The sequence below is a fragment of the Nostoc sp. FACHB-152 genome (assembly GCF_014697475.1).
In the GTDB taxonomy this organism is placed as follows: Bacteria; Cyanobacteriota; Cyanobacteriia; order Cyanobacteriales; family Nostocaceae; genus Nostoc_B.
Window position 1 is genome coordinate 1 of sequence record NZ_JACJRV010000061.1, and the last position, 42,713, is coordinate 42,713.

Sequence of the window (42,713 nt, forward strand, 5' to 3'; positions counted from 1 at the left end):
ATAATCAAGCTGTCGAGTTGTTCTTGCAATGTGCTGCCCTTAATCGCATGATCCAGTTGGGCAAGCCGGACAGTTACAAAGTCGAAGCCTAATTACTGCTCTAACCCAGGGAAAGTATATCTTTTTTTCCTTTCATGCAACAAAGCCGTGCAGAATTACATGGTAATGCTTGGTAATTGGCTCTCCAGTGTCTGATCGCTCCACTGTGTCCCAATCTATATTTTGTCGTTCTTCTGCTATTTGGCGATACTCATGGGCTAGTTGTTCTAATGCGATCGCGATCGCGTGTTCCTTTGTTTGGCCGTAGCATTGTATATTCCCGCTAGGAGAATCGCTCAAAGACGATGATAAGTAACAAATATACTGTCCATTGTCTTGAGGCTGTACTGCGATCGTAATAGTTCCAGTGATGTTGGGGTTTACGTCAGTCATATTAACCGCGCTGACAAATATTTACAGGATATGCTTACGGTTAAATTGTAAGCGTAGATGCAACGCAGCTTGTTGTCAGGCATATTTATGAATGAGCGATCGCCTAATCACATATTTTGAAGCTAGATTTTTTTGCTGAGTCATAACTAAGGCTATAGACGCACAATTATAATTGTAAAAATCTATACTTGTTAGTTAATCACTAATTTCCAATTTACCTACGCTAATTTATAGTAAAATTTATAACCAAAATTAATATTTATTTGACAAAGAAATTGTTTAAAATATTCAACGAATTGGTACTTTTGAGATTAGCGCTTTTGCTGTCTAGTTATTTGATTCTGGGAGAAAGCCATGCCCTAGCTGAAATTAAAGTTGATGGGACTTTGGGTAAGGAATCATCAATTGTAACCCAAGGTGTTGATGCCCAAGGGCAAGAATCTTCAGTTGTACACATTGATGGTGGTGCCATCCGAGGGGCCAATTTATTTCACAGCTTTAATGAATTTAGCATTGGTAATCAGCAACAAGTTTACTTTTCTAACCCCACAGGAATAGAGAATATTCTCACAAGAGTTACAGGTAATAACCCATCGAATATTTTAGGAACCCTGGGAGTTTTGGGTAATGGGAATCTATTTTTAATTAACCCTAACGGCATTATATTTGGAGCAAATGCAAGGTTAGATGTTGCAGGTTCTTTTGTAGCAAGTACAGCTAATAGTTTAAGATTTGATAATGATTTTAATTTTAGTGCTACTAATCCCCAAATTCCACCATTACTAACGATTAATGTTCCTCTGGGTTTGCAATTTGGCACTAACCCCAAACCAATTCAAGTACAAACATTATTAATGCCTGGTTTATTAGTACCAACAGGTAAAACTCTAGCATTGGTTGGTGGTGATATCAGTTTGGAAAGTGCGATTTTGCAAGCAGCCGCAGGACGCATCGAATTGGGATCTGTGGCGGGAGAAGGAATTGTCGGAGTGGATGACGCAGGCGATCGCCTGAAGCTAACTTTTCCTGATACAATCCCTCTGGCAAATATTTCCCTATCTCAAGCATCCCTCGTTAACGCCAGTGGTGAAGGTGCTGGTGATATCCAGGTGCAAGGTAATCAAGTTTTTTTGACTGAAGGTTCGAGTTTAGTTACAAATACCTTAGGCGCACAACCAGGCGGTAGCTTGCTAATCAATGCTGCGTCTTTAGACATATCTGGTACGGACGCTAATGGCAATTCTGGGGGACTTTTTGCCCGCACATCCGGTACTGGTAACGCTGCTAATGTCACTATTAATACAAATAAATTAACTGTTCAGCAAGGTGCTAGAATTTCAACCGCCACCTCGAACCAAGGACGCGGCGGAAATTTGCTAGTGAATGCGTCCCAGTCAGTAGATGTGATTGGCACAACAGGTGCAGGAAATAGACGGAGTGCCTTTTTTGTTGATTCTGCAAGCACTGGAGATGCAGGAAATTTGACAATTAATACTGGAAGGTTGACTCTTCGAGATGGTAGCTTGTTCAGTGTTGCGACTCGCGGAAATGGCAAAGGAGGAAATCTCACTGTCAATGCCTCACAAAAAGTAGAATTACTAGGTACTACGCCTAATGGTTTTTATTCTAGTTCCTTTGATGCTTATACATTAGGTGCTAAAGATGCAGGCAGTGTCACCATTAACACTGGAGATTTTATTGTTCGGGATGGCGCATCAATCTTTACAGCGACTTATGGTGCTGGTCGAGGTGCAAATATCACAGTCAATGCCTCAAATACTGTAGAAGTTAGTGGCACTGGGAAAGTAGGCAATATTGTGTTTCCTACTGGCTTATTAGCTGAAACCCTACCAGATGCAACTGGGAATGCTGGAAATATAGAGATTAACACTCGTGGGTTGATAGTTAAAAACGGAGGAAGCATCTCGACTTCTACGGAGAGTGCAGGTAAGGCTGGTAACATCATAGTGAATGCGACTCAATTTGTAGACGTACTTGGCACTTCTGCAAATAGCGAACTGGCTAGCTTAGTGACAACTCAAGTAACTACAGATGGCACTGGCATGGGTGGAGACTTGCAGATTACTACTGGACGCTTAAATGTTCGAGATGGCGCGCAGATATCGACTTCGACCTTTGGGGCTGGCGATTCTGGCAAGTTAACAGTCAAAGCTTCAGAGTCGGTAGAAGTGAGTGGGATATTACCTAATAATCAATCTGCAAGCGGATTATTTAGTCAAGTTAATAGTAGTGGAACTGGCAATGCTGGAGAATTAATCATTGATACAAAGCGGTTAATTGTTGAGAAAGGCGCAGAAATATCTGCTTCTACAAGGGGTGCAGGTAATGCTAGTAATTTAATAGTTAATGCTTCAAAATCTGTAGAAGTTATTGGCACCAGTATAGATGGTACTCGCATTAGTAATTTGTCAGCGCGATCGCTAAGATCTGGCACTGCTGGAAATTTGCAAATAAACACACCAGATTTACGAATTGAAGATGGGGCTAAAGTAACCGTAAGTGCTTCAGGTTCAGGCAAGCCAGGCAATTTGGACGTAGTAACTAATAGTATCTTTCTCAATCAAGGCAGTATTGAAGCTGCAACTGCTGTTGGTGGTGGTGCTAACATTGGGCTGCAAGTATCAGAATTAATATTGATGCGAAATCGCAGTTTAATTAATGCCAGAGCCTTTAATAATGGTGATGGCGGCAATATTAACATTGGTACAAATTTTGTAGCTGCTGCCCCTAATGAAAATAGCGACATTATTGCCAATGCTTTTGCAGGTTCGGGGGGCAGAATTAATATTACCGCTCAAGGGATATATGGATTGCAATTGAGTGAAACTTTAACTCCTCTGAGTGAGATTAACGCCAGTTCACAACTTGGAATTAATGGAATTGTAGAAATAAAAACGCCTGATGTAGACCCAAGTCGTGGAATTGTAAATTTACCCACAAATTTAGTAGACGCTGCCAAACTTGTTGCTCAAAGTTGTAGGAATAGTGGAGAAGCAACAGCTAATCAACAAAGCGAATTTATAGTCACTGGACGAGGTGGTTTGCCAGTTAACCCCATTGAACCACTTAGCAGTGATGCTATCTGGCAAGACTTACAACCCCATGCTTTGCTGGATGAGAACGTAAGTGGCTCCCAAAAAGAGGTAAATTTAGTTTCAGAAACACAGATTGCGATCGCTCAAGCTCAAGGATGGGTGACTAACTCTGATGGTACTATTACCCTTGTAGCGCAAGCTCCCACTCCTACCCCTTACACATCCTCACTCACGCCTGTTAGCTGTCCGGTTGCCCAAAACTAATGTTGGACTTCTCTCATGACAAAAAAACAGCAGAAATTTTGGCGTAAAGCTCTAGCTTTTGTGCTTTGTGTGCTGTTAGGAATAAGTCTGACTCTCACGCTGGAATTGAAGCAAGTTATAGCTTCTTCAGTTCAATTTGTAGTTAGCAAAGAGAAAATTACAGAAACATCAAACTTAATTCAACAAGGTCGAGAACTTTACCAAGCACAACGATATGCTGAAGCGATAAATATTTGGCAGTTAGCACTCAAAGCCGAAAAAAATCTATCTTCTCAAACTATGGTGCTAAATTATCTCTCCTTAGCTTATCAGCAGTTGGGAAAGTGGCAGCAGGCAACACAGGCAATTAGCTCTAGCTTGAATTTAATCCGAAACTTACCACAAACAAAACTTATTCTTGCCCAAGCACTCAACACTCAAGGAAGTTTGCAATTAGCTCAAGGTAAGACAGAACAAGCCCTGAAGACTTGGCAACAAGCTACTACTATCTATACCGCAGCCGGCTATACACAGGGCAGAATTGGCAGTTTAATTAATCAGGCTCAAGCCCAACAAGCTCTAGGGCTTTATCTCCAAGCTCGTAAAACCTTAGCAGAAGTAGAAAAAACATTAGAAAATCAATCAGACAAACAGTTAAAAACTACAGGACTGCGTAGCTTAGGTAACGTTCTTAAATCAGTGGGTGCTTTGGCTGATTCTCGCAGAGTTTTGCAACAAAGCTTGCAGGTGTTACAAAATGACGCTCATCTTTCACAAGAATTGAGTGCTACCTTACTCAGTCTAGGTAACACAGCTTATGCCCAAGGCGATACAGATGTAGCATTAGCATTTTACAAACAGGCTGCAACTACTGGGTCTGCAAATAGCATGACGCAGATTCAAGCTCAAATCAATCAATTTCAACTATTCATAGCAACGGGACAAACAAAAACAGCCGAGAATCTCTCTATAGAACTCCAACGCAAGTTTACGAATCTCTCTCCCAGTCGCGCAACAATTTACGCTCGCATCAACTTTGCCAAAAGTTTGGTGAAACTAGGAACTAGAGAAAATACTATATCTGCTAAACTACTAGCGATCGCAATTGGAGAAGCAGAAAACTTAAGCGACCAACCAGCACAATCTTATGCTTTGGGTTATTTGGGCGGACTCTACGAACAAACTCAGCAGTGGTCAAACGCTCAAGACTTAACTCAGCAGGCTTTGCAAATAGCTCAAGCCATTAATGCTCCACATATTGCTTATCAGTGGCAATGGCAATTAGGACGAATTTTAAAAGCCCAAGGTGCAATCAAGCAAGCCACATCAGCTTATGAAGTTGCCTTCACCACATTAAAATCTCTGCGTAGCGATTTGGTAGCAATTAACAGTGACATTCAATTTTCCTTTCGGGAAGCTGTAGAGCCTGTATATCGGGAATATGTACAACTACTTTTAAATTCAGAACCTAGTCAGGATCAACTAAAACAAGCCCGTCAAGTAATTGAATCCCTACAACTAGCAGAACTTGATAACTTTTTTCGTTCAGCTTGTCTAGAAGGACAGATAGTACCAATAGAGAAAATTCAACAGTCGGCAGCAGCAGTGATTTATCCCATCATATTGCCAGACCGACTAGAAGTAATTGTGAGTTTACCTCAGCAGGGGCTACGCCACTATACTACGAAAATCAGTCAATCGGAAGTAGAAGAAGTCACAGAGCAACTGAGAGAAAATTTAGAAAAGCCCTTCACCACACCTGAGGGAAAATCATTATCGGCAAAAGTTTATGATTGGTTAATTCGCCCTGCGGCAGTAGAACTATCTCAAAATGGGGTGAAGACATTAGTTTTTGTTTTAGATGGTGCATTGCGGAATGTAGCGATCGCCGCGTTGTATGATGGCGATCGCTATTTGGTAGAAAAATACAGTATTGCCCTTACCCCTGGGTTAGAGTTATTAGGGCCGCGTCCTTTACGTAAAAGCAAGCTCAAAACTTTAGCTGCTGGACTCACAGAAGCACGACATGGGTTTAGTTCCTTACCAAACGTCAACGACGAATTAAAAGCAATTGAGTCGCAAGTTCCCAACGAAGTCCTCCTAAATCAAACATTTACGAGTTCAGCATTACGAAAACAAATTGACTCAATACCCTTTTCTGTTGTGCATTTAGCAACTCACGGTCAATTTAGTTCCAATGCTGATGAAACCTTTGTGTTGGCTTGGGATAAACCGATTAAAGTCAACGAATTAAAAGAATTGCTTCGCAGCAGAGAGCAAACTACACCTGAACCCATAGAATTACTCGTTCTCAGTGCTTGCGAAACTGCTGAGGGAGACAAACGCGCCGCTTTAGGACTAGCTGGAATAGCAATTCAAGCAGGCGCTCGTAGTACCTTAGCTTCTCTGTGGAGTTTGGATGATGAATCTGGCGCACGTCTCATTAGTCAATTTTATAAAGAATTGGCAACTAAACAGGTAACAAAAGCAGAAGCACTGCGCCAAGCCCAACTTTCTTTGTTAAAAGACCCAGATTACAGACATCCTAGACATTGGGCGGCTTACGTGTTGCTCGGAAATTGGCTATGAACCAGTTATCAGTTATCAGTTATCAGTTATCAGTCCTGAAGGCTTATGGTGTGGTTTTACAGCTTCCACCTATTGGGGTGGTGTTTCACCAAGGATTTAACTGTTTACTGTTCACTGTTCACTGATAACTGTTAAAAATTTTTTTTGGCTTTGTTCTAATTTGAGTGCATAAACCTCAAAAGTGAAACGTGTAACTAAGCAAGAAGCTCAAAGGCTAACACCAAACTTCTTTACACACTCAACAAAAGGTTTATAAGACATATGGGAACATATACTGGCAACAACAACAATAACATCTTCCAAGGAACTAATGGCGAATCTTGGACACTCAACGGACGAGGTGGCAATGACTACCTAGCTGGTGCAGAGCAAGAGGACGTAATTAATGGTGGAACTGGCAATGACACTTTGCTTGGTAATGCTGGATATGACAACTTGTATGGTGATGACGGTGATGATACTTTAATCGATATTGATGGTTTATTAGATGGTGGTACAGGTGTTGACACATTAGTAGCTAACTACAGCCAATTGAGCAACGGTGCTGGTGTAGACGTGGGATATTTGGAACAAAATTCCATCTTTAGTCGCCTTGATGGTACTGAGATACTCGATTATACAAATATTGAAAAATTTGACATTACAGGCTCACAATATGCAGATGTCCTGCGTGGTGGTGCTAGCAGCGATACTCTGCGTGGTGGCGGTGGTAACGACCAAATTGAAGGTCGTGCTGGCTATGATTATCTTTATGGTGAAGCTGGGGATGATACTTTAATTGATACCGATGGTTCTGTAGATGGTGGTGCAGGTGTTGACACATTAGTAGCCAATTACAGTCAGTTGAATAATGGTGCTGGTGTAGATATAGGATATTTAGGGCAAGATGTCATCTTTAGCCGCCTCACTGGTACTGGGGTACTTGGTTACAGCAATATTGAAAAATTTGACATCACAGGCTCAAAATATGCAGATGTCCTGCGTGGTGGTGCTGGCAGCGATACTTTGCGTGGTGGTGCTGGTAACGATCAAATCGAAGGTCGTGCTGGCTATGATTATCTTTATGGTGAAGCTGGAGATGATATTTTAAGCGATACAGATGGTTTTGTAGATGGTGGTGCAGGTGTTGACACATTAGTAGCTGACTACAGCCAGTTGAGCAACGGTGCTGGTGTAGACGTAGCATATACGGGAGTAAATGCCATCTTTAGCCGCCTGAGTGGTAATCCCGTACTCAATTACACTAATATTGAAAAGTTTGACATCACAGGCTCACAATATGCAGATGTCCTGCGTGGTGGTGCTGGTAACGATATTTTAAATGGTGGTGCTAGTAACGATATTTTAAATGGTGGTGCTAGTAACGATATTTTAAATGGTGCTGCTGGCAATGATATCCTAGTAGGCGGTGCTGGCAACGATATTCTGAATGGTAGTTTAGGTGCTGATAACTTTGTTTTTAACTCGAAGCTAGATGGTATAGACACCATCCAATACTTCGGTAGAGGCGAAGGTGACAAGATTCAAATTTCTAAAATTGGTTTTGGTGTAGCTGACCTCAGCAATTTCAGCTATAACGATGCTACTGGTGCTTTGTTCTTCCAAGGAACTCAATTCGCCACTATTGAGAATAAACCTGGTAATTTTGCAATTAGTACAGATCTACAGCTTATTTAAAATTCTCTAGAGATTAGTTGGACAAGTTCATTATATAAGTTACCAGTCCTTAATCTAACTAAGGGCTGGTTTCCATATGGAGGTAAAAGGCAATACGGTTCAGTTATCACTCTTTTGTTACTACGAGGAGAGAAAAATCTATGCCCTTTGCCGAAAATATTATCTGCTAACCTGAGTTACCTGCGGAATGTAGGTTTCAAAATCAAGACATTGATTTTATTCGCCACCATCGCTGAAAATAATGTTGTCGCTACGAATCCAACCAATTGCTCCCGATTTCGGGAATTTCACTCGACACCAGTTAAGCTGACTACCACGTCTATCTTTATCTTGAACGCATTGCAAGTTTTGGACGCGATCGCCACCTAAACCGTATCCTCTAGTCGATGAGTTGATAGTTGGTCTTGAACGCAGATTAATTCGTCTTGAACGGCTTCCTGTGAGCGTCACCCAATTAGGTTTAGCAATTAGATAAGGCTGGTTTAACTGATTGACGGGGGAAGGATTTGAGGATACAGAAACATCATTAATTCCTTGTACTTGTGAATTAACGATATTTGCTTTGACTGGGAAAGCCGGAGTAATTGACGCTAAAGATAAAACAGTTGCCAAAAGTGATGTTCTAATTTTCATGATTTTGTTTCCTAAGCGAATAAATGAACGTTTTATAACTCACTCCATCTCAATTGCATCTATCACTGGAGTTGTAGACAATAGAACTGAAGCGTCCTTCAACAGTCCCTACTTCAACACAATATCCCGTCTCATTTTCAACATAGTAGGCACTTGCGCCGCCTTCAAAGGTTTGTGTTGTGTGGTAGGTATAGCCTCGTCGTTGCAATTCTCCCTCTGCTTGTCCAGCTCTCGCTCCAACCAAGTCTGCCAAGTTAGAAGGTACAGTACTGATAAGGTTTTCAGGGGTACTCCCTCTTCTCCTTGAAGAGCCTGAATACCTGCCATAGTTGTCTCGTCTCTGGTCTACACCTTCTCTATAACCCCGCTCATAGTCTGATGAGTTGTTGGAATTATAGTAATCACGGCTTCTTTCACCATCTCTTAAACCTCTGCGATACTCTTGCTCTCTATTTCCCCGGTGATTTGAATGCCTGTCGTTGCGATTACGTTGACCAGCTAAGATACCAATGCCCACAGCAGCTGCACCAATACCAAGGACTTCTCCCGCAGTTAGTGCCTGGACTGGTGTAGGTATACTGCTAATAGCAGTGGTGGTTGTGAGTAAGACAGCAAAACTGCCAACAAATAAACGTTTCATAAGTTTTACCGAATAAACCAAATAATTAGTAGTTTTTACAAAGTTCATCCACTACTGAGCTGTTGAGTTCTGGTGGAAATTTACTTTGCTAGGCTCTGAGAAGTTGTTCGTGAAAGCGTTTCAGCAGTGTGAGAACGAGATTCAAACGAGATTATTTTCAATTCTCCATTCACTATTGCGAATCTGGTTTTAGTACTGCTTGTAACTATATGTTTCTTACCATCTTTACCAGTCAACTCTAAAACTGAGTCATCTTCAGCAACGGCTATTTGACCTTTTGCAGAAATAACTACTTCTCTATCTCTTACCAGTTCTTGAATTTCCTTAAGTTTGCCATAGGATTGTTTCATAGTGTCTCGGAGGTTATCCCTACCTTCAATCACCATTGAGACAGAAGCATCCGTCGTTGCGGAGGTGAATTCCGAAATTAGAAAAGGAACTGCATACTTCACCAATAAGGAATCAACATCCAGCTTTTTTGTGCCTGCGGCAATTTCATCCATAATCCGATTCACATCTGCCTCACTAATTCCCTTGGAATTGGCTTGAGCTATTTCTAATGCTCTGACTTCTGCCTTAGTTGAGATTGATGTGATGCCAACAAGTAAAAAACTAAAAGAAACAGCGATGAAACTGGTGAGTAATAATCGGGATTTTGCCATGATATTTTGTTTAACTTGACTGGTAAATCAATGATGATGTGTGGTGAAGAAATACAAAATTATTGCTAGTATTGGATAATACTTATTTTCGGTTTTTTCGCAGATTCGTGCATTGCGCTTACCGATGTTTTAACAAAGATAAGGAACATGAAGTCTAAAATTTTTCGACAGCATTAAATTTGCCATGTTTTTTTATTTACCTCAAGTTCAGATAAATCAGTTAACTTGCAGGCAAGCTAACTGAACACACTCCCATGATGAGAGTTATTGGAAAACCAGGTTTTAACTCTTGCTGTACAAGGATTTTATTCTCGTTAGATACTATTTTTTTAATACTTATTGCAGATAAATCTCAAGATTTTCTTAATATAATGGTTAATTTTATTTTTTATATTTTATTTTCTCATCGCTAAAAAATATTAATTAATTTTGTTACAGTTAGAAAATATTACTTAAATCACTTAAGAGATAAATCACATCAATCAAAACATCATATATGTCAGTTAAGCAGGAATTAGTTACGAAGATATATCTTTATTTAAGGCAGTCAAAATAAATATTGATTAATTGAGATAAGCAGAAAAAATTTAACTTGACTTTGTTCCATTTGGTGGTATTTGTAGTTGGTAACGCTTAGATGAAGACCTCATCAAGTAGGTATTGTTATGTTTATTAATGGAAATGGCCAAACTTTTGTATTTGTTTATTTTTACAATCGAACTCTTATGAGAGAATAACTATGGATTATGGTTCTTTTGATACCTTCCTAAAAGAATCGCAATCAAATTTATCTAAGCATATCAAATCTATTAGCCATAATAAATACTAAAAAAATCAAAAGAAAATATCAAATTTAATCTGAATATGATAGTCAGTCCAAAAATTGGATTAAATTAATTACGCAGATTGATGGGTGAGAAAGGCTAGAGGCTAGAGTGTTGTACCACATCCCCATGAAAAGTGATGTATATCATTGAGCATAAACATGAAAAACAATAAGCAATTTCGCGTTTCTTGGTGGTTAACTAGCAGTATCTTGCTGGTGCTAGGAATTTGTACCACATCCAATACTACTGCTTTCGGTAATCACTCCCATAGCAATAAGGCTGAACAAGTTTCTCAGACTAAGTTTCCTCTGGGTTTTTCGGTGAACAAAATAGATACCACTGTAGACCCCAAGCAGGACTTCTATCGATTTGCGGCGGGTAAATGGTTGGATAGTGTTGAACCTACCCCAGAGTTTTTGCGGGTGTCTGGTGCTGATTTTTTAGACAAAGAAGTTTCTAAGCAGTTGCAACAAATATTGTCACAGGCAGCAACTCAAAGCACTAAGGCATCGAAGGGAAGCCCATTGCAACAGGTAGGCGACTTATATGTGTCGGGTATGGATGAGAAGCGAGTGAAAGCCTTGGGAGTTTTGCCTTTGAAGCCCATATTTGAACGGATTGACGCAATTAACTCTCCTCAAACTTTAACCAAAACCCTTGCCGATCTATCACTGATATTGGGTATTTCGGATAATCCCGATATTTTGATGTTCGGTGTGCAGATTGGAGCAGATATACAGGACAGAACCATCAACACAGTTTATATAGGCGATCGCACACTGCTCCTGAGCCAAGTAGAATATCTAAATCCAGATGCAGCACCTATCCGCGCCGCCTATTTAAAATTTGTGACAGCCAACTTAGAAATTGCTGGCTCCTCCCCCGCACAAGCAACCGCCGCAGCTAAGAAAATTCTAGAAATTGAGACTCGCCTTGCCAAGAAAAAACTTACCCCTGTAGAAAAAAAAGACCTCAACCGCAGATTTAACAAGATGCCTTTTGCAAAGTTTCAATCTTTGCTCTCAAACTTCGATCTGAAGACCTATTTTGAAAAATTGGGATTACCAACTGAGGGCAATGTCATTGTTGTGGAGTCTCAAGCATTGGCAGAGCTAAACCAGATACTTCAGGAATACCCAATCGAGGATATCAAGACCTATTTGCGTTGGGCTGTATTGTTTAACGCTAAACCCTATCTAACCCCGGCATTTAACGATCCTGCTTTGGCACTTTTTGAGGCTCGCGTCGGCAAAATTAAGCTTCCGTCTCGCGCTGACATTATATCCGGCCAGATTCCTAAATTATTAGGTCATCCCCTATCCCAACTCTATGTTAAGGAATACTTTTCTCCCGAATCTAAGCAACGAGTAGAAAGTATGATTGGACGGATCAAGTCTGTATTCAGGGCGCGGTTAGCAGCAAATAGTTGGCTCAGTGATACTACCCGTAAATCAGCTTTGGAAAAGCTTGATCGTATGGTCATCAAAGTAGCCTATCCAGAGAAATGGATTGATTATTCCGGGATTGATATCCGCCCTGATGACTATTTTGGTAACGTCACGCGGATCAAACAATTTCTCACCCGCCGCAATTTGGCTTTGGTTGGCAAACCAGTCACCCGTGATGAATTCAACTCAAAGGGGACATTGCCCATCGTGATCAATGCGGCTTACGATGCCTCAAACAATGGAATTGAAATTCCTGCCGCCTTTCTACAACCTCCATATTTTGATCCCAAGGGCGATGCAGCCGTGAACTTCTGCACTATTGGTGCTGTGATTGGTCATGAAATCACTCACGGCTTTGACAGTGAGGGGCGGTTGTCCGATGCTCAAGGTAATTTGCGGAATTGGTGGACTGAAGAAGATGCTGCCAAGTTTGTAGCCCAGACTGACAAGTTGGTGAAACAGGCTGATGCTTTTGAAGTGCTACCAGGATTGAAATTGAACGGCAAGCTATCCGTCGGAGAAAATCTGGCTGATGTTGGTGGGGTTAGTCTAGCTTATGAGGCACTACAAGGGTATTTAAAAGAAAATCCCCAAGCTAATCAAAAGATTAATGGTTACACACCCCAACAGCGTTGCTTCATTGCCTGGGGTCAGCTATGGGCTTCTAAAACTAATGAAGGTAGTCTCCGCCAAAATGCAGCAACCGAAGAGCATCCCCCAGGCCCTTATCGTGTCTTGGCTCCTTTACAGCATGAGGATGGGTTTTACAAAGCGTTTGATATCAAACCTGGTGATCCTATGTGGCTAGATGAAAAAGACAGGGTGAAAATTTGGTAGCGAAATAAAAATCAAGTTTTTCAGGCGATCGCAACGATATCCAGAAATAACAACCAGAATTAACAAATAAATATGATCAACAATCAGCAATTTCGCCTCTCTCCCTGGTTAACCAGCAGCATGGCTCTGTTACTGGGAATTTGCACTACACCCTGTAGCATCGCTCTCAGCGATCAGCCCAAGAGCAAAACCTCTGAACCAGTTTCTCTACAGCAGTTACCTCTGGGTTTTTCCATAGAGAAAATGGATACCACGGTAGATCCCAAAAAGGACTTCCATCGATTCGCCGCAGGCAAATGGCTAGATGCTGCCAAGATTCCTCCTGACCAATTGAGCATCTCCGGGATTGCCCTACTGGCGGTTCAGGTTTCCCAACAATTAGAGCAGATCACACAACAGTCTGTCGCCCAAAGTACCAAAGCCGCAAAAGGCAGTCCATTGCAACAAGTGGGTGATTTATATGCTTCTGGTATGGATGTGAAGCAGCTAGAAAGTTTGGGAGTCTCCCCCCTGAAGCCACTATTTGATCGTGTTCAGGCGATCGATTCGCCCCAACAGTTAACGAAAACCCTTGCCCAACTGCAAATAAAACTGAATAAGCCAATCATTGTGCAGGTGGGCATAAGTCCTGATCCTCAAAATAACAAAATCAATACCATTGCCCTAATTGGTGGTACTCTCGGCTTACCATCTCAAGAGGATTATTTGAGTCCCAACAGAGATGCTATCCGCAAAGCCTACTTGGATTATGTGACAGAGGCCTTGGCAATTGCTGGTAGCTCTCCAGCAGAAGCGACATCCGCAGCCAAAAAGATTTTAGAAATTGAGACTCGCATTGCCAGCAAGCAACTTACCCCTGCCGAGTTTAGAGATCCCAACCGCAGAATGAAAAAGATGTCCTTTGCCCAACTTCAGTCTTTGTTGTCGAATTTAGACATGAAGCTATATTTTCAGGAGTTGAAATTACCTACTACAGGAAATGTCGTTGTTGTCGATCCTGGCTCATTGGTAGAGATTAACCAAATACTGAAAGAATACCCGCTTAATGACATCAAGACTTATTTACGTTGGGGTTTGTTAAACCAAAACATCGCCTACTTAACCCCGGCATTTGAAAAGCCTTTACTCGCTTTTAAAAAGGTATATTATGGCAAAGAATTTGAATTTCAGTCGCGTAGCAAACGCGTGACTGCTCTCATCTCCGAAAAATATGGTCATCCCTTGTCTCAACTCTATGTCAAGAAACATTTTTCTCCCGAAGCCAAAAAACAGGTAGAGGGAATAATCCAGCAGATTAAAACTTTGTTCAGGGCGCGACTGGAAGCAAATAAATGGCTAACTGATGCTACCCGCAAGTCAGCACTAGAGAAAATAGACCGCGTAGTGATCAAAGTAGGGTATCCAGAGAAATGGATTGATTATTCTAGTGTTGATATTCGCCGAGATGACTTTTTTGGTAACGTGATCCGCACCAATGAATTTCTCAGTCGCCGGGATCTGTCCCGATTTGGCAAACCCGTTACCAACGATGAATTTGACGTTCCGAACTCTACATTACCTATTGTTGTTAATGCAGCTTACGATTCCACCGTCAACGGAATTGAGATTCCTGCGGCTTTCCTGCAACCACCATTTTTTGATCCAAAAGGCGATGCAGCCGTGAACTTTTGTTCGATGGGAGCTGTGATTGGTCATGAAATTACTCACGGTTTTGACAGTCAAGGGCGGCTCTACAATGCTCAAGGTAATCTGCAAAATTGGTGGACTGATCAAGATGCTGCCAAATTCGTAGCCCAGACCGACAAACTGGTGAAACAGGCTGATGCTTTTGAAGTGCTACCGGGAGTGAGATTGAACGGAAAGCTCACCGTCGGGGAAAATCTGGCTGATGTTGGTGGTGTCAGCCTAGCTTATCAAGCACTAGAGCAGTATTTGCAGAAAAATCCCCAAGCCAATCAAAAGATTAATGGCTATACACCCCAACAGCGTTGCTTCATTGCTTGGTCGCAGTTATGGGCTACGAAAGTCAATGAAGGCGCTCTCCGCCAAAATACAGCAACCGATGGGCATCCAGTCGGCGCTTATCGCGGCATTGCTCCTTTACAACATGAGGACGGTTTTTTCAAAGCCTTTGATATCAAACCGGGTGATCCAATGTGGCGGGATGAGAAAGACCGCGTGAAAATCTGGTAGGGAATCTGAGATCCGTGAAACTAAATGAGTAAGGAGTAAGGACTAATGAGTAAAGAGTAAGGACTAATGAGTAATACCCATTACTTATTACTTCAAAATCAAAGACAGTTGGAGTCGGAGAGTAGCGCTTTGCGATTTTGATAAAAATTTTCCGCTTCTTAACATGGGAGTTGAGATGGAAATGAAACCGTGACATCGAACATCACTCCCATATCATCTGCCAAACCTAAAATCACTGCATTTTTTAAAGATCATGAAGCTTTTTTCTGGTTTATTTGTCATTTCTTCCTTAGCGATCGCGCCCATAATTAATTTTCAATCAACCACAAGCACAACCCCAAGCAAAAACACAACAGCCGTGGGCTTTTCCGTTAAGCATATAGATAAATCTGTTAGCCCTAAAGTAGATTTTTATAAATTTGCGGCGGGTAATTGGCTCAAAAATGCCGTTATTCCTGATGATAATTTTCGTGTTGATAGTTTTACTCATGCTGAAGACCAGAGGAATCAGAAAGTATTAACCATCATGGAACAGGCGGCCGCCAAAAGTTCCACAGCATCACCAGGAAGTGCTACTCAGCAAGTAGGCGATCTTTATCGGTCAGCGATGAATACTAAAATACTCAATAAATTGGGTATTTCTCCTTTAAAACCCGACTTGGACAAAATTGCAGCGCTATCTTCAAAAGAAGATTTGATCACCCTCATGGCTAGTCAAAGTTTAATGGGAATACCATCGGTTTTCACATTAATTGTCGAGGCAGATGTAAAACAAGCAAAAGTCAGTGCTTTATATGTGAAACCAATACCCCATATCGAAAAGACACTAGGTAAAGATTTTTATCTAAGCTCAGACTCTACTTCACAAAGAAAGGCTTACATTGCTCATATTACGAAAATACTGGAATTGGCAGGAGAAACACCAAGCAAAGCGGCAACTCAGGCAAAAACTATTTTGCAGATAGAAACAGTCTTAGCTAAAGCTATTTTCACACCTACGGAAGCCGCAGATGTGAATCTTACCTATAACAAAAAACAGATAGCTCAATTTAAGTCGGAAACACCGAATATTGATTGGGATCGCTATTTTTCGACCATTGGTTTATCAGGGATTAAAGAGATTATTGTCACCCAGCCAAAGTATATGGTGGCAGCTAATCAGTTATTAGGGGAAACTTCTCTTGATGACTGGAAAACCTATTTACGTTGGCGAGTATTAAATAGTAATGCCTCTTTTTTGAGCGAAGACTTTGCCCAAGAACATTTCAACTTTTTTACTAAAACAATACTAGGGACACAACAACGCCAACCCCGTAATCAAGAAGTAGCAGAAGTAGTCAGAACAAATTTAGAGCATCCCACCGCTAAACTTTATGTGGACAAATATTTTCCCCCTGCTACTAAAGCAAAAGCAGAGGAGATGGTAAAAAATATCAAAGCTGAATTTAGACTTCGCTTAGAGCAAAATACTTGGATGAGTGCAGAAACTCGCAAACAAGCTTTAGACAAGCTCGATAAGATCAAAGAATATGTAGGCTATCCGGAAACATGGCTCAATTATTCTCGTGTCAAGATTGACCCCAATGATTATTTAGGTAATATCACACGTTTGAATCAATGGCAAAGTCGCCGTAATTTCGATAAATTAGGAAAACCTTTTGTGTCTGAGACTTTTACACAAGATTCAAATAGTACCTCAGTTAATGCCACCTACGAGCCATCGTTAAATATAGTTCAAATTCCCGCAGCTATTTTACAAGCTCCTTTCTTCGATGCTAGTGGTGATGATGCTGTTAATTATTGTGCGATCGGCGCGATAATTGGCCATGAATTTACTCACGGTTTTGACAGTCAGGGGCGACTGTATGATGCTGAAGGGAATCTAAAAGATTGGTGGACAAAAGAGGATGCTCAAAAGTTTGAGGCAAAAGCCAATCAATTAGTTGAACAATATAACAAATATGAAGCACTGCCAGGGTTATTTGTCAATGGTAAGTTATCTCTAGGAGAGAATATCGCTGATTTAGGAGGTATTTTAACCGCTCATTCCGCTTTACAACGTCATTTAACAGCAAAACAGCGCTCTAGTAAAATTGACGGATATACCCCTGGAGAACGTTGCTTTATCGCTTGGGGTCAGGTGTGGAAATCGCAATGGCGACCTGAAATATTACGTAAAATAGTTCTTAATGACGCTCATCCTCCTGGTCAATTCAGGGCTATGGGTTCTTTAACTAATACATCAGAGTTTTTCTCTACCTTTGACATCAAACCGGGTGATCCAATGTGGCGCGATGAAAAAGACCGCGTGAAGATTTGGTAAGTAGTAGTTCATAAATGCACAAATATTGACAGGCGAGAGAAAGGGTTTCAACCCTTTCTCTCGCCTGTCAAAGTCTTTTTGACGACCAATATTAGGCTAGAACTTGGTTCTACTGCCACCCCAATCGCCTGATTCGCACTCACCCCGAAACTTTTCAATCCCATCTATGGCGATCCTACCGCTGCGCCGGTCGATATTGACATGGGGTTTATTTAGCGCATTCATCCGGTATTTTCCTGTAATTTTATCGCGTGAAACCTTAAGGTCGTCGAGCTTCCACCATCCATCGTCACCGCCGTCATTGATCGGCGCGATGAGCTTTCCGGTCAGATGGATTTTTCCCTGTGTACCACGGATTTCGACCTGAACCTCGGAATCGAAGTCGCTAGTCGTTGACTCTATGCGATTACTTGATTCGTAGCGATGGCGGCGGTTGTTCCATTCATATCCATAGCGATTTGCGAGAGCCGGTTTGCGACCTTCACCATAGCAGATCAATGTCAGATTTTGGCGCGACGATCTGCCATTGTGATTGTCAGATGTGCCTTGTTCCCGCAGGTAGGTATCGATCGCTGTCTGGGCTTTACGAATATCTGTGGAACTACAGGATCGTCCCTGTTGCAGGATCTCTCCTTCAGGGTTAAAAAGGACTGTGCAGCCACTTCCCGATCGCATACCAGTCACACTCAGATTACCGTTGTCTAAAGTGTCAATCACTGGTTGAGCGTTAACAGGATGAGTAACTGTAAGAGTTAATAAACCCACAATAGTGGGGACTAATGTTCGCAAGCTTTTCATTGGTTGCATTGAATCTACATGAATTTGTTGGGAAACTTTACCATCAAAATATTCAATCTCTTACTTTTTGCATAGTTGAGATTGAGCCTTGCTCTTGAATGAGATTGTGTTCTTTCTTGATTTGCAACCACAGCAGAATGCTAACAATGATTTCAATGGGAATGATGATCACAGACGAAACCGAAACAGTCTCCCCCACCCCATTGCTAAGGATGCCAGATGCAAATAGAACAAAATCCCATAGCCAGTGGAAGATAATCAGCGGCCAGATGTTGTTGAGTTTAAGCATCAGTGCCGCAAAAACACAGCCAAACAAGAAGGTGGCGATGAGTTGTACTGGCGAATTTGTTAGGGCTACACCACCGAACACATTGACCGAGTGCAGAAGGGAAAACCCGATCGCGCTCACCAACATCGCCCACCACACCCGTTGAGTGGTCAAAAAGGCGTGTAGAACGATACCCCGATACATAACTTCTTCGCCAACACCAACCAAAAATGTAGTGAACCCTGCCACAGCAAATAGTCGCCACTGTGCAGCATTAAATGGTACAGAGGCGAACCCCTTCCAGAACAACACCCACATTGCGATTAATACCGCGAACAATGGCACAAACCACAGGAGTTGTTTGGTCTTGAGTTTGCGAAATCCTACCTCTTGCCAGCTAAAGAAGCGATTGACAAAAAAGACGTTAATGGCATTGACCAAAATCATCACAAACCAAAAAATATTCATCATTTCTGGTTCGCCATAGGTAATGCCCTTGAAGTTTTTCATGTAGAACATACCAATTCCCATGACAGCCGTATAGAGGCAGGCAGCTAAGATGGCGATTTTGGGTTTTGAGAATGAGGTTGAACTCATGATTTTTCGCTCCTGTCTAGATTTGGGAATGACTGGATTCTGGCTAACTTTAAGGGGGGTACTTAGCTACATCAACACGCTGGCAAATCATAGAGAATTTGGCCAGTGTCAATCAGCGTTATGAGTTCTGTGGAAATGGTTTAGACACAAGAACGGGATTATTGATCGCAGTGATGCCAATCGACGTAAAAGATATTTTTATAGCGACCGTTTGAGGTGACGATTTCTATACACCGACCTGAGTTGCCTTCAGTCCAGAACGAAGCAACAGAAGTATTTGACACTCTTTGGTTGTGGCGATAGGTATATCCTCGCCGCCGCACTTCGCCCTCTGCTTGACCAGCCCTCGCGCCTACTAGGTCTTGCAAGGGTCGGGAGGAAGAATTGCTGGTATTTTGACTACGCGGCCGATCTCCGCGATCGCAATCTGCTGTGGTTCCAGTATTAACTAGGGAGACATAGCGACCTTGTTGTGTCCTCACACTAATGCACCGACCTGTTTTAGTTTGAGTCCAATAGCTATAAGTAGAATCATTAGATTTTTCAGCCCAGCGAAACCTATAGCCCCGCTTTTGGAGTATGGCTTCTCCATCTCGTCCGCGGACATTCACTAAATCTTGAAGTCCACGAACGGGATCTCCTGCATTTTGTGCGTGGGCATTGAGGGCAGTTGTGATGATTAGGGAACTCACGATGACAGGAATTAAACGGTGTAGTTTCATGTTGTCTACAGTACAAATATCTGAGGAATCATTACAAAATTGGCTGGCTTTAACCTAAAGAGCCCCTTCATTGGTGTCAGAGAAATAGTAGTTGTAAAACTCAGTTCCCGTCTTTTTGTTAATCACGACAACCTGCTTAGTGCCTCGGTCATACATTACGCGCACCTGCTCGTCCTCGCCAATGAATTTATCGCCAGAGGTACGCTCCAGATAGCCGTGGAATAAAAATTCGCCTTCCGTAATTTGGATGACGATTGTATTTTTGTCGATTACTGTTATGTATGTGACGGGTTTAGCAGATTGGGAAATGATAATAGAAACAGGTTCAAATGTTTGAGCTTGGGCAGAGCTAACCAGCATCTCCATGCTCAAAAAAAGACTGCCAGCAGTGACAAAACAAAGAGCAACAGATTTTTTGTTGATGCTTTTCATAGCGATTACCAAAAGCGGATTTGAAAGCTTCATACTAAATTTATAGTTACAAATAATCGGGGTAGGTTTATTACTCATATATACCTCCCAGAGATGACAAAAATTTAGTTCTCGATATAGATGAGATTTACAAAGATTTGATGACGTTTAATACAAGTAAACTGCTCCTGTTTCTTGTATGTCTAAAGCACGATGACTTTCATTGGCGTTGTCAGCTTCTTCAACAGTAACCTCGACAACTTGATCTCTTAATTTAACAGCGTATTGCAAGAAAAAATTGGCACTGCCTGCAATATTGTAATCGGGATAGATAACTAACTGTAGAGGATAGTTAAGATTTCGGAGAGTTAGTTGTTGTTTTGCCCTAATTAAAGGATGTTTCACTTTCGTATCGGTTATCCCATAATCTATAGCAAAACTTGCTTTATTAATTATCTGAATAGTAATGGGACTCTTGCTATTTAATCTTGCTACAGGTTGCCAAAATCCCTCTTTATGTGTATTGGCTGGTGGTTCTTGCGCTGTAGCAGTCATGCAAGGAAATATATTTAAACCAGCACTAGCGATCAGTAAAGATGAAATAATAACAGATCTAAACATAATTAGAAACAATTCCTCAAGTTAAAAAACTGGTAAGTAGTATCATCTTTATTAAGGTGGTTATTTGCTTGTTTATCAATATACAACTTTAAGATAATGCTAAGTTTAAAAATCAATTATTTAAGACTGGAGAATAAATTTCAATTGATTTTACTTGGCGATAAAATCTACAGTCCTGACTTGATAAAAGGCAACAACTACAAATTTTATGCAACATTTTTTTATTACTTTAGATTAAGATAAGTTTCTAATTTTCAGATAAATTTAAATCTGTCATATTTTCCTATTTACTTCAAGTGCAGATAAATCAGTTAACCTAACTTGCCAACAAATTAGCTGAAAAACACTGGTGTATAGTCTGTAGCTCTTTGGCAATGGAAGGATTGAACAAAGGCTTACTTAATTCCCTGACAACTTTTGTGTTTTTATATACATCTTTTGGATATTAATTTACGCGAAATTCTAAAGAATTTCTTAATATTTTTTTTCATTATGTTTTCTATTGAGATGTTTGCAGTTCAAAATGTCGCTTAAATCAGTTAATATCTAGATGAAACCCATTAAAACATCACATACGTCATTTAAGGTCATAAAATTGCTTTTAATAAAAATTAATTATGAAAATCAGCAAAAAATTTCATTTAGAGATGAAAGAGGAGAAAAATAAATCCCTACGAAAAAGAGGAGTAGTTCTAACGGTTGTTGGTTTGAAGAGATTGCAAACTGCAATTTTAGAAGAAGAGAGACAAACAAGAGGAGGTAAACGTTTTACCCAAGTAGAATTGAGCGATCGCATTGGAATTTCCACCTCTAGCTTAAGCCGTTTATGGTCTTTAAATTCTCGCATAGATCCGCGCACCATGCGAATCTGCTTTAGTGCTTTTGATTTAGCTTTGCATGAAAATGACTACACTCTCTATGATGCAAATGACATTGATTCTCAGCACGAGGATTACCAAGAAGAGCAACAGGTAATAGATCGAGATTTATCTGAGTATTCAGATAATGCAGATTCATTATCCGAAAGTAAATTGTCTTTGCAACAAAAAACAATGACAGCAAAGACTGCACCATCTGAAATTGTTTCTGTATTTCTCGGTGGAGAGAAAATTAAAAGTGAAATTTCACTCCACAAACAGAGTGATTACAACTGTCAAGTAAAGATTACTGAATATATAAAATATCCTTGCGGCCCTTTATCTTTAGATTCAAAATTCTATATTCCTCGCCCTCCCCTAGAAGAACTAGCATATCAAGAAATCATGCAACCAGGATGCGTAATTCGCATTAAAGGTTATCGAGGTATGGGTAAAACATCTCTGATGTTACGGATTTTAGCTCATGCCAGAATGTTAGGGTATGAGACTGCAAAACTAAATATGACTCAAGTTGATATTAATGTTTTGCAAAAACCTCAATTATTTATGCAATGGTTAGCTGCAAGTATTGCTCGTCAACTAGGTTTAGAATTTAATGTTAATAAACATTGGGACGAAGAAATAGGTAGTAAACTTAGCTGCACTCTTTATCTAAAAGAATATTTGCTTGCACCTTTAGATAAACCTCTATTATTGGTGTTTGATGAAGTTCAGCATATTTTTGAATATCCCGATCTCGCCAATGAATTTCTACCTCTGTTACGTTCTTGGCAAGAAGAAGCGCAACAGGATGAAGTATGGACAAAGCTGCGATTGGTGATTGTTTATTCCACAGATGTTTATCTTTCTCTGGATATTAATCAATCTCCGTTTAACATTGGGCTACCATTGAAATTATCGGAATTTACATTAGAGCAAGTAATTGAGTTAGCAAACCACTATGGAATTGATTGGCAACACAACGAGCAAGTGCAGCAATTAATGGAATTAATTGGGGGACATCCGGCATTGCTTAATATTACTCTTTATCACTTGCACTGTCAGAAATTAACATTAGAAGAGATTCTGCGAACGGCAGTCACAGAATTAGGAATTTATCGCCAACATTTACGAACTTTATTAAACAAATTACAAAAAAATGCCCAATTATTAGATAGTATAAAAATCCTTTTAACAAAAGATGAAAATATTGATTTAGATATATTAACTACCTACCAATTAGAAAATATGGGGTTAATTCAATTGCAGCAACAAAAATGGGTAATTAGTTGTAAATTATATAGAGACTTCTTGAAAAAATATATAATGTCATAATTAAACAAAGTTCAGCAAATTATGATTTGCGCTCATGAACACAAGTATTTACAAAGTTGGTGGTTGTCTAAATGCTAATGCTCCCAACTATGTTACTAGGCAAGCAGACATTGAACTTTATACAGCCCTGAAAGCAGGGGAATTTTGCTATGTATTCAACTGTCGCCAAATAGGTAAGTCTTCACTGCTGGTACATACCAAGCAACAATTACAAAATGAGGGCTTTAGTTGTGCTTACATTGATATTACGCAGATACGCAGCCAAGAACTTACCCAGACACAATTTTATAAAGGGATAATTGTGCGCTTGCTGCATAGTTTCGGGTTAGCTAAAAAAATCGATTTTGCAGCTTGGTGGCAAGAACAGACTGAGTTATCACTCATACAACGCTTGAGCAATTTTATTGAAGAGATATTGCTAGTAAATCTAAGTAGCAATCGCATTTTGATTTTCATTGATGAAATTGATAGTTTGCTGCAATTAAGTTTTGGTATAGATGATTTCTATGCCTGGATTCGGTCTTGTTATCAACAAAGAGTCCATAATCCTGAATATGAACGACTCGGTTTTGCTTTATTTGGCGTTGCAACTCCCTCGGATTTAATTCAAAATAAACTCAAAACACCGTTTAATATCGGTGTTGCTATTAATTTAGAAGGGTTTACATTAGCAGAGGCGCAACCCTTGGTAGTGGGATTAGAGCAAGTTGCGAACAGTCCCCAAGCGGTATTTAAAGAAATTATTGCCTGGACTAATGGACAGCCATTTTTAACGCAAAAATTATGTCAGTTAGTGGTGAACACAAAGGAACAGTATGACAGCAAAACTAGCCCTTTGGAACTTGCACCAGGTAAGGAAGCAGATTGGGTAGAGTGTTTAGTGCGATCGCAAATCATTAAAAATTGGGAATCTCAGGACGAACCAGAGCATTTACGCACAATTCGCAATCGCCTACTTTACAATACTCAGCGCATTAGTAGATTACTCGGTATCTATCAGCAACTTTTACAAGCGATTCCTGTAGCAGCCGACGATAGTCGAGAACAGGTAGAACTGCTGCTTTCTGGTTTGGTAGTTAAACATCAAGGATATCTGCAAATCCGCAATTGCATATATCAAGAAGTTTTCAATCGGGAATGGGTAGAGGCGCAATTAAATCAACTATGTCCCTACTATGAAACACTATCAGCTTGGATTGCTTCTCAAAAACAGGATACATCCCGAATTTTACGAGGACAAGCCCTGATTGATGCCCAAAAGTGGGCGCAAAACAAAAGCCTCAGCGATCTAGATTACCAATTTCTGGCAGCAAGTCAGGATGCAGAACAGCAAGAGATCCTGCGGCAATTTGAGGCGCAGCAAGAAAGCGAACGGTTCTTTCGGCAACTAGCAGAAGCAATACCCCAAATGGTATGGATTGTAGAGCCAGATGGTAGGCTCTCTTATACCAACCAGCATTTAAGTAGCTTTTTGGGGCGATCGCTTTCGGAGGTGACAGATTGGAAACGCTTGGATATGGTTCATCCCGATGATCGCTCCAATAGCCTTGCAGCTTGGGCATATTCCTTAGAAACCAACTCACCCTATGAAGTGCAACTGAGAATACAAGATGTCGAGGGAAACTATTGCTGGTTTCTCAATCGGGCGATTCCCATCAAGGATGGCAGCGGACAGGTGGTGAAGTGGTTTGGCACCAGCACCGACTTAGATGAGGTGAAACGAAAAGAAGAATTCCGGCGACTGCAAGAAGTTGAAAAGCGACTGCAACAAGAAAAACGTGCCAGTCACTTGCAAAAGTGGCTGCTAGGAACTGTTAGTATTGCCTTTGTCATCGCCAGTTCTTTGGGAATGTATGCTTTTGCTCAAAAACATCAAGCCACTCTCCGAGAAATTGAAGCGATCGCCAACGTCTCGGAAGCTCAGTTTGCCTCTGGGAATCGCTTAGATGCCCTAGTGACTGCCATCAAAGCCCAGACAAGGTTGCGTAAATTATCGGCAGTGCCTACTAAATTAACCACCGATGTTGATCGAGAGTTGCGCCGTGCCGCTTTTCAGGTAATTGAGCAGAATCGGTTTAATGCAGACAAAGGGAGAGTGCGTGGCATAGCGATTAGTCCCAACGGGCAAAGGATCGCCACAACCCATGACAAATCCATCATTATTCTCTGGGGAACTGATGGCACTATGCTGCACACTATTCCTGAAAAGGCTCGTAGTGTCAAATTTAGTCCAGATGGTCAAATTCTCGTGGGAGCAATGGACGATAACACGGTACGCATATGGAATCGAGACGGCAAACCGTTAAAAATCCTCAAAGGGCATCAGCAGCGAGTCATGTCTGTTGCCATTAGTCCTGATGGACAGTTGATTGCCTCAGCAGGCCGCGACAATCTCATCAAACTCTGGAGTATCGATGGAAAGCCAATTCGCACATTGACTGGGCATCAGCAATTTATCTGGGAAGTGGCATTTAGTCCTGATGGGCGATCGCTGGCGAGCGCGAGTGGAGATAATACAGTAATACTCTGGAATCTCGATGGTACAAAAATTCGCACCTTAAAAAACCCGATCGCCTCCGATAAAGGTGAAAATCGCCTCGTAAGTGTAGCTTTTAGCCCCGATGGCAAAATTTTGGTAGCAGGCGACTGGTATGGCAATATCCTCTGGTGGAGCAGTGATGGCACGCTGATCAACACCACTTCCGAACACCATAAAAGTGTCGGTAATCTAGTCTTTAGCCCCAATGGTCAAACCCTCGCTTCTGGCAGTTGGGATGACACAATTAAACTTTGGAATCTGGATGGTACTGTCACCAGGACTCTGACTGGTCATCCTAGCGGCACCCTGGCAGTGGCTTTCGCTCCTGATGGTCAACGTCTATTTTCTGGTGGTGAAGATGACCTGGTGCGCGTCTGGCGACTCTCTGCCAATTTCGTCACCGTCTTGCGGGGACATCGTGCCTCGGTGTGGAATGTTAAGTTTGCCCCCGATGGCAAAACAGTGATTTCTTCTGGCTCGGACGGCACGATTAAACGTTGGAACAACAACGGTCAGATTGTGCAAACTTTACCCTCACAGTATGGAGAAGTCTGGGCAGTTGATAGGAGTTCAGATGGACAAACCATTGTTGCTGGCAATGATGATGGCTCGGTAACGCTATGGAGAAACAGCGATGGCAAACTATTGCAGACGATTAATGCCCATAGCAAGACTACATTTGATGTCGCCTTCAGTCCTACTGACGCAGAAATCGCTTCCGCTAGCTGGGATGGTACGATAAAACTGTGGCATCGTGATGGCAAGTTGATTCAATCTCTAGAGCCAAGTCAAGATGACTTCAATGCCGTTGCTTTTAGTCCGGATAACCGATGGCTAGCTGCTGCGGGTCGGGATAAAATCATTCGCCTGTGGCATCGAAAGGCCAACAGGCAGTTTTCCACCGAACCCCAACTCAAATTGGCAGGGCATGAAGATAATATTTGGGATGTTGCTTTTAGTCCAGATAGTCAGATGCTAGCAACCGCCAGTGAGGACAACACAATCAAGCTCTGGTCGCTGGATGGGAAACTGATTCGTACACTCAAAGGACACAGCGATCGCGTCAATGCTGTCACCTTTATACCCGCAAATTCAGGACTTCCTGCCGCCTGGGGTACTGTCATCGCTTCTGCCAGTTGGGACAAAACCATCAAACTCTGGAAACTGGATGGCACCCTGCTCAAAACTCTGGAAGGACATGAAGAACGAGCATTGGATGTTGCTTTTTACCCCGCTACCCAGAACCACGGAGCATTACTAGCATCTGCTGGATTAGATGATGTGGTGATTCTCTGGCAACTTGATCGCGTCTTGGATAGTAACCAGATATTGCACTCTGGTTGTATCTGGATACGCGATTATTTACAAACACATCTAGATATGCGCGATCGTCAATCTCTTTGTCAGGTGGATGCTAAAGCGTCCCGTGTCGTTTTCAGCTTCCCGCTATTTTCTATAAACTAGTCTAAATTAACTTGTTTGAGTAGCTCGCTCCAAGCTGATAAAATTTTTGGATCTTTGTTTTTAGGATTTTGCAAATTTTCTCCTAAACTGGTCAAAGCATCATACCAAATACCATGTTCAGCAAAAAAAATAGCTTTTTCTAATGGTGTTTTAGCGGCTGCAAGTTGTTGTTGCGATGATGAATTCAGAGCCACTTGTGTCATTGAACCTTGAACATAAACAGCATTAGATGGCTTGTCAGGATCGCAATAAATCGAAAAAGTCCAACGGTACGATTTACCAGCTAATAAAGGTTTTGTCGGTTGTACAGGTAGCCTGAAAATTCCTGCTTCGGTTTCTGGCGGATTAAATTTTGTATGATAAATGTAATTATCTGCTTCGTCTTGAATGACAAACTCAACAGGGAGTTTGGGTGTTAATTTATCAGGTACAAGAAACCAAAACGTTGGGGTTTGAGATGCTGATTGTCCCCAGACTAATTGCTTATTTTCTGTCTTAGTTATAGGTACTAAAGCTGTCAGAGTTTCATACTGTTTGCAGGAACCGCGACTACCTCCACCTCTACGTCTTCCTGTGGGTTCTCCTGGCTTTTCTTCTACTTTTGGTGCAACATATGTAATTTTGTTTGTAGATGTTAAGGTTTGAGCTTGTACATCCCAATTATTAGCAGGATTTAAAATACTCAAGGTAAGCGCAGATACTAGGGTAGTAGTGTGAAGTACCTTTTTCATAAGAATAATTAATTAGTAAGGATTCAGAATTCTGAATTTTTATAGCTAAGTTATTACTACACTTACCTTACCTATAGTTTCTGTAATTTTATGCAAACTACTAAAAATACAGTACTACTAAGTAGTAAACCAATCATCGGTGGTACTAAAGGTATCCACCCGCCTTGAGTCAACAGAATCGCGCAAAGTCCAAATAGGGTTACAGATGTTATGGTTACAGCAATACTGATAAAAGCTGGTTTGCGAAGATACCAAGCTAGTAAACTACCTGTCAACGACCAACCCCAAACCCAGCAAATATCAGCCCATTGTTTCCAAACCCATAGCAAAGGTCTTTGGTCTAAAGCAGCACTAATGATTTCGCTGACCATCTGTGCTTGAATAATTACGCCTGGAACTATTTCTGAAGGGTTTTTTCCATCTGGTGTATACCAGTAATCGCTACTACTATTACTGGTGACACCAATCAAAATAATCCGGTTTTTTAGGGCATTGGGGTTAATTTGTCCGTTCAAGACTTGGCTGAGGGAAACTTGAGGTGCGATCGCTTCTACGGAAGGCGAAAAACGATAATTTAGTAAAATCTGGCTACCTTGGTCATCTATAGACTGATAACCGCCAGTGCGATTTTGTAATCGGGGAAAAGTTTTATTTCCCAGTTGCAAATCCCAATTTTGGTTAAATTTAGCTGTAATTCCCTGCTGTTTTAAATAAATAAATGCTAACTGCACACTAAAAGCAGAAGCCGCAGTACAACTTGACGAAATCGGGTTAGGAGTCATCGCCAACAAATGGCGACGGAGTACACCATCGTTATCTTCAACAAAATCGCTAAAACCTAGCCTTGTTTCTGGTATTTCCGGTGGAGGTGAAATACCTGTAGGGTCGTATTTCGGGTCAGGACGTTTACAAATTGCAAAAAAGCGATCGCTTTTTTGCATCCGCTTGGCTAGTTCTGGGTATTTGGCATTTACAGAAAAATCTCGGTATATATCTAGACCAATCGCTGCTGGCTGATATTGTTCTAGTTTCGCTAGAAGCAGATTCAGAGATTTGTCAGATAAGGAACCTTGGCGAGGTTCATTTCCCTGTGCTTGAATATCTTGGTCAGTAATAGTTATTACTAACAACCGCGAGTCTGGCTGTTCTTTGGGTCGCAGTCGCATTAACTGGTCGAAAGCTTCTAATTCTAGCGGTTGCAGTCCACCCAATAACCTGATTAATACAATAATAAAAGTCACGCTGAAGCTAGTTAAAAAAACTGCTGGTAATTGCCTGAAATTAGGACGCGGTAGCTGTAAACTCAACCGACCACCGCAGAAATCTTGCCAATTAGGGGGAATTTCGGCTGGATTTTGGCAAATCACAGGTAGCCAAGTAGCGCAGGGAAAATCATGTTCTAGAGATTGTAATCTTTCTCTTGCCTCCCTGACGGCTGCATATAAAGTTTTGCCTTGAGAAAAAAGTGCTAAAAAGTACTTCAAAAATTCCTGCGCTACCCGGTCTGGTACGGGTTCGCGCATGACAATTACCTGGGGTAAATGTAAATCGGCTAAATCTTGGGCTAATCCCAAACCATCACAAGAGTTAAAAATTGCCAACTGTAAACCTTGAGCGATCGCCTTTTGTAAACCATACTTTAATTGGTCAATAGTTAAACTTTCCCCAGAATTTAGGAAAATTCGCCCTTTTCCTTGACTGGAACTATGTCCAGCAAAAAAAAGAATGTCCCAACCTGATTCCCATAAATGTTCTGTAAGTTGTGAACGGTTGGCTTCAACTAAAAACTTGAGTTCAACATTAGGTAATTGTCGGAGCAAATTTTGGTCTTTTTCGATATCAATGCCGTGGCGATCGCCTAAAATTGCTAATATTCTGACTTTACCTTTACTCTTTTTAGAATTCGTCTTCACAGAACGCGCATATTCTGGTGGACTCAGGGCAATTTCAGCTTGTGGGTAATCACTAAAAAAATGCCACAGACACCAAGGAAGCTTTAAAACCTGCTCAGATTCAGCAGTAATTATGCAACGAATTTCTTCTTTTGGTGAGAGTTGGGTACGTAGCTTGCGGTCAATATTCAGAAATAGTGGACTATTCAGCCATATATTTAGACTGTCTTGTAATTCTTGGCAGAGATGGTCAAACTCCGCTTGAGAAATATGGGTAATATCTTCTTCATCAATTTCAAAGTCTGCAATGTTACCACTACGCCAGCCCAAACTAGCATACAAAGTTATATACATTTGTTGCCAACGTTGATAAAGATGCTCCAATTGTGGTGCAGCAGGTAATCCACCTGTAAACTGCATAGGAGTAGGAGTATCCGTTTGCCAAAGTTGAGCAATGACCGTGGGAAAGCCTTGCTGTAAGTTTCCTTTTCCTAAGTTGAGGACGATCAGTTTACTCATAATTTATCTCACGCAGAGGCGCAGAGAATAAGAGTTGAGGAGAGTATTTCATATTTTACTTGAGCAACACCAAACTCCTTATCTCCTCCGCGTCTCTGCGTCTCTGCGTGAAACAATACCCAATTATTAACTTTCAAACTCCTCCATAAAATTGAAATCATCTAAAACAACCTGAAGACTAAACCGTGTATTTTGCGGACATTTAAAGCGTTTGAGTTGAATTGAGTTATCTGTTTCCCTGGCTTGTACTGATTGGACAATTTCTCCAGCCGCAGAAATTAATGCCAAACTAATATTTCTAGGTAGATAGAAATCGCGTTCTTTATTATATAGTTGAACACGAATTCCTACTCTCCCATCTAATTCTGCTGTCAAGGTCAACATTAAAACTACAGCTTGATTTGGTAACTGAATTTCCTTAACTCGTTGGATTGATTGCTCTGCTGCATCAGCAACCTGACGAAAGCTAAAAGCGAAATCTGGCTGTGTACCCAAGAAACTTTCTATGGTTTGCCAGTTATCTGCAATTATATTTTGAAACCACTGACGCAAGTTGACAAGTGGTGTCTTTTGTGTAAACCTTTGTGGCCAGTCTTCTCTGTTTAACAAGGCTCCCCAGATTTCAAAGGGCAATTCTAGGCGAGGATTAGTAATTGTAGGACTTGTTAATCTTTGCCAGAGATTTTCTATTTGAGCAGCTGATAAAACTGGCAAAGAAGCTAGTGCTGTTCGTGTTTGTTCTTCAGGATATAGTTGACGTACTACCCAAAGCACATTTAAATCTTCAATCATTTGAGTAGCATCTAAAGAGTAAGTCCGTTCTTGGGAATTGTAACTACCTTGATTTTTTAATTGCTCGTGGGTAGTATAGCCCCAAATTCTCATCCACTCACCATCGGGATTAACTTGTACTGCTAAGTAATAATCTCCTGCCCATTGAGGAATATCTATCCATTCTTGGGGTACAGAAAATTCTCTCGTTTCTAAGCTTTTATCTGGAATTAAAATCAAGCGTTTTGTATCGATATTTATAGCAGTACCATTAACAAATTCCCAAGTTATAGGTAATGTCTCAATAGTAGCTTCTGGTACATATTCTGTTTGCAACCAAGGCAGAAAAGTACTGACACATACTTGATTAAGAAAAACATTCCAACGACCACGGGGACTCACGCTAGACTGGCTTTGCTGCCAAGATTGATTTTGAATTTCAGGAGATACATCCAACCACAGTTGAGTTGGCGGAACACAGAATGATGACATAGTTACAGCTCCTTTGAGGAATGAGGTTCTAAATTAGTGAAATAATTCTGTAACCATTCCTCTAATATTGCACTAATATGTTTAACCACGTTGGAAGTCGGAGAAATATGCATTGTTTCTTGACTCCATTTGGTGATCGCTAGTAATAATGTTTCTCTAGTTTTCGCCAATTGCCGCGATACTTGATATTGCTGGATTTGCTGCTGTTTAGCAATTTGTTGTTGAGTCAGTCCTTTTTGATAGTACAATTGCAGCAATTGTTGTGATTGGAGAGGCAGTTTTTCCAACGTAGTAATTAATAAATTCTGGATTTCTTGTTGTTGATTTTTGTGAGTTTCGGCTTCTTCTTGGGCAATTAAATCTGCTAATAAAGATTCATTTAGAGTAGTGTCGGGTAAATCATCTTGTAATTCACTATCTACTTGACCTGTTTTAGGAACATTGAGTGAAGAAACCACAGGATATAAATAAGAACGTGCGTATTTTGCAGATGACAATAGCCATTTTTCTATAGCTTGGGCGTTGGATTCTGTGCCTGGGGAGTTAAGTTGTGTTAAGCGATCGCAGTTGTAGAGTTGAGCAATTTTTTCCCATGTATCTTGGTCGGGTCTTTGCAACTTACGCACTCCTGGCGATTTGCCCAGAATGTAACCATCGACAAAACATTTCCAAGCTAACAAGTAACAAGCAATAGTTTCATCTGTTAGCCCAGCATTTTGTAAAGATTCCTGTAGTCGCTTACGGCTTAATTTTAGTAACAATGCCCAATCATTACAAAAATCTATTTCTTGTTTTTGACGTAAAGCATCACGAATTATATTACCAAAAGCCACATTGCTGTAGCTTTTTAAGCTGGCTTTTTGGTCAGGATCGCAAGCTTTCAGGATTTTTGGTAATTCTGCGATCGCAATTTGAAAACAGTCAGACAAGGTACACTGTACACTAGGAATCTGAGGAATGGTTCTTTGTGTTGACCAATAACAAGTTTCTTGCAGATAAGCCGATAGATGTGCTTCCGCCAGAAAGTTAGGCTGATTTTGCCAATGTTTATGCCAGTAAGTTGCCCAAAAATTTTCTGAGTTTTTCGTTTCTAATATCTGTGACCAGCAATTTTGGATACTGCGCCGTAGTTTGGCATCATATATCCAACATTTAAAGCGATCGTCTTCAAATTGGATGAAAGTAGAAAATATTTCTAGAATATTTTGGCGAGGACGCATAAATTTAAAATTTAAACGCAGAGGTACGCAAAGTTATACCATTTCACCAAATAAATGATACCAATAATTTCTCCTCTGCTCCCTTGCGGTCTATTTGTATCAAACTGAAAGTCAAACGCTATTACCAGGGGTCGATGGGATTAATAGAGAGTAGCGGTAATTGCTGCTGTATAAGGTTTTGAGTGACTTCGCTTTGGTTAAATTTCTTTAGAGGCTGTCTCTAAAACGACAAACGCGGTAAAAACACTAACAAAAGTTACTGCACAATTTAAAATATTTAGGTAAGCTGGCAAAAGCAGTTTTCATCCTCAAAAAAAATGACCGCAACTAGTCCTACAATTTTAGCCTTAGACTTTGATGGAGTGATCTGTGATGGACTAATTGAATATTTTGAGGTAGCATGGCGCACTTACTGTAAAATTTGGTCGCCTGCTGACGATACTCCACCAGATGACTTAGCTTTGAGATTCTATCGCCTCCGACCTGTAATTGAAACAGGCTGGGAAATGCCTGTTTTAATTAAGGCTTTGTTAGCTGGAATTTCCGATGAACAAATTCTGCAAGAATGGACAAAAATCACTCCACAAATTCTATTAGAAGACAAGTTACAGGCTAGAGAAATTGCTACCAAACTCGACCATTTGCGGGATGAATGGATTGCTACCGACTTACAAGGCTGGCTAAGTCTGCACAAATTTTATCCAGGTGTCATCGAAAAAATCAAATTGACCCTTGTCAGTGAAATTCAGCTATTCATCATCACCACTAAAGAAGCTCGTTTTGTGCAGCAGTTGTTGCAGCAAGAAGGAGTAAATTTACCCCCAGAGGCGATTTTTGGCAAAGAAGTTAAACGCCCCAAATACGAAATTTTGCGGGAGTTAATTCAGTCTGCAAATCAACAGCCAGTTAGTTTATGGTTTGTGGAAGACAGAATCAAAACCTTGAAATTAGTCCAACAGCAAGCCGACCTAGAAGATGTAAAACTTTTCTTAGCAGATTGGGGCTATAATACGCAACCAGAAAGAAAATCTGCCCAAGATGATCAGCGAATTGGGCTATTATCGCTGTCTCAGTTTGCAAAAAGCTTCTCAGATTGGTTGTAAAAAAATTGTAGAGACGCAAATTTTGCGTCTCTATATTATTGTCTGGTTGATAGCGATCGCACATTTATCTCTTCGCCAATTGCTCGATAAAATTCCTATGTTCAGGGGAATTTAACCCCAATTACAACACCTCCAACACCCACGCCATCTGATTGTTTAGTAACGCTTCTACCTCTAACCACAATCCTGGAAATACTTGAGAGCGAGTCAGGCGATCGCCACTTTGAAGCGGGGGCAGATTTTCTAGAGGCGAATTGAATTGTGTTTGGGGTGAATATTCTCTAACCATTGAACAATTCTCATAATTTTTGGAAGAAAAAAAGACAGCCTAAACTGTTTTGAAAAACTAGATTTTACTGAGAGCTAACAGGTACTAGGTAACATTTTATGGTCAATTGACTAATAAATTATGTCTAGAATTATATTTTATGCTTTATTAATTAAAGGCTTCGGTTAAAAATCTATGCTTGACCTAACAAAATTAGCGCGACAAATGCAGGGTTTAAGTCAGCATCTATCACAAGAAGCTGTTGCTGGTCGCCAGCGTTTAGAATTAGCGCAACAACATTTAATAAACGCTTACGAACGTCAGCACGATTTAATTGAACTGCAAGAGAAATGGCGCGATCGCATTCTGTTTGCTAATGCTACCCCAATTGAACCATTAGAAACCCGCGTAGATATTCCTGTGCCGCCCAAGGTGCATACTGTGATTGCCACCGACGGTTCGCAAATTGCCCCCAGTCACCACGAAATTGCTTACTGCTATCTGTTAAATATCGGTAGAGTCGTTTTACACTACGGTCAAAACCGTCACCCACTGCTTGATAGTTTGCCAGAAGTATTTTACCGTCCTGAAGATTTATATGTATCTCGGCAGTGGGGTATTAGAACTGAAGAATGGATGAGTTTTTGCCGCACTTCTAGTGAAACAACAGTATTGGCAGAATTAGCTTGTGCGTCTAAGGGAGAAGGGCCAAACCTCGCAATGGTGGATGGTTCGTTAGTTTATTGGTTTTTAGAACAGTTACCGCTAGATGCACGCGATCGCATCTTAACGCCGATTTTGCAAGCTTGGCAGCAGTTGCGGGAAGCTGGAATTCCATTGATGGGTTATCTTAGCGCGTCGCGTAACGTTGAAGGTATCAACTTTTTGCGCTTGATGGCTTGTCCGCATACAGTACCCGATTGTGTCAGTTATTGCCCAAACCAGTTAGAAAAAGTTCCTTGCAAAGTATTTGAACCTTTACGAGATACATCCCTGTGGTCAACGCAACTCCAACCAGGACAACGTGGCCCTTTGTGGCGGAGTAATGCGCGGATATTAGAGTTTTACGAAGGACAAAATATTTATTTTTGCTATGTCCACGTTGGGACAGAAATTGCCCGAATTGAAGTTCCAGCTTGGGTTGTAGAGAATCAGGCAATGTTTGATGAGGCTTTAGGTTTGATGCTGGCGCAAGTACAAAAAGGATATGGCTACCCAGTGGCGATCGCCGAAGCGCATAATCAAGCTGTAGTCAGAGGTGGCGATAAAGCGCGTTTCTTCGCTGTTTTAGAAAAACAAATGATTAAAGCTGGGTTGAAAAATGTCGGTACTTCTTACAAAGAAGCACGAAAACGGGGAAGTATTGCTTAAAATCAAGGTTTGTCACCCGCGCAGGCGTTTAACAGGGTGTAGGGTGTGGGGTGTGGGGACGGCGTTGGAAGAGGATTCTGACCCCTCCCAACGCAAGCACCTTTTCAAGGCGGGGCTTGCGACCCACTGGTTGTTCGATGCTCTTTCTTGCCCTACACCCAACCCCCCACACCCTTCTTCTTGACCTTTTTTAATTGTCTATTGCTTTTCAGGCTGATTTGTGAGAAATTCTAGTTTAATCATTAACTACGGTAAATCAATCGATTTTTAGTAGTTAATAAATTACATAGATAAAAAGTGGCTTGCAAGAGCTTCAACAAAGACTTCACTAACGCATCGCCTGATGATGCGCTATAGGTAATCAACGTCTACAGAAAATTACTTGTAGCGATGTATCATATTGCCCTTTTAACTAAGGAGAAAATTTGATGTTATTTGAATCTGATTCTGCTAATCAAACTCAGAGTGAAAGTAAAAATTCTTCCACTCGCCGTTCATTTATTGGTCGTTTCAGCAGACGTTCTTTTATCAATCGCACCACTATGTTAACTGCCACTGGTGTAGTTGCTGGTGTGATGGGTTCGACTGTCTCTTCTTGGAAGAAAGAAGGTATTGTCCAAGCTAGAGATATTGTTGGAAGGTTCAACTATGACAGGTTTGTAGAAAAAGCCTCTAGAGTACGTGTTGATGCAGCAAGGCTAGAACGGAGTTTTCCGATTCCGCCACACCCAACCAACGGCGATGAGGAGCGTTATTCTAACAAAATTGGCAGTGACAGTAGAGGATTACCTCATGACCAAAAGGGTGAAGTTAACCTAAATGCTTACAACTCGTTGACCAAAGCATTAACTACCCAAAACCCCGATGATTATGAAAAGATCATTTTGGGCGGTACAAGAAAGCTAGTTAACCCCCAAGGGCCTTTGGCAATTAGCTTAGAAGGCATCAACGCTGCTCAAATTGCCGTCCCACCACCACCTGCTTTGGCTAGTGCAGCACGAGCAGCTGAAGCTGTGGAACTTTATTGGCAAGCCCTACTGCGTGATGTGCCTCTGTCCAAGCTGGAAAATAACACTGATGAGCCAAAAGTTTTGGCAGCTGTCGAAGATTTAAACAAGCTTTCAGCATTTTATGGGCCAAAAAGAAATGGTCGTGTTACCCCGCAAACGCTGTTTCGCGGTAGTGTTAGCTACGTTGATCCTGCTGACCGTTCAGGTAAGACAGCAAAACACGTTACTCCTCCAGGCGTGTTAGACGGCCCTTACCTTTCGCAATTTTTATTGCGGAACATTCCTTGGGGAACTCAATATATTTTGGCGGTAATTCGGACTGCTTTGCCTGGGAATGATTTTCTGACGAATTTCAAAGAATGGCTGACTGTCCAAAATGGCGGTAGTTCTGGCAAATCAATTCAGTACGATCCCAAGCGTCGCTATATATCAACGGTGCGTGACCTGGGCGAGTTTGCTCATATTGGTGGGGCTTTGTATTACGGAGCTTCTTTACTTCTGGGTGCGCCAGTAAGTTTGAGCGATCCTGTTGCTGATGGTGGAATTGGCGCACCCCTGAATCCTGGTAATCCTTATGTTAATTCCAAAACGCAAATTGGTTCTGCTGCCACGTTTGCAGTTGGACATTTACAAGCTTTACTGAGCTTAGGTACATCTCGCGCTATCCGAGCTTCATACTGGCAGAAGTTTTACGTCCACCGCACTTTACGCCCAGAAGCTTTTGGTGGGCTAGTTTATAACAATCTTGTGAATAAAACTCAATATCCAATTCATCCTGAGTTGTTAAATTCTCAAGCTTTGGCGCGGACATACAGCACTTTTAATACTTATTTGCTACCTCAAGCTTATCCAGAAGGCGCACCTCTCCATTCTTCATACACTGGTGGTGCTGCGGCGATCGCAGGTGTTAATGTCACATTATTAAAGGCCTTCTTTGATGAGAATTATGTCATCCCCAATCCAGTTGTACCTGATCCCCAAGACCCGACAAAGTTAATTCCCTATAGTGGCTCACAATTAACTGTTGGTGGTGAGTTGAATAAGCTGGCAACTAACTATGCAATTGGTCGCGGTCATGGTGGTATCCATTGGCGTACTGATGGGGCGGCTGGTTTGGCTTTGGGTGAAGAGGTTGCTATTAGTCTTTTAAGAGATGAAAGGCTGGGTTACAACGAAAAATTTGGAGGTTTTACTTTCACCAAATTTGACGGTACAAGGATTACTGTCTAAATACAGCGTTATTTAGTTGGGTGCTGTACAAGTAGATAGGGGCGCTTAGGCTAGAGAAATGTACTGTATTAAACCTGCCTTGAAAATGGTGTAGGGGTTTTCAATACCTGCACCCTTACTCAAACCCTTGATTTTTTCTGTGTGAGTTCTACGATAGTTCTAAAGGCGATCGCAAATCCGGCGATCGCTTTTCTCTAAAGCTGGGTTAGTTCTTAAATAATCACGCACCAGAGTACAGCCATAAGTCAGTAAATCTAAATTCAGAATTCGCGGCAAGTTCCACAGAATCAGTGTGTTGTCATCACCGCCAGAAGCCAGGATTGTGCCATCACGGCTAATATCAATCTTTCTAATCGCTGCGGTATGTCCGTTGAGAGTGGTTATTTCCGTACCGTCCAGTTTCCAAAGCTTGATGGTAGAGTCCACACTACCAGAAGCCAGTATTTTACTGTCAGGGCTAAAAGCTACGCCCCAAACTGCTGCTGTATGACCTTTAAAAGTTCTGAGCAGTTTACCATCAATAGTCCACAGCTTGACTGTATTATCGCCACTGCCAGTAGCTACCATTTTATTGTCGGCACTGAAGGTAACTCTCCATACTCCTGCCTTGTGTCCAACAAGGGTTGTCAGCAACTTACCATCCAGTGTCCACAGTTTTGCCGTACTATCAGCACTAGCAGAGGCCACCATTTTACCGTTAGGACTGAAGGCAACTTGCCAAACCTCCGCCTTATGGCCTTTGAGAATCTGCGGTGCAGGCTGATTAAATTTCCATATTTGGGCAATTTTGTCAACGTTAGCAATGGCGATCGCTTGACCATCAGGACTCAACACTGCTGTTGTAATTTTGCCTTGAGTAGTTTTGTAACTAGCAACATTAGTTCCATCTCGCCGCTTGAGTGTGACTGTATCATCGTAAGCAGGAAGAGCGATTAACTTGCCATCGTCACTAAATGAAACTGCAATAATTCCCTTCTTACCCTGGTCGAAGGTTTTCCACAATTTACCTTGGCGACTCCAAAGTTTAATATTATTTTCGTGGCTGGCTGTGGCGATAGTGGAACTGTCGGAGGTAATTGCGATCGACCAAATACCGCCATTATGGGCAACTACACTTGTGAGAAATGGATTTTGACTCTCCCAGATTCTCACAAGGTTTTCTGCACCAGCCGAAGCAATAAAACTACCGTCTGGACTAAAACTAATTCCCCAAACAGATGCACTATGCCCTCTGAGGGTTTTTAATTGTGTACCATCAATGTTCCACAATTTAATTGTTTTGTCGAGACTGGTGGAGGCAATAGTTTGACCATCGGGACTAAAAGCAACTCCCGAAACTCCTGCACTATGACCAGAAAGAGTTCTCTCCAGGCGGTAACTGCCATTTAACCTATCTCGTCGCCAAAGTTTGATAGTTTTGTCTTCACTGGCTGAAGCTAGTGTCTGTCCGTCAGGGCTAAAAGCTACTCCCACAACCCAAGCCGTGTGACCCTTGAGAGGTTTTAGAGGTTTGGCGTTCTCCCAACCTGTCGAGTTCCGTTGCCATAATTTTACTGTCCCGTCTAGATTGGCAGCAGCAACTGTTTGATTATCCCGACTAAACGCAACTCCCCAAAACCCAGCTTTGTAACCGCCAAAGGTGTTGAGTAAAGTACCATCTTGCTTCCACACCCTGACTGTTGCATCCCAACTAGCCGAGGCGATAAATTGGCCATCCTGACTAAAAGCAACTCCCCAGACAGAAGCAGTGTGACCTTTAAAAGTGTTCAGTAAAGTGCCGTCTCGCTTCCAGAGTTTAATAGTCCCATCCTCGCTCGCGGAAGCTAATATCTGACCATCAGGACTAAATTTAACTGATCTAACTGCTCCCTGATGACCTTTAAGAGTGGCAACTTCTTGACCATTACGTCGCCAAAGTTTGATGGTTCTATCCATACTGGCAGAAGCAATTAGAGAATTGTCAGGGCTAATATCTACAGCCATCACAGCTGCGGTATGACCCAAAAAACGGTTGTATTCATCTGCACCATAAACCGCTTGCCGCAGTACATTCTCTGCCTGATTTTGAATATTTTGGTTCGGTTGTGCTAATTTTTTGAGTCGATATTTGGCTTTCAAGGCTTCTATTAGTGCATCTAGCCTACGATTTGAAGCAAACATTCCTTCACTAGAGGAGATCAAAGCGCGAATTTCACTATTTTTGGCTTGAATTTCGCTGGCTCTGGCTTGGCGGTACAAAATGTAAATTCCTACTGCTAAACTAATAAAAACTATGAGTTTAAGACACATTGCTACCAGCAGCAATTTTTGCACTTTTGCTGTTTTTTTCTCTTGTGCTAGTCGGGCTTCTACTGCTTGTAATCGTGCTGCTTCTAATGCTGTTTGAATTTCGCGCTGTTCGTATTCTTGACTGGCTGCGAGAAAGCGATAATCTAAATCGCTTAAACTTTTGCCCACTGACCAATTCTGGGCATCTTTGAGTGCTTGTCCCCGCAGTAATCTTGACTCATCTTGATAATTAGATGCTATCCAAGCATTGAAGACTTGAGAGTAAGGACGAAGATTGTCTAACTGTTTAATTACCCATTGGTGATTAAATACATGGCGATAAATAGGGTTTTTAATTTTTAAATAACCGTTGTGTTTTTCCACTAAACCAGATAGCAATAGTTCTTTTTGTTCTTGAGAATCATCTACCGCTACAGGTAATCCACCCGCCTGGGATTGTAATATCTGCTGATAAATTCCTAATAACCTGCCGGCGCGTTGTTCGTTGAACAAAAGGCGATCGCGAATCGTGCGAAGATGTTCTGGTTCATCTTTTGATTCCCAATGTTGAATAATCTGCTTTTGTACTAGTTGTTCTACCCAATATCCTGCTGTGGCTGGAGGTAAATCAATTTTCCCAGTTGGTGTTTCCCATGCTGCTTGAACAACTAATTGACAAAGTTTTTGAGTCAGAAACGGTTGTCCACCTGTCCAGTCAATAATGTTCTCTAATACTGCTTGTGGTTGAGAGACTACTTCTTCTAAACCTTTAAGTAATGGTTGACCTTCATCTACTGTAAAACCATGTAACCCAATCGCCATACCAAGGTTAAAGGGGGTGCGACGCTTATCAGTGATTAGGTCGGATGGACTCACCACCCCAAACATTGCAAATCCTAAACATTGAAATTTTGGGTTGTGCGCTCTTTGGTTATAACAATGACGAATCCAAGCGAAAAAATCACTGACTGAAAAACTTAAGCTTAACAGACTATCAATTTCATCAATAAATATAAATATACGCTCACTTTCTGGTTGTGAGAGTAGCACTTCTTCTACAAACTGATTTAACTTTTGTACAGGCGAAAGGCCTACCTGCATTTCCCACCATTGTTTAAAATTAAGTTTCTCTGCCAAGTTTAAGCTGTAAAAAAGACTAATAATGATCCCTTTGTACCATTGTTCAATTGTTGTATCTTCACTACCCAAGCGTGTTACATCGATATAAATACAGCTATGACCTTCTTTAGACAGAAGATTGCTGGTGCGATGTAATAAAGAAGATTTTCCCATTTGTCGAGAATTGAAGACGTAACAAAAATCGCCAGCTTTGAGGCCAGCATAAAGTTGTTTGTCCGCCTGACGGATAACATAGCTCGGATCATCACTAGGGAGACTACCACCAACCTGGTATTTCATATCAGTTTTTTGATATTAAATAGTAGCAATTAGCAAAATAATTAACAGCTTCTAGAAATTTAGTAGTAAACAACCAGGGCATATTTGACGGTAAAACTCGATGTTTATGTATGTACACAAACAATCTTGTATTTTCTAGGGACTATAGCTATTTGATATTTTGGATAATCAACTTATTTTTAGTTTAATTACCGCCACAAGAGGAGCATAAAAAATTTAAAATCCTCTATATAAGGGTACAGCCCTCTTTAGATTCTACATTTTATCTCCAAAATGTAAAATCTAAAGAGGGCTAACTTGTTTTTAAATGTTATTTAATTGCTATTAAGTAAAGCAACTACTATACAAGGATATTTTTCTCTTAAGTGTCTTAAATTTCTTTTTAAATGTCTTAAATTTCCTTGCATTTTCTTAAAAAAAGCGAGAAGCTATTGTTAACAGATGCAGAGTAAATCCACTCTAAGTCTGATTCAATAAGATACAGCCGTAAATTTTAGGAAGTTCTCAACATCTGCTATAGGCAACATTATTCCCTAAATAAAGGTTTTTAGGATTTCAATATCCTTATTTGTGGAATATGGTTAAACAATAGCAGACAGTTGTTTTTTAAAATAAATACGGTAGAGTTCACAACGTGGTAGAATGCGATCGCCTTCAAAGGAAATTAATCCTAAACTTTCCAGTTTATAAGCATCCATCGGGTCAAGCAGCAAACTTTGTTGGCTATTAACAAGCTCAGTATATATCTTGACTAGACTAAGATTAGTTTGCAATTTTGCCCAGTGTTGCTGTAAATGATGGCGGTAAATACCGCCATTGGCGATCGCGTCTTGGATCAGTTCTGTTAAAGTTATAGTCCCAGAACTCAAATAATAAAATGCTAGTTGAATCAGTGCCGGATGTCCACCAACTAAAGACATCAAACGCGCTGATTCTTTGCCTACCGTCCACCTGAACCCATATTTTCTAGCTAATTCTTCTACCTGTTGCTGGGTAAATTCAGGCAGACGGATAGGTAGCCCAATATTAAATGGAGATTGGTTAATATCTAAAGAAATATACTGCTCTGTAGAGTAAACTAATACGAGTCTTAGTTTCTGCCAATTATGATTTTGTCGTGCTTCTTCGCACCAAGAACGCAATAAGACAAAAAAATCATGAGCAATGTGGGGATATTTAAAAAAGCGATCAATATCGCTCAACACCAAAACTAAAGGAGTCTGGCACTGTTTAATAATATAGTTTTG

Annotated in this window: 28 protein-coding genes; 12 read left to right on the forward strand and 16 right to left on the reverse strand. The window is 41.1% G+C overall.

The genetic code is table 11. The features are described from left to right. Positions 1–132 precede the first annotated feature (132 nt). Positions 133–432, reverse strand: coding sequence for a hypothetical protein (locus H6G76_RS27145; protein WP_242056535.1), 300 nt, complete (start codon positions 430–432; stop codon positions 133–135). Positions 433–737: 305 nt separating this feature from the next. On the opposite strand from H6G76_RS27145, the gene H6G76_RS27150 reads away from it, so the two are divergent. The 4 genes from H6G76_RS27150 to H6G76_RS27160 all read left to right on the forward strand — a co-directional run bounded on the left by H6G76_RS27150 (position 738) and on the right by H6G76_RS27160 (position 7,997). After that, positions 738–3,752, forward strand: coding sequence for an S-layer family protein (locus H6G76_RS27150; RefSeq protein ID WP_242056536.1), 3,015 nt, complete (start codon positions 738–740; stop codon positions 3,750–3,752). 15 nt (positions 3,753–3,767) lie between these two features. Next, positions 3,768–6,320, forward strand: a complete 2,553-nt coding sequence (locus H6G76_RS27155; RefSeq protein ID WP_190708122.1) for a CHAT domain-containing protein — start codon at positions 3,768–3,770, stop codon at positions 6,318–6,320. Continuing rightward, complete coding sequence (locus H6G76_RS37860) at positions 6,317–6,445, forward strand: hypothetical protein (RefSeq protein ID WP_277883134.1); 129 nt, start codon at positions 6,317–6,319, stop codon at positions 6,443–6,445. Before H6G76_RS27155 ends, H6G76_RS37860 begins: the two co-directional genes overlap by 4 nt. 136 nt (positions 6,446–6,581) lie before the next feature. Beyond that, positions 6,582–7,997 carry a calcium-binding protein gene (locus tag H6G76_RS27160; RefSeq protein WP_190708124.1) on the forward strand — a complete coding sequence of 472 codons (1,416 nt, stop codon included), beginning with the start codon at positions 6,582–6,584 and terminating at the stop codon, positions 7,995–7,997. A 216-nt stretch (positions 7,998–8,213) separates the two neighbouring features. Here H6G76_RS27160 and H6G76_RS27165 read toward each other — a convergent pair whose 3' ends face one another. The 3 genes from H6G76_RS27165 to H6G76_RS27175 all read right to left on the reverse strand — a co-directional run bounded on the left by H6G76_RS27165 (position 8,214) and on the right by H6G76_RS27175 (position 9,932). Further along, complete coding sequence (locus H6G76_RS27165; RefSeq protein ID WP_190708126.1) at positions 8,214–8,630, reverse strand: SH3 domain-containing protein; 417 nt, start codon at positions 8,628–8,630, stop codon at positions 8,214–8,216. Between the two features lie 49 nt (positions 8,631–8,679). Further along, positions 8,680–9,270 (reverse strand): hypothetical protein, encoded by a 591-nt coding sequence (locus H6G76_RS36700; protein ID WP_199337548.1) that lies wholly within the window; start codon positions 9,268–9,270, stop codon positions 8,680–8,682. Positions 9,271–9,350: 80 nt separating this feature from the next. Then, the gene (locus H6G76_RS27175) at positions 9,351–9,932 is read right to left on the reverse strand and encodes a hypothetical protein (RefSeq protein WP_190708128.1); all 582 of its coding nucleotides are present in this window, start codon (positions 9,930–9,932) and stop codon (positions 9,351–9,353) included. Positions 9,933–10,917: 985 nt separating this feature from the next. Between H6G76_RS27175 and H6G76_RS27180 the strand changes: the two genes are divergently transcribed. From H6G76_RS27180 to H6G76_RS27190, 3 genes are all read left to right on the forward strand, one after another. After that, on the forward strand, positions 10,918–13,044 hold the full coding sequence (locus H6G76_RS27180; protein ID WP_190708130.1) for a M13 family metallopeptidase: 2,127 nt from the start codon (positions 10,918–10,920) through the stop codon (positions 13,042–13,044). A 72-nt stretch (positions 13,045–13,116) separates the two neighbouring features. Further along, on the forward strand, positions 13,117–15,237 hold the full coding sequence (locus H6G76_RS27185; protein WP_190708132.1) for a M13 family metallopeptidase: 2,121 nt from the start codon (positions 13,117–13,119) through the stop codon (positions 15,235–15,237). Positions 15,238–15,490: 253 nt separating this feature from the next. Further along, positions 15,491–17,560 carry a M13 family metallopeptidase gene (locus H6G76_RS27190; protein WP_190708134.1) on the forward strand — a complete coding sequence of 690 codons (2,070 nt, stop codon included), beginning with the start codon at positions 15,491–15,493 and terminating at the stop codon, positions 17,558–17,560. Positions 17,561–17,656: 96 nt separating this feature from the next. Here H6G76_RS27190 and H6G76_RS27195 read toward each other — a convergent pair whose 3' ends face one another. The 5 genes from H6G76_RS27195 to H6G76_RS27215 all read right to left on the reverse strand — a co-directional run bounded on the left by H6G76_RS27195 (position 17,657) and on the right by H6G76_RS27215 (position 20,977). After that, entirely contained in the window at positions 17,657–18,367 is a 711-nt protein-coding gene (locus tag H6G76_RS27195; protein ID WP_190708136.1) for a hypothetical protein, read from the reverse strand. A 43-nt stretch (positions 18,368–18,410) separates the two neighbouring features. Then, a complete protein-coding gene (locus H6G76_RS27200; protein WP_190708139.1) occupies positions 18,411–19,223 on the reverse strand; it encodes a CPBP family intramembrane glutamic endopeptidase in 813 nt (270 codons plus the stop codon). 158 nt (positions 19,224–19,381) lie between these two features. Further along, positions 19,382–19,945 carry a hypothetical protein gene (locus H6G76_RS27205; protein WP_190708141.1) on the reverse strand — a complete coding sequence of 188 codons (564 nt, stop codon included), beginning with the start codon at positions 19,943–19,945 and terminating at the stop codon, positions 19,382–19,384. Positions 19,946–19,999: 54 nt separating this feature from the next. Continuing rightward, positions 20,000–20,455, reverse strand: coding sequence for a hypothetical protein (locus H6G76_RS27210; protein WP_199337549.1), 456 nt, complete (start codon positions 20,453–20,455; stop codon positions 20,000–20,002). A 69-nt stretch (positions 20,456–20,524) separates the two neighbouring features. Further along, on the reverse strand, positions 20,525–20,977 hold the full coding sequence (locus H6G76_RS27215) for a hypothetical protein (protein WP_190708143.1): 453 nt from the start codon (positions 20,975–20,977) through the stop codon (positions 20,525–20,527). Between the two features lie 617 nt (positions 20,978–21,594). Between H6G76_RS27215 and H6G76_RS27220 the strand changes: the two genes are divergently transcribed. Beyond that, a complete protein-coding gene (locus tag H6G76_RS27220) occupies positions 21,595–23,169 on the forward strand; it encodes an AAA-like domain-containing protein (RefSeq protein ID WP_190708145.1) in 1,575 nt (524 codons plus the stop codon). A 34-nt stretch (positions 23,170–23,203) separates the two neighbouring features. Next, on the forward strand, positions 23,204–27,172 hold the full coding sequence (locus H6G76_RS27225; protein ID WP_190708147.1) for an AAA-like domain-containing protein: 3,969 nt from the start codon (positions 23,204–23,206) through the stop codon (positions 27,170–27,172). Here the strand turns inward: H6G76_RS27225 and H6G76_RS27230 are convergent. The 4 genes from H6G76_RS27230 to H6G76_RS27245 form a co-directional block, all read right to left on the reverse strand. After that, a complete protein-coding gene (locus H6G76_RS27230) occupies positions 27,169–27,903 on the reverse strand; it encodes a DUF928 domain-containing protein (RefSeq protein WP_190708150.1) in 735 nt (244 codons plus the stop codon). The two genes, H6G76_RS27225 and H6G76_RS27230, sit on opposite strands and share 4 nt — an antisense overlap. A gap of 71 nt (positions 27,904–27,974) precedes the next feature. Beyond that, positions 27,975–30,314: a CHASE2 domain-containing protein gene (locus H6G76_RS27235; protein WP_190708152.1), complete on the reverse strand. Its 2,340-nt coding sequence runs from the start codon at positions 30,312–30,314 to the stop codon at positions 27,975–27,977. Between the two features lie 126 nt (positions 30,315–30,440). Beyond that, positions 30,441–31,577, reverse strand: a complete 1,137-nt coding sequence (locus H6G76_RS27240) for a DUF1822 family protein (protein WP_190708154.1) — start codon at positions 31,575–31,577, stop codon at positions 30,441–30,443. A 2-nt stretch (positions 31,578–31,579) separates the two neighbouring features. Then, entirely contained in the window at positions 31,580–32,797 is a 1,218-nt protein-coding gene (locus H6G76_RS27245; RefSeq protein ID WP_190708156.1) for a sigma-70 family RNA polymerase sigma factor, read from the reverse strand. Positions 32,798–33,114: 317 nt separating this feature from the next. Between H6G76_RS27245 and H6G76_RS27250 the strand changes: the two genes are divergently transcribed. After that, a complete protein-coding gene (locus H6G76_RS27250; RefSeq protein ID WP_190708158.1) occupies positions 33,115–33,900 on the forward strand; it encodes an HAD family hydrolase in 786 nt (261 codons plus the stop codon). A 121-nt stretch (positions 33,901–34,021) separates the two neighbouring features. Here H6G76_RS27250 and H6G76_RS27255 read toward each other — a convergent pair whose 3' ends face one another. Further along, positions 34,022–34,189, reverse strand: coding sequence for a hypothetical protein (locus H6G76_RS27255; protein WP_190708160.1), 168 nt, complete (start codon positions 34,187–34,189; stop codon positions 34,022–34,024). Between the two features lie 174 nt (positions 34,190–34,363). Between H6G76_RS27255 and H6G76_RS27260 the strand changes: the two genes are divergently transcribed. Next, entirely contained in the window at positions 34,364–35,539 is a 1,176-nt protein-coding gene (locus H6G76_RS27260; RefSeq protein WP_190708162.1) for a DNA double-strand break repair nuclease NurA, read from the forward strand. Positions 35,540–35,967: 428 nt separating this feature from the next. Beyond that, a complete protein-coding gene (locus H6G76_RS27265) occupies positions 35,968–37,779 on the forward strand; it encodes a vanadium-dependent haloperoxidase (RefSeq protein ID WP_190708164.1) in 1,812 nt (603 codons plus the stop codon). A 159-nt stretch (positions 37,780–37,938) separates the two neighbouring features. Here the strand turns inward: H6G76_RS27265 and H6G76_RS27270 are convergent, their stop codons facing one another. Together H6G76_RS27270 and H6G76_RS27275 are read right to left on the reverse strand one after the other, a co-directional pair. Continuing rightward, positions 37,939–41,466, reverse strand: a complete 3,528-nt coding sequence (locus H6G76_RS27270) for an AAA-like domain-containing protein (RefSeq protein WP_190708166.1) — start codon at positions 41,464–41,466, stop codon at positions 37,939–37,941. Positions 41,467–42,047: 581 nt separating this feature from the next. Continuing rightward, positions 42,048–42,713 (reverse strand): AAA-like domain-containing protein (locus H6G76_RS27275; RefSeq protein ID WP_190708168.1); only part of this gene is annotated, 666 nt, incomplete at its 5' end.

What these genes read in the sequence shown, in the direction of transcription:
- H6G76_RS27145 (WP_242056535.1), bottom strand. Translation starts at nt 432, where the DNA reads ATGACTGACGTAAACCCCAACATCACTGGAACTATTACGATCGCAGTA.
- H6G76_RS27155 (WP_190708122.1), top strand. Translation starts at nt 3,768, where the DNA reads ATGACAAAAAAACAGCAGAAATTTTGGCGTAAAGCTCTAGCTTTTGTG.
- H6G76_RS37860 (WP_277883134.1), top strand. Translation starts at nt 6,317, where the DNA reads ATGAACCAGTTATCAGTTATCAGTTATCAGTTATCAGTCCTGAAGGCT.
- H6G76_RS27160 (WP_190708124.1), top strand. Translation starts at nt 6,582, where the DNA reads ATGGGAACATATACTGGCAACAACAACAATAACATCTTCCAAGGAACT.
- H6G76_RS27165 (WP_190708126.1), bottom strand. Translation starts at nt 8,630, where the DNA reads ATGAAAATTAGAACATCACTTTTGGCAACTGTTTTATCTTTAGCGTCA.
- H6G76_RS36700 (WP_199337548.1), bottom strand. Translation starts at nt 9,270, where the DNA reads ATGAAACGTTTATTTGTTGGCAGTTTTGCTGTCTTACTCACAACCACC.
- H6G76_RS27175 (WP_190708128.1), bottom strand. Translation starts at nt 9,932, where the DNA reads ATGGCAAAATCCCGATTATTACTCACCAGTTTCATCGCTGTTTCTTTT.
- H6G76_RS27180 (WP_190708130.1), top strand. Translation starts at nt 10,918, where the DNA reads ATGAAAAACAATAAGCAATTTCGCGTTTCTTGGTGGTTAACTAGCAGT.
- H6G76_RS27185 (WP_190708132.1), top strand. Translation starts at nt 13,117, where the DNA reads ATGATCAACAATCAGCAATTTCGCCTCTCTCCCTGGTTAACCAGCAGC.
- H6G76_RS27190 (WP_190708134.1), top strand. Translation starts at nt 15,491, where the DNA reads ATGAAGCTTTTTTCTGGTTTATTTGTCATTTCTTCCTTAGCGATCGCG.
- H6G76_RS27195 (WP_190708136.1), bottom strand. Translation starts at nt 18,367, where the DNA reads ATGCAACCAATGAAAAGCTTGCGAACATTAGTCCCCACTATTGTGGGT.
- H6G76_RS27200 (WP_190708139.1), bottom strand. Translation starts at nt 19,223, where the DNA reads ATGAGTTCAACCTCATTCTCAAAACCCAAAATCGCCATCTTAGCTGCC.
- H6G76_RS27205 (WP_190708141.1), bottom strand. Translation starts at nt 19,945, where the DNA reads ATGAAACTACACCGTTTAATTCCTGTCATCGTGAGTTCCCTAATCATC.
- H6G76_RS27210 (WP_199337549.1), bottom strand. Translation starts at nt 20,455, where the DNA reads ATGAGTAATAAACCTACCCCGATTATTTGTAACTATAAATTTAGTATG.
- H6G76_RS27215 (WP_190708143.1), bottom strand. Translation starts at nt 20,977, where the DNA reads ATGTTTAGATCTGTTATTATTTCATCTTTACTGATCGCTAGTGCTGGT.
- H6G76_RS27220 (WP_190708145.1), top strand. Translation starts at nt 21,595, where the DNA reads ATGAAAATCAGCAAAAAATTTCATTTAGAGATGAAAGAGGAGAAAAAT.
- H6G76_RS27225 (WP_190708147.1), top strand. Translation starts at nt 23,204, where the DNA reads ATGAACACAAGTATTTACAAAGTTGGTGGTTGTCTAAATGCTAATGCT.
- H6G76_RS27230 (WP_190708150.1), bottom strand. Translation starts at nt 27,903, where the DNA reads ATGAAAAAGGTACTTCACACTACTACCCTAGTATCTGCGCTTACCTTG.
- H6G76_RS27235 (WP_190708152.1), bottom strand. Translation starts at nt 30,314, where the DNA reads ATGAGTAAACTGATCGTCCTCAACTTAGGAAAAGGAAACTTACAGCAA.
- H6G76_RS27240 (WP_190708154.1), bottom strand. Translation starts at nt 31,577, where the DNA reads ATGTCATCATTCTGTGTTCCGCCAACTCAACTGTGGTTGGATGTATCT.
- H6G76_RS27245 (WP_190708156.1), bottom strand. Translation starts at nt 32,797, where the DNA reads ATGCGTCCTCGCCAAAATATTCTAGAAATATTTTCTACTTTCATCCAA.
- H6G76_RS27250 (WP_190708158.1), top strand. Translation starts at nt 33,115, where the DNA reads ATGACCGCAACTAGTCCTACAATTTTAGCCTTAGACTTTGATGGAGTG.
- H6G76_RS27255 (WP_190708160.1), bottom strand. Translation starts at nt 34,189, where the DNA reads ATGGTTAGAGAATATTCACCCCAAACACAATTCAATTCGCCTCTAGAA.
- H6G76_RS27260 (WP_190708162.1), top strand. Translation starts at nt 34,364, where the DNA reads ATGCTTGACCTAACAAAATTAGCGCGACAAATGCAGGGTTTAAGTCAG.
- H6G76_RS27265 (WP_190708164.1), top strand. Translation starts at nt 35,968, where the DNA reads ATGTTATTTGAATCTGATTCTGCTAATCAAACTCAGAGTGAAAGTAAA.
- H6G76_RS27270 (WP_190708166.1), bottom strand. Translation starts at nt 41,466, where the DNA reads ATGAAATACCAGGTTGGTGGTAGTCTCCCTAGTGATGATCCGAGCTAT.